Genomic DNA, 57,671 nt, shown 5'->3' on the forward strand with positions numbered 1-57,671 from the left:
CGAACACGAACACCACCGCGAACGGCCACATGAACTTCCAACCACGCCAATCCGCCTTATGCTTATTCACACGCACCCGAGCCGTATGCTGTCCTGCCATGGAGGGATCTGTGCCCATGGCGCTCAATGCTTGCTCCGACATGTTTTGCCTCTCTTGTTATCTCAATGACCTACCTGCCTCGTCCGGGCATGGAAAGAGCGGGGACGCTGGGGAGCATCCCCGCTCCTAATCACCATCACATCGGTATCGGTGCAGACACCTCACCGAGTTGCGGTATGAACTTACTTGACGGTGACGGTGTAGCCCTGCTGCTCACCCTGCTCGGCCAGCTTCTTGCCGTAGTTTTCGAGTGCCTGTTCCAGCGTAATCTCGCCGGTGTAGGCCTTGGAAACCTCATCGCCGTAAGAGGACTGGGCGAACGGGTTGTACGGCAGGTACTGGAACTTCTCGGTCGGCCGCTGTGCCGCCTCGGAGAGCACTTCGTTCACGTTCTGGCCACCGAAGTAGTTGTTGGTCTTCTTGTTGGCCTCGGTGGTCGGATCGGTGAAGGAGTCCGAGGTGAGGATCTTCTTCAGGGACGGGAAGGTGCCGGTATCGGCCATGGTCTGGGCACCATCGCCGTGGGTCATGTACTCAACGAACTTGTAAGCTGCGGCCTGATTCTTGGAGAGCTTGACCACGGAGAGAGCGGAGCCGCCATCCTCAGCGGAGACTTCCTGACCTTCCTCCCACTGCGGCAGCTGGGCGACGCGCCAGTTGCCAGCCTGATCGGGAGCACCGGTCATCAGGTTGATCGGCATCCAAGCGCCGATGGTCAGCGAGGCGATGGTGCCGTCGTTCAACTCACGGTTCCAATCGTCGGACCAGTTCGGGGTCTTGGTATCCACGAGATCTTCGTCGATGAGCTTCTGGACGAACTTGATATAGCGTTGCATGCCTTCGTCTTTGGTCATGTTGATGGTGATCTTCTCGCCATCAACCTTCCACGGCTGAGCGCCGGCCTGCCAGATCTGTGCGGTGAACGGCTGATAGTCATTGGAGGTACCGGCCAGGTTGGTGATGTAGGAACCGGTGGCGCGAATCTTCTTGGCGGCCTCGTAGTAGTCGTCCCAGGTCTTGATGGATTCGCCGTCAACACCGGCCCTGTCGAATACGGCCTTGTTATAGAAGAACATTTCCGGGCCGGAATCGATCGGCAGTGCGTACGGCTTGTTGTTGTACTGCAGCTTGTTCCACGGGCCGGCCGCGAAATCGTCGGCAAGCTTGTCGGCGCCGAATTCGCTCAGATCCACGAGACCATCGGTGACGGCGAACTGCGTGACGGTCGGGTCTTCAAGCATCACGACGTCTGGTGCGCCGTTGCCGGCGGCGATGGCGTTGGACAGGGCGGTGGAGGTCTTCTCGGCAGTGCCGGTGTTGTTGAACTTCACGGTGATGCCGGGGTTGGCCTTCTCGAACTTGGCGATGATGTCCTTCATGGAATTGCCGGAATCCCAGCCCCAGAATACGAGCTCAGCCTTGTCGGCATCACCCTTGTTGGCGTTGCTGTCCGAGCTGCTGCCGCAGGCTGCAATGCTGACGAGAGTGGCCACGGCAGCCGTTGCCGCGAGAACTTTCTTGATGGTACGCATGAGCGATCTCCTCCTGACTTCGAAAGCATGAAAAGCATGGAATACCACTGTGCATCCGAACGCCTTACGCGCTTGCCGAAGACTCCTGTTTCCTTGGGTGTTTACTTTGGTACACCCGTGTACCAATACCTTTATGATACACCCGTGTACCTATTTGTCAAAACGCTAGAACACGCCGAGAATTCCAACAGAAAATCATCCTGCGCTCCCCGAGCCGCTGTCGGCACGATGTGCATACACGCATGGCACAGGTCCGCGATGAAGCCATATGCCATCAAGAAGGCACCCATCACAGTTTCACGTCGAAAAACCGCCAACACCGCCGATGTGAACGCTCATATGGCGAAAGAATACATCGTGAAATCTTCACGCATAACCTTCCGCAGTCCTCTAATATGGACACGTTCCCCCATAGCTGTGTTGAGAGGAAGAAGCACATGGCGGGCCTGTCTCGTGTCACCGCGCAACAGAGGAATCCTCTGGGTACGGCCATCCGCACCCAAGGATCAGGTAAATACACGTTCGGACTAGCTCTCAGCGCCGGCCTTGCCGGACTGCTCTACGGCTATGACACCGTTTCCATCTCCGGTGCCATAGAATTCCTGCGCACCAAATATGGATTGAACTCCCTGATGGAAGGACTGGTCATCTCATCCATCATGCTCGGTGCCATCATCGGCGCGGCAACGGCTGGTTTCCTCTCCGACAAGTACGGACGGCGTCGCCTCCTTATCATCGGCGGCGCGTTCTTCTTCATCGCCGCCATTTGGAGCGCACTGACCTGGGGACCAATCGACCTTATCGTGGCACGCACGGTCGGCGGCTATGGCATCGGCCTGACCGCGTCGCTGGCAGTCACCTACATCACCGAATCAGCACCGACCAATATTCGCGGCCTGCTTTCGTTCTCCTACCAGATGTTCGCCGTATGCGGCATCTTCCTCACCAACGTCATCAATTACATCATCGCCTCGCATGGCACCAGCAGCTGGGACATCAGCAACGGCTGGCGATGGATGCTAGGACTGGGAGCGCTGCCTTCCGCCGCCTTCCTGCTGGCTATGATTGGAGCCCCGGAAAGTCCGCGATACCTGATTCAGGCGGGCAAAATCGACGAAGGATTCACGGTACTCGAACACATTCTCGGGACCGAACGGGCACGTCTACGTACCGACGACATCAACGCGTCAATTCAACTGGAACGCGAGATGTCCAACGAATTCCATGACCTGTTCCGCCCCGGTCTTCGGCGTGCGTTGGGCATCGGCATTTTTCTGGCGGTGTTCAACCAGCTTATCGGCATGAACGCCATCTCCTACTACGGTCCGGTGATGTTCTCGCAGATGGGATTCGGCGGCGACACGGAATTCCTGGCAGCGGCGAGCGTCGGCGGCGTGGAACTGGTGGCCACCGTGGTAGGCATGTATCTGATCGACACCTTCGGCCGCAAACGTCTTATGGAGATCGGTTCAGGCATGATGTGCATATTCGCTGCCTGCATATCCGTCTCGTACCTGTTGCACAGCCCCCTGTTGATGCTGATATCCGTGATGGCGTTCACAGCCGCGTTCGCGTTTTCGATGGGGCCGATTCCCTGGATCGTCATCCCCGAACTGTTCCCCACGTATCTGCGCGGCCGGGCGACAGGCCTGTGCGTGATGTTCCTGCTGTTCGCCAATTGGATGATCGCTCAGTTCACACCGATACTGATCGACGGGTTGGGAGGCGGCGTCGCATTCGCCATATTCGGTGTGCTGGATTTGGTCTGCATGCTCGGCGTCATTCTGCTGGTGCCGGAAACGATGGGACGTACGCTGGAAGACATCGAACGTCTCTGGCAGCCGAAAACCGAACTGGCCGCCGCTAAGTATGCGCTGAGCTCAGCTGATGCGAATATCCGTCATGCGGAGGCGACGCTGCGGCGTGTGGAAAACGAACGCATGCAGGCGTTGGGCATTATGTCTGCGGCACAGCATGCGCGCGTTGTCGCCCAGCAACGCGTATTCGCGCTCGAAGCGGCCGAGCGCGAACGGATCGCCGCAACACATGCGGCCGAACAGTCAGCCCAGACGACGCAGTCAGTCGCCACGTCCGCCCAGAGTCCCCAGCAAAACTCACCGCAAGAAGTCGCGCACCACACTGTTCAACCATCACGGCAACGTACGTCACAACCTGCGCGCACAGCTACGAGCGCCTCGCACCAGTTAGTGCGCAACGCCGTACCTGCGCCACCGAATCCTGCACTGCCCGCGCGGCCGCACGAATCCGCCGATGCTGATCACACCAACCGCACCGGCCACACCGGTGACGACAACCGCAATGCAGCAATGCTCAGCGGTTCAGACGCCGAAGATGCAGCTCGCGCAGCGGTCGATACGTTGGACGATGAGATGCCTGACGATCTTTCGGCATTGTTCAAGCGCTCTCGCACCTCACATCTCGACGCCGACGACGATCCTACCGGCGGCATACTGCTATCGCCGGCCATCGAAGCCGCGTGCGCCGCGCCGGCCTATACCGAACGCTTCGAGCATGAAACCGAAGACGCCCGCGAAGCCCGTGCCATCGATGCAGCACTGGATTCGCTGGACGCCTTCATCAAGGCCTGACCTGATTCAGATAAGCCGCCTCGGATTGGGACAGTCTCGGTTACGCATCCAGCACTAGCACCGAGTCGGCGATACGCATGGCAGACTCACGATGCGAGACCAGTACCACCGCACTGCCGTGATCGATAGCCATCCGACGGATCGAACGCAGGATAATCGCTTCGTTCAAGGCATCCAAACGACTGGTCGGCTCGTCGAACAGGATAAGGTCCGCCTCACGCAGGAACACGCGGGCAAGACCGATGCGCTGGCGTTCGCCTTCTGAAAGGCGATCGCCCAGCTCCCCCACTTGGGTGTTCAGCCCCTCAGGCAAAGCATCGATAAGATCAAGCACCGAAGCCTTGGACAATGCCTCATGCAATCGAGCGTCAAGGATGTCAGGCTGGGCCGATTCGATCTGCGATTGAGGCAGTGCAATCAGGAGATTGTCCCGAATCGTACCATCGAACAGATGGGTTTCCTGACTCATCATCGCTTGAATGCTGCGCCGATGGGGGGCGTCAACGTCCGGCAACGGCGTGCCGGAAAGCGTAACCTGCCCCGATTGAGGATCCCAGTAGCGCATCAATAGCTTCAGCATCGTGGACTTGCCCCGACCGGACGGTCCCTGTACGCCCAGAATGCCATGGCGGGGGATGTCAAGATTGAAGTCCGCAAGAATCGGGACGGTACCGCTGGAAGCGCCCGGATAGGAGAACGCCACGTGGTCGAGGCGCATGCCATCGTATTCGGGGGTGGCAGTGCCGGTTTCCGCAACGGCCGGAGTCTCGTCCATAATGCCGAACAGTCGGCGTGCGGCGGCAAACGTCTGTGTGAGATTCGCCGGCAGCGCACTCAGCGCGAGCGTTGGGCCAAACGAGCTGACAAGCAGCACGAATGCGGTGACCAGTGAGGGAATGTCCATCGGATTCGCTGCGGCGAGACGCAACGCCAGAACCGTCGTGATTCCCATCAGCAGGAATACCAGCAGGCCGCCGATGCCGGCGAACCGGCCGTTGATCCTGCTGAGCCGGGCATGATCACGCCACAAAGCGCGCGTACGCTCTTCAATACCATGGGCACGCTCCTCGCCGCGGCCGAAACGGATGATCTCGTCCAAGCCGCGCATATCGTCGAGCATCACATCATCCAGTCTGCCGGCCGCGCCTCGGATGGCAGGACCGAGATTATGCACACCGGTGGCGAAGAACTTCGGTACGATGATGCCGATCGTCAGATGGCTGACGATAAGCATCAACGCCATCCACGGGTTGAGCGTGGCGATTGCGATGGTGTACACGACGGTGGTGGTCGCGGCGATGGCCACCGGGCTGATGGTGTGGGCGAAGAAGATCTCCAGCAATTCCACATCCGTGGTGAGCATGGCAATCAAATCGCCCTTGCCCTTGCCGGAAAGCTTGGCCGGCGCAAGGCGACGCAACGACGCGAACGTCTTGGAGCGGAAGAGTGCGAGTAGATGGAAGGCCACATTGTGATTGAGATACTGCTCCACATAGCGAGTGGCACCGCGAAGCAGCGCGCAGACGATCATGCCGGCGAGCGCTGAGCCAACGCCCATATTCCACACCGGATGGCCGGCGAGCGCGAACCCGGCCACAATGCCGAACACCGGCAGGAATGTCGCCGCAAGATGTCCGACCGAGCCGGAAACGGAGGCCGCGACCATAAGCCTTGTCAGCGGACTGGCCTCTTTGAGCAGCCGTCCGACAACCTGCCACGTGGTGAGCGTGGCGGCGTCGGCCGCTTCGTCTTCCGCAACGCCGCGATGACCACCGGATGCAGCCACGTGCCGTTGGCCGGCAGCGGCGGAATCGTCGTTCACGATGTTCTCGATATCGGCCTGCGCGGTGTACAACTCGACGTATCGTCCGTCTGCGGCCATCAGGTCTGCATGCGTTCCGTTTTCGATGGAACGACCATGTTCGAGCACCACCACCTGATCGGCTTGTTCCGCATTGGCCATGCGATGAGTGATCATGATCACCGTTTTGCCGTGAGCCGCCGCGAGCTCACGGATGGTGTCGAGAATCATCGCTTCGGATTCCACGTCCACGCTGCTGGTGGCTTCGTCGAATACGAATACCGGAGAATCGTGCAGCAGCGCACGGGCGATCGCGATACGCTGACGTTGGCCGCCGGACAGGTTCGCGGCATCCGGTTCGATGACCATATCCAGGCCGGCCGGCTGCGCATGTACGAAGTCGGCGATGCGGGCCTGTTCAAGAGCGGCCCACAGACGACCGTCTACAGACCGGGAGCCCGAATCAACAGCGCCGGCACTCAAGGGCGACGCGGAACCGGAACCATCGCGCACTTCTCCGATCGGCAACGCCATCATCAGATTCTCGCGCAACGTACCGGCGAACAGATGACTGCGGGCACCGATCAAGGTGACCTCGCCCGCCAGCGCTTCGCCGGACAGGTCGCGGACTTCCGCACCACCCAGCGTCAGCGATCCCCGGTAACCGATCAGCGAACCGGACAGCAACGCGGCGGCAGTGGACTTGCCGGAGCCGGAAACGCCGACGATGGCGGTAAATCGGCCGGCAGGTGCGGTGAACGTCACGTCGGACAACGCTTCCGTACCGTCGTCGTACGAGAAGCCGACCGCATCGAAACGAACTTCAGGTGCCCTGCCGTCAGACGGCAACGCAGCAGTACCGTGCGCAGGTTCGGGAGCGTCAAGCAGCGCGAAGATACGCTTGGTCGAGGTCATGCCGTTCATGGCCACGTGGAAGAACGAGCCAAGCTGGCGCATCGGGATGAAGAATTCGGCGGACAGCAGGATGATGGACAGCAGGCCGGCCAGGGTGAGCGGGAAACCCGCACCGAACGGCATCAGATATTGCAAACCGTACGCCACATAGGTGAGCGGCCCATGCATGCTTGCGGCAGCCATTGCCGCAGACCATCCGCCGGCCCCGGCAGATACATGTACATGGGCGTAGCGCCACAATGCCACGCCGATGCCGGCTGCGGCACCACCGTATGCCACCACATCCATGGCGGTCAGGGAGCGCAGCTGAATCTGCAGCACGCGCATGGTCATCACGCGGAACGTCTCGGCCTTCTTATCCATTTCGGCGGCGGCCCGGTCGTCCGCATCGAAGTTCTTCAGCGTTTCAAGACCCTGCAGGTTATCGAGGAAGGCGGCCCCCATGTCCGTGTAACGGCCCCAGTATTTCTTGAATGCGCGGGCCGCGGTCATGGACACCATGCCGGTGACGATGATAATCAGCGGCGCACATAGCAGCATGGTGAGCGCGGAAGGCATGTCGATGGGCGCGATGACCGCAAACAAGGTGATCGGTGCCAGAATGGCGTAGAACAGCTGCGGCAGGAACAACTCGAAGAAACTTTGAATCTGTTCGACGCCTTCGCCGGCGGATTGGATCACGTCCGCCGTGGTCACACGAGATTTGTAAGACGGGCCAAGGGCCAACATCTTACGGTAGAGCTTGGAGCGCAGGGCCAGCTTGACCCGTTCAGCGGCTTCCGTACCAAGTCTGGCGGCGTGCGTGGTGGCGAGATAACGCACCCCCGCGCATACCAGCGCGAGCAGCACGTACACCATAAGATCGCCGGCCATGGGCAGCACATGGGAGCCGGAAACGTCGGACAGCGGCGTGGAACAGGCCGCATCCGGCGCGGTGTTACCGCATTGAGACGCATCGGGCGAGGCGACGCTCAGCAGACCATGCAGCAGCATGACCAGAGACAGCATGAAACCGATGTTGGCCAACAAGCTCACCCACATCAGCGCCACTTTGCCCACTACCAGCCGTCTTATGCCCGGCGCTATCTGAAACAGACGTTTATCGAACATGCCCGTCGTCCCTTCTCTTGCGTCAAGGCTCTACCGCACCGAGATCGAATCGATAATTCGCTTTCATGCACACGGTGTACGTTCGCTTCGTATCTCTCCGTTGCGAAGAGCGAGACGAACTGTTGCGAATAATCGCTTGATCTCGGTGCGGCAGAGCCTTGACATATTCAATGGCTGCTTGTCACCGTAGCGGAAGCGACAGGCACACGCCAGACTGACGCTGCTTCTAACGCTGCTTCTGCGCTGCCACAAGCGCTTCGGCGGCGGCCTTGGTGGCGATTGCACGCTCCTTGGCACGGCGGGCGCGGGCCAACTCGGCCTCGGCGGCCTTGATATCCGCTTCGGCCTGCTTGAGCTCGGCGGTGGCACGCACCACTTCCAACTGCGCGTTGGACTGATCGGACTTCGGCTTCCACAGTTCGGCGATCTCCTCCAAGGTCTTGTCCTTGGTCTCCGGAACGAAAGTGACCACGCCGAGGAAGCAGATGAGGTTGGTGCAGGCGAACACCAAGAAGGTGCCCATGCCGCCGATGGAGCTGATCAGCATCGGGGTGAACTGGCCGATGGCCCAGTTGGTGGCCCACAGGAACACGGTGCAGATACCGGTGGCGCGTCCACGCAAGTAGGTGGGGAACAGCTCCGGAATCATGATCCACGGAATCGGGCCCATGGAGAAGGCGAAGCAGGAGGTGAAGCACATCACGAAGATGAGCATGAGCAGCTGATAGTTGTTCGCGTAGGAGAAGGAGATGCCCAAGGCGAACAGCACCATGAAGCCGGAGCCTACGGCCATCAGCTTCTTACGACCGGCCGTATCGATCAGGTACATGCCCACCACGGTGAACACGAGCTCGATGCCGCCCACCAGAGAAGAGGCCAGAAACTCGGTGTTGCCGCCGAATCCCATGTGGCTGAACATCACCGGGCCGTAGTAGGAGATGGCGTTCATGCCGATGGCCTGATTGAAGATGGCCAGGAAGATGCCGATGAGCAGGGCCTTGCGCAGGCCGGGCTTGAACAGGTCGGAGAATTGGGCGTTGGCTTCCTGCTCGGCCTTGATCTGGAGCTGGATCTCCTCGACGTCACGACGGGCCTTGTCCGAGCCGTTGATGCGTTCGAGAACCTTGTAGCCTTCTTCCACGCGTCCGGCCTGAACCAGGAATCGCGGAGACTCCGGGGAGAACCAGAGCGCGGCAACGAAAATAGCGGCCGGAATGGCGCCGATGCCGAGCATCCAACGCCAGCCGAAGTCGATGCCCCACTCATGGGAGCCGGAAGAAGCGATGAAGTAGTTGATGACGTTAGTCAGGAAGATGCCGGAGATGGTCAGCAACTGATAGGCGCTGGTCAGAGCACCGCGGATATTGGTCGGGGCCGACTCGGTGATGTAGGTCACGGCGAGCGCCGCGGCCAGACCGATGCCCACGCCGCCGATCACACGGGCCAGAATCAGCGTGAACGGGCTGAAGGTGAAGGCACTCCACAGAGCCGCCACAAAGAAGAACGCACCACCGAACATAAGGATCTTACGACGGCCGTATTTATCGGACAGGAAGCCCGAGAAGCCGGCACCGATCACGCCGCCGATCATGATGGAGCTGATGACCAGACCCTGCAGGGCCGGGCTCAGCGAGTACTTGGACTGCAGGAAGTCGATGGCGCCGGAGATGGACACGGTGTCGTATCCGTAGAGCAGACCGGCCAAGCCGGCGCTCAACGCCAGACCTACGATATAGCGGCCGGAGCCGCGGCGCTGATGTTCGTCACGTTCGGTGACCGTCGAGATGGTCTCGCTGGATTGTACTGCCTGACTCATGCAGCATCCTCTCGTTCTTCTCTATGTTTTTCCTCTGCTTAGCGTCGGTTTCAGCTCGCACTGCAGCTCATATAAGGGAGCATCTGACAGGTACCGGATGACGAAACAATCTGTCCGGCCCCGCTTGCGAGGGTCTTGTCACGGCCTTGGTACGGCCCCGCCTCAACCTCTTGTTAGCGCTAACAAAAACCGCCAATCGAGTATGATATCGCGCTTGAGCACCCCGCGCGGCCAAACGCGCACCCGATCATCGAATTGTTGTCAAACCGTTATCGATTACGGGTGGCGCCTTTCCTTCACCCCACATCGGCATCACCCTTGTAGACAACCGACAAAACCCACCCCGCAACTTCTCCGGTACCCACAACGCGCATCTTCCTACGCGAGCGTAACCTCATGGACAGAATGGCCGGAATCGTCAACAGCCATCTCCCCGAAGACGTACGATACGTCCCTTGAACCTAAGGACCCAGACAGCCATGCTCACCGAATACACCACCCCCGGCGAATCCATCGCACTCAACGACAATCAGACCATCTATTCCCTGCTGACGGATCGACTCGAACGCACCGGCGCGGACACGGTGATCGCAGCGAAAAAGCTCGGCCCCGGACACTGGCAGAACGTCACCACCGGCGAGTTCAACGACGCGGTGACCCGCACGGCCAAAGGCCTGATCGCACTGGGCATCGCCAAAGGCGACGCGGTGACCATCTTCTCCTCCACCCGCATCGAATGGGGCATTCTCGACTTCGCACTGGCTGCGGTAGGCGCTGTGAGCGTACCGATCTACGACACCGACTCCGCCTCCCAAGCGCAGAACATCATGAACGATTCCTCAGTCAAGCTGGCCATCGCAGACAACCGCGAGCGCTTCGACCGACTCGACTCAGTGAAGGACCGTTGCCCGTCGCTCAAGCAGATTCTGATGATCGACGGCAACGCACTGGGCGCACTGGAAGGTTTCGGCGTGACCGTCTCCGACGAGGAACTTGCCGAGCGCGTGGCCAGCGTGCATATCGACGATCTGGCCACCATCGTCTACACGTCCGGCTCCACCGGCAATCCGAAAGGTGTGGAGCTGACGCACAAGAACTTCGTATCCATCACCATCGCGGCCTCGCAGGCGCTGCACGAGATGATCCTGGACGACCATCCGCGACTGCTGCTGTTCCTACCGCTGGCTCACTGCTTCGCGCGCTTCATCCAGTACGCCTCCATCGCCTCGGATGACGGCGTGGTGGGCTATCTGCCGGACACCAAGTCGTTGCTGCCGGACCTACGTTCCTTCGAGCCCACGTATCTGCTGGGCGTGCCCCGCGTGTTCGAAAAGGTGTACAACGCCGCCTCGCACAAGGCCGGCGCGGGCTTCAAGGGCCGGCTGTTCCTCAAGGCCGCCGAAGCCGCTCGCGTCTGGAGCCGCAAGGAACAGGCGGGCGAGAAGCACACGTTGGGCGAGATCGCCGAGCACGCGAAATACGAGACGCTGGTCTACCGCACGGTGCGCGGCGCATTGGGCCCGCGCATCAAGTACGTGGCTTGCGGCGGCGCTCCGCTGTCCTTGGATCTGGCGCACTTCTACAACGGCATCGGCCTGCCGATGATTCAAGGCTATGGCATGACCGAAACTGCCGCGCCGTTCGCCGCCACCCGCGTGAGCGACAATGTGATCGGCACCGTAGGCCAGCCCGCCCCTGGCTCCTCCATCCGCATTTCCGATGAAGGCGAGCTGCAGGTCAAGGGACCGAACGTGTTCCGCGGCTATCACAACCTGCCGGAGAAGACGGCCGAGGCGTTCACCGCTGACGGTTGGCTGCGCACGGGCGATCTGGCGGAGATCGACGACGAGGGCCGCATCACCATCACCGGCCGCATCAAGGACATCATCATTACGGCCGGCGGCAAGAACGTCTCCCCCATCCCGCTGGAAGAGGAGATCGCCAAGTGCCCGATCGTGGAGCATTGCGTGGTGGTGGGCGACCAGCGTCCGTTCATCGGCGCCCTGGTGACGCTCGACCCGGAGTCGCTGGCCGTCTGGCTGCCCGCGCACGGCCTGTCCACCGACACCCCGGTGGACCGTCTGGCCACGAACGCGGCGGTACGCGAGGAGATCCAGCAGTACGTGGACAAGGCGAACGCCACGGTCTCCCGCGCCGAGTCGGTGCGCAAGTTCGCGGTGCTGGACACGCAGTTCACCCAGGAGAACAAGTGCCTGACGCCATCCCTGAAGGTGGTGCGCCCGGCCGTGAACCGCGTGTTCGCAGATGTGATCGACAGCGAGATCTACAACGGCAAGCGCTGAGCGGCCCGAATGCTCAAATAGCCCAACAGTGAAGTGGCTGGTTTTCCACCGCATAGTTCGTCGGTGGAAAACCAGCCACTTCGCGTATCTGCCGCCAACCGCCGTCAGCCACCGAGCGCGTAGAGGACTTCGTCGTACTCGATGATGATCGTCTCATCCTTCTCGGTATCTTCGCCGGTTGCGCCGGAGTTGTCGGACTCCGTTTTGCCGGTCCGTCCATCACCGGTAGCGGCGGACTGCCCGCCTGTGACGGTAGCCGGTACCTGCGGCTGATGCCTGAGCACATAGGTGGTGTTCGCGTCATCGGTCCGTTCGATGCCACGCGCGAACCGCTTGTCCGAGGTGACGATCCGCCCCTTACGCCACCACCATTCACGAATCTGCCCTTTGCCGTCGTGGTGGACGGTCACCGGGTCGAGGGTGCTCGGTTTCTCGGCCCAGTCGGCGCTGATGTTCGGGTCGTACCAGAGGATGCGCACCGAAATGCCGCCCGCGTCGTCGGACGAAGCGCCTCCCTGCGCATCATCGGCGACTTGTTGCGCCGGCCCCACGCCACGCACCACGAGCTTCAGTACGGATTCGCGCCCGGCCCGTACATCATCGATGAACTTGTCGATGCGCTTCTGATCCGGGTTGAAGTACCACGGGTACGATTCGCCGCCGGAATAGCCCTGCCAGCCGTCCACGGCCTCGCCGCCGTACGCATAGCCCTGCGATTCCAGCTGCGCTTCGGTGACGTTCGGGTCAAGGGCGACCAGTTCGTCATAGATCTTCTGGGAGGTCATGCGCGTGGATCGCTGCCAGACGAACGCGCCGGTCACGATCACGGCGAACGCCAGGAACGCCGCCAGCAGCCACCACCACAGAGGGCGAGCGGTACGAACGCCGCCCGACTGACGTTTCAGGCTACAGTTCTCATTCGGCACGGGCGTATGGTTGCGCAGTGCCTGCATTGCCTTGTTCATCGCGGGCCTCCTTGCTCGGGTGATGGTTGTCGGTCGTCCAATCCATCCGTGATGCCGGTTCATACAGCACCCATCGGGTGAATTGATGGTTCCAGACTATGGCCCGTCTTTCCAAGAAGCATAGCCGCTGACATGCGCCGCATGACATCGGTTACGGCTCGGCGTGGCGAGCGCCATAGACTATGGGTTATGAAACAGGGGAACACCGGCCGCATCACCATCGCCTTGGTGGACAACGACGCGATGGCGTTGATGGCGTTGCGTTCGCTGCTGGCCCGCGAGGGGTTCGCGGTGCTGTGGACCGCGCAGTTGGGAGCGGCCGCAATTCAACGATGCATACGCACGCAAGACCGTCCGGATGTGCTGCTGGTAGACATGGCGCTAACGGATATGACCGGCGTCGATGTATGCCGGGCCGTGCGTCGCTGGGCACCGGAGCTGCCGATGGTCGGTATGACCGCTTATGACCCGGCTGTCTACCGTGACGCCGCGCTCGACTCCGGGGCGACCGATGTCATCAGCAAAGACGACATTGCGGCCATCGCCCGAATCATTCGTCATCTTGCCATCCAACATGCCGCCGCTGGACTCCCGGACAACGCCGCACCATCCACCGCACCCACCGTGCATGCCACCGGCATGGAGCCTCGGACGACAGGCGAATCGGACAGACATCCGGCGCGATCATTCGCATTGTCCGCGCAGCAAGCGACCATCATGCGGCGGTATGCGGACGGCCGTTCCACCGAAGAGATCGCCGCCGAGCTTGGCATCTCGAAAGGCACCATCTTCTCGCAGGTCGCCAGGGTGCGCGAGAAGCTGCACGCGAGGGACCGCGACGAGGCGGTGGCCCTATGCCGCCGATACTTAAGGATGTGAATCATGGGCACCATCGATTTCGGCGGCAAAGATGCTCGCAAACGTTTGCTTTGGGATGCGCGCACCCGACTGCTGCTGGCGTGCGCGGTGATTCCGGCGGCAATCGAGACCGCGTACCTGCATGCGGCGGGTGAGGCCGGCGATGTCACGTTGCTGTTCACCTTGCTCGCTACCGTATGCAGTCTGCTCATGGCACTGCTGCCGAACGTTGGCGGCTGGGCGATTGTGGCGCTCTGGGCGGCACGGTGCGTGGTACCGCAGGCCACGCCGTTTTCGATACTGTTCTGTCTCTTGATGGCCGTCACGGTCATGACGTATCTCAATGCGGGCATGGCTCTGGCCGCGGCGGTGATCGCCGAGGGGGCCACGGCGGCACGTATCTGGCTGTACCCGTGGGATTCCTCGGTATTTACCATCGTGTGCGCTACGGCCGCGTTCCTGATGGTGGCGATCTGGCTTGGCTCGATGATGAGCTGGCGCGAACAACAGGAGATTGCGGCCCAAGAGCGTGCGGAGCTCTTGCATGAACTGGCCGATCGTGAGTTGGCGATGCAACTGCATCATTCGGTGGCCAACGATCTGACCACAATTCTGCTGCTGGCCCGGCAATTGGATTCGGATGCGGTACGACGTGAGGCTCACGGCGAGACGGATGCGTCGGAGAGCATCAGCATGCCAAACGGCGGGCAGTCGGCTCCCATACATGATTCTGGTCTGGAACACACCAATCCGATCGAACACATCGATGAGGCCGAGACCATCTCCCTCATCGAACGGACCGCAACCGAATCATTGGTCAAGGTCCGCGCGCTTATCGCGGAATTGGATCGGACCGACTCGGTCGGGGCAGACACGGAATTCGCGACGGCACGGTCCTCGGCAGCCAACGGAGACGGCCGTGATTCCTCCGCAAACGGTAGCGCACCATCAGCTTGTGGCAAATCACGACATAAGCACGCAGTCCTACGACCATCGCACATCACAGAGATTTCAACGACCGAGTTGCGCGAGCTCGGCGTGACCCTTGACGAACGGCTGCACGCGAACGGACTGGTCGGCGAGACCATCATCAGTGGGGAAGAATCCTCGGAGTGTACGGATGAACGCAAGGGCGCGTTGTTGGATATTCTGCACGAAATCGTCGGCAACATGATGAAATACGCCGATCCTGCAGCGGGCTACTGCATCGCAATCACGCTTGGGGCGGGGCTGGCCACGGTGTCAGCATCGAACGGCAGCGCAGCAGAAGGTACGGCCGAACCAGCCCACACCGGCAACACTGATAGCCCGGCATTGACCGGCGGCACGGGGCTTAACCGATGCCGGCAGGCTGCGGAATCGCTGGGCGGCGAATTCACCGTCTCCACCGATGGCCCGGCATGGACGGCGCTCGTGAGATTGCCGCTGATCTGACAGCCGGCATCTCGATGATGTGGGTGAGGCACTTGAGAATGACTGTCGGGTCCGTTTTCGTGTCACAACAAGCGAAATCGGGCGTTTCAGTATTTTCGTGACAAGCGACTTCGGAACCTCGGCACGTACTCATCCCCATTTGCTTGCCACAAGATAGGAAAAGAAGTCATTCTCGGCTTATGTGGCACGAAGAATTGTCACAAAACCGCAATATCGACATTGTGGAACGATTGTGACAAAAAAAGGGCCGCTCCGGTTTCCCGAAGCGGCCTCTGAAACGCTCAGCACTCACCTCAATTGACGAGTGCGGTATCGATGCGGCGGAAGGTGAAGGAGTACGGAGGTACTTCGAACCTTCCACCGCACCGATGACGCTCCGTCAATCAGTGCTGGTTGTTGAGACGGTGGTACATCTCGGACAGCTCCAGCTCCTTCTCGAACTGGCGGGCGGTGGTGTTCTCGTCGATGACGGCGAGTTCGACACCGGCCATGCGGGCGAAGTCCTCCCAAGCCTCACGACCGACGGAGGTGGTCATGCAGGTGTGGTGAGAGCCGCCGGCGGTAATCCAGCACTGGACGGCGGTCTTCAGGGACGGCTGCGGCTTCCAGACGGCGCGAGCGCACGGCAGCTCCTTGAGGGAGCCCTGAGGCTCGACGACGTCCACGACGTCCATGAGCAGACGGAAGCGTTCGCGCTCGTCGGCCATGGAGACCACGACGGCGTCCTTCTTCGGAGCGCCGGAGAAGACCAGACGCACCGGGTCGGCCTTGCCGCCGATGCCCAGCGGGTGGATCTCCAGCTTCGGCTTGGCGATGGTGCCGATGGACGGAGAGACCTCAAGCATGTGGGAGCCCATGTCGAGCTCGTTGCCTTCGGTGAAGTTGTAGGAGTAGTCCTCCATCAGGGAGGCGCCGCCGGGCAGACCGTAGCCCATCACGGCACCGATGCGGACGAGGACGGCGGTCTTCCAGTCGCCTTCAGCGGAGAAGCCCCAGCCGTACTCGGACGGGAAGCGCTGCGGGCCAACGCCCGGCAGCTGCGGCAGAGCGCCCAGATCCTCGAAGTTGTCGACGCCGGCGGTGCAGCCGTTGGCGCGCATCATGTTGACCATGGCAGCCTCTTCCTTGGCTGCGATGAACAGGGAGTCGTACTTGGCGTCCAGCAGGGCCGGGTCAACGTCGTACCTGGCCTTGTAGTCCTCGATGATGTCCTTGACCTGATCGTCCTTGACGGCGTCGTAAGCGGCGACGAGCTCGTTGACGGCCCAGGTGTTGATGGAGGCGCCGAACACGCGCTCGGCTTCGGTCTTGTCGCCTTCGGTGACGGCGACGTTACGCATGTTGTCGCCCCAGCGCATGACCTTCATGTTGTTGGAGGCATCCCAGCCGGCGCAGGCGCGGGCCCAGGTGCCGACCTTCTCGGCGACTTCCGGATCGGTGTAGTGGCCGACGACGATCTTGCGCGGGATGCCGAGGCGGGAGACGATGTAACCGAACTCGCGGTCGCCGTGGGCGGCCTGGTTCAGGTTCATGAAGTCCATGTCGATGGTCTCCCACGGAATCTCCTTGTGGTGCTGGGTGGCCAGCTGCAGCAGCGGCTTGGTCAGCACTTCGAGGCCGCGGATCCACATCTTGGCCGGGGAGAAGGTGTGGCACCAGGCGATGACGCCGATGACGTTCGGGTTGGCGGAGGCTTCGACCATGAACTGCTTGACGCCGTCGGAGGACTTCAGGGTGGGCTTCAGAACGATCTTGGCAGGGATCTTGCCGGTGGCGTTCAGGTAGTCGACCATTTCGGCGGAGTGAGCGGCGACCTGGCGCAGCGCTTCCTCACCGTACAGGTCCTGCGAGCCGACGCCGAACCAGATTTCCTTGCCCTCAAAGGGGTTTTCCATTGCCATAATGGCTCCTTCATTTACTTCGTTGTGTGGAGTGTTTAAAAATCAGTGCTGACAGAGTCAACGGTTATTTGATGCGTGCGGCCTCTAGGCGTGGAAGGCGAAGGAGCTGAGCCGTCTAGCAGACAGTCCAGTGGACTGTCTGTAGGCGAGGGGAGCGGCTTGACGCGACGGTTGCGCGAAGCGCAACAGGTACTTCAAGCCTTCCACAACGACGAGGACGCTCCATCAAATCAGTGCTGTCCGTAGACGTTGGTGTAACGGTCGTTCAGCTTCGCAATATCCTCATCGCTGATCGGGATGATGTCGCCGAGCTGCTTGGCGGCCCACATGGTGTGAGCGACCTCCTCGGTCATGGCAGCGGCCTTGACGGCGGCCTCGGCATCCTTACCGATGGTGAAGGGGCCGTGGTTCTGCATGAGGACAGCCGGGGACTTCGGGTACTTCTTCAGGGTCTCGACGACGCCCTCGCCGATGGCTTCGGAGCCGATGAGACGGAACGGTCCGACCGGCACCGGGCCGCCGAACTCGTCGCCCATCATGGTCAGGCCGCAGGGGATGTTCTGACCGGTGGCAGCCCAGGCGGTGGCGTAGGTGGAGTGGGTGTGAACCACACCGTAAACGTCGGGCATGTGACGGTAGATGTAGGCGTGGGAGGCAGTGTCGGAGGACGGAGCCTCAGCGCCGTCGACCACATTGCCGTCCAGATCGCACACGACCATGCTGGACGGAGTCAGGTACTCGTAGCGCAGGCCGGAGGGCTTGATCACCATCAGATCGGCGGTGTGCAGACGCTGGGAGACGTTGCCTGCGGTCCACACGACCAGATTCCACTTGATGAGCTGCTCGTGCAGGGTGGCGACGACCTCGCGAACCTGCTTGACTTCGGCGCGAACCTCGGGGCCGTAATCAGCCAGAGTTGCCATTGTTGGTTTCCTTTCCAATGAGTTGGATAGACGTTTGCTGAAAAATTACTTGTCTTCGAGATCGATGGACTCGATGGCGGTGTGCTCGATGGGCAGACCCTTGGTGAAGCGGGCGAAGAAGTCCTCGAAACCGATCACGTCGGCAGCGACCGGGCTTTCAGTGGTGGACTCGGCGTCCTTGAACACGCAACCGTCCAGATAGTCGGCCAGGTTGGTGTGGTCCTCGTTGGTGTTCCACAGGTAGTTGGCGAGCACTGCCATGCCCCATGCACCGCCTTCGGCGGCGGTGGACATGACCTTGATCGGGGTGTTGAAGGCGGCGGCAAGAATGCTCTGCGCCACCTTCGGGGTGGTGAAGATGCCGCCGTGGCCCACGAGGGAATCCACCTGAACGTGCTCCTGCTTGGTCATGACGTCCATGCCGATCTTGACCGGGGAGAACGCGGAGAACAGCTGGGCACGCATGAAGTTGCCGAGGGTCATATTGGCCTCGGGGCTGCGCGCGAACAGCGGACGGCCTTCGGGCAGACCGGCCAGGAACTCGCCGGAACGGAACGGATAGTTCAGGAGGCCACCGCAGTTGTCGTCCACATCATCGGCAATGGCCGCGCGGAACAGGGTGCCGTACAGCGTACCGGCATCCACCGGGGTGCCGAGCGCTTTGGCGAACTGACCGAACAGACCGACCCAAGCGTTGAGGTCGGAGGTGAAGTTGTTGGCGTGGCTCATGCCGGCCAGATCACCGGCTGGGGTGGTGACGAGATCCACTTCGGGGTGCAGGGCCTTGAGCTTGTGCTCCAGAACCACCATGGCGAAGATGGAGGTGCCGGCGGATACGTTGCCGGTGCGCACACGCACGGAGTTGGTGGCTACCATGCCGGTGCCGGCGTCGCCCTCAGGCGGGGCGAGCACGATGCCGGGCTGCAGGGTGCCGGACGGATCGAGCAGCTTGGCGCCTTCCTCGGTGAGCTCACCGGCCGGGGTTCCGGCCACGAGCGGGGTGGGCAGCAGGTTCTCCAACTTCCACGGCTGAGCCGCCACCTCAGGCAGAGCGTCGAACTTTTCGATGAAGTCGGTTTCGTAAGTGTGGGTGGTCGGGTCGATCGGGAACATGCCGGAGGCATCGCCGACGCCAAGCACTCGCCTGCCGGTCAGCTTCCAATGCACGTAGCCGGCCAGCGTGGTGAAGTATGCGACCTTGGAGACGTGGCTCTCCTTGTTGAGCACGGCCTGATACAGGTGGGCGATGGACCAACGCTCCGGGATGTTGTACTGGAACAGCTCGGAAAGCTTCTGATGGGCTTCGGAAGTGTTGGTGTTCTGCCAAGTGCGGAACGGGACGAGCAGCTCGCCGTTCTCGTCGAAGGCGAGGTAGCCATGCATCATGGCGGAGAAGCCAATGTGTCCGATATGGGTGAGCTTCTCACCATATGCGGTTTCCACATCGTTGGCCATGGATGCGTAGGCGTGCTGCAGACCACCCCAAATCTCCTCGGTGGAGTAGCTCCACAGACCATCTTCCAGATGGGAGGCCCAGCTGTAGTCGCCGGAGGCGATGGTGTGGAAGGTGTCGTCGATGAGGACGGCCTTGATGCGGGTGGAGCCGAATTCGATGCCCAGCGTGGTCTTGCCCGCGCGAATCTTCTCGGCAATAGTGGCGACCTGTTCGGCCGCGTTGTCGGTTGCTGCCATATCTTTCCTTTGCCTAGGAGCGCTTCCGGTCCCTTCCTTGGGAGGTTTTGTTAGCGCTCACAATTTCCAAAAAACATTGTACCGATAACCCGCATTCGACACAACTTATACCGTGTCCCGAAAGATAACGGTTTGATAAACAGGCTTTCGCACCTGTCATAACCGTTGCAATTATTGGGATTCAGCACCAGCCACGGCCGTTACGGACGCCGCGGTCTCCATACACGTCGCCCCTGGACGGCGCACGACAGCCAACGATCACCGGCGAGGTGCCGGCCCAAGCGAACGACGATTCATCACTTTGGCGGGGATCAGGCCCACGCCGTGCTGACTGCTGGCGAACAGAGCCTCGCCGCCCTCCCCCAGCAGACGCAGCGTCTCGCGCATCGCGGCGACACCGAGCCCTTCGAAGTCCGGACGCACCGTAGTCAGCGGCGGGTACATGTTGTCCATGCCGGTCATGTCGTCGAAGCCCACCACGCTGATGTCTTGCGGCACACGCACGCCGTGTTCATGCAGTGCGCGCGCGATGCCCATCGCCTGCGCATCGTTCGCCGCCACCACCACCGTGGGCAACAGCCTGCCGACTCGTCCGTATTCGTCGATGAGATGATTCATATGCGCGTAGGATTCGTCCGCATCCCATGTATGGCAGCGCACGATCTGCGAGTCGATGGATTTGAGCGCGGCGAGCTTACGCCATGCGTCCAGTCGCGTATGCGCGTCTCGCCAATCGTTCGGACCGGCGAAATACAGCGCCGACTTATGACCGTATTCGGCAAGCAGCTCCACGACTTTCGTCATGGCACCCCACTGGTCGAGCCCCACCAATGCGGTACGCCGACGGTCGTCCGGCGACAACAGGCTCAATCCCTCACGCACGGTCATCTGCCCATGGGTGGAGGTCACGATCACGCGCGGCTGGCCCACTTTGGCCCGGCATGCGGCGGCGAACATCACATCCGTAGGCGTCAGGAAGATGAACGCATCCACATTCTGCTCGTTGAAGGTGTCGCAGAGATTGTCGAAATCAGCTTGGGTGCACAGCGCCTCATGCACCATCATCACACTCATGAACAGGCCATGTTCGCGGGCCATCGATTCGATGGAAGAGATGGCCGAGATGGGTCCGAAGAACTTGAGGCCGCCGGCGATCAGGCCGATGGTACGCGAACGGCGCGAGGCCAGGGCGCGGGCCGAATTCGAGGGGCGATAGCCCAGCTCGTCGATGGCGGCCTGCACGCGGGCGCGCGTAGCGTCAGAAACATCCGGGGAGTTGTTGATCACACGGGATACCGTCTGATGGCTGACTCCGGCGAGTTTCGCCACCTCGAACATGGAAGGACGCTTGTTAGGCTTGCGGCTGGTTACCATAACGACTCGAACTTTCCCGCTGGCAGTCGGCATTCGTTGCCGGCCGCGATGAACCTGATGACTCTTTTGACTTTAGCGCGATTACCTTATTTTTGCGTTAGCGCTCACACAGCCGTGTCGCGCCAAATGCGATCGACAATTTCCCACATGCCTACAGTACGCATCCACGCCGATGAACGATAGGCACACGCGACCCGCCTGCCCGCGTCCAGTCTTACACCAAGTGCCAGCTGACCCGATGCAGCAACGTAGGCCCACATTGCGCAATGGCCTCCCGATGCGCCGCAGAACCATACCCCTTGTTCTGCGCCCACCCATAGGCCGCATACCGTTCATCTCTACCGAGCTCAATCATCAGCCGGTCACGGGTCACCTTGGCGATCACCGCCGCCGTGGCCACCGAGGCGCAGTATCGATCACCTTTGACTTTGGTGACCACATCCGCCGGCACAGGCACATCCGGCGCGTCAAACGTGTTCAACGCTTTGGTGATGTAATCGCTGGGACCATCCAGAATCGCGCCAACACGGACCGAACCCGGCTCCAGGCCCGACCGCGCAGAATCGCCATCAACGCCAAGTCCCAAAGCGCGCTCGGCTTGCTCCAAAGCCCGCAAAGCCGCCACACCAAGCGCATAGGTGATGCCCCATTCATCGATTTCGGCATTGCTGGCCTGCCCTACCGCCCATGCGGCGCACCAGTCGCACAGTTCATCGAAGATGGCCTCACGGGCGTGTTCGGTCAACAGTTTGGAATCGGCCACACCATCCGGCACAGCGAGAGGAGCGGGCGCGTCGGGATCGAGATCGCGCGCACGGATCATTGCGCACCCGACCATCACCGGACCGGCAAGCGCTCCACGCCCCACCTCATCAAAACCGGCGATCAGATCATAACCTTGGCCAGCAAGCTCATGTTCCAGCTCAAGCGTCGGGGTAATCATGTGGCCTCCTTCAGTCGTGACATGCGCTCGGTCAACCCCGCACATCGCCTATAGCTCAAATCATTGTTGCGGCAGACACCATCCGGGCGACGTCAGCTCATTACACGGTGATACAGGTGCGATTCCCGGGGATGTCAGCCCTCGCAAACAACGCATACAACCAGTCAGGAACCGGACGACGAGGAATCCGGGACCTTGTCGAACACCTCATGATGGGAGTCCAACACGGAGATTCTGCTTAACGGCCAGTAGGTCAGCAATCCCACGGCCACCACATCCGATATCGGCACCAAGCCGCTATCGCCATCGTCCGTGTGGTATCGGGAGTCGGAGGAATTGGCGCGGTTGTCCCCCAGCACGAACAGGTGGTTTTCGCTCACCGTCACCGAGAAGGGGAAGGCGCTTGGGTCGACGCCCGGGCGAATATAACTGGATTCGTTGATGGCCACACCGTTGATGGTGATCGGCTCGCCGGCACCTGCGCAGGCCACCACGTCACCCGGCAGCCCGATAGCGCGTTTGATCAGGAACCCGCCGCCGATGGCGTTGCTTTGTTCGGCACTCAGCCAGTTGTTCGGATCCTTGAACACCACGATGTCCCCGCGTTTGATGCCGGAGATCTTGGGCGCGTATTTGGCGGCGATCACACGGTCCCCCGGCACTATGGTATCCATCATCGAACGCGAGGGAATCTCGTAGAAGCCGAAGAAGAAGATGCGCAGCAACAGCACGATAACCATCGGGATGCCGCACCAGACGAAGAAATCGCGCATGGTGAATCGATCGTCGGCACGGGCGTGACGAGCGACGTGCCGTCCGCGAGCAGCACGTGATGTACGGGAAACCGGCACGGCCGGCGGTACCGGGGAAGGCGCGACACCATGGTCGGCAACCTGGAAGGTACGTCGGTCACGGGCTTCATCGGCAGGGGTCTCGGCGTAGCTTCCAGAAGAGTACGGCGTCTGGTCTGCAGCAGCATCGGCCAGCTGCACGCCGTCGACATTCCAGTTCCAGAATCCGCCGTCATGCCGATCATCCTGCATAGCATCTCCTCCACCTACGCTCGTCCGCCGCCGGGCGAAGCTCTTCAGGGAACAGCCCCAACGATCCACGACTATCGCCCCAGCATACGGGGACAATACGAAATACGAATACGAGAAACGGCCTGAAACCACTTACGATTTCAGACCGTTTGCTCAGTTCAACTCGCGTATACTCGCGGACAAACTCACTTGGCGGAGTTGTCGCGGCGCTCGACGATACGAGCAGCCTTACCGCGCAGAGCGCGCAGGTAGTACAGCTTGGCGCGGCGCACACGGCCCTTACGCACGAGCTTGATGGACTCGATGGACGGGGAGTGAACCGGGAAACGACGCTCCACACCGGTGCCGAAGCTGATCTTGCGGACCACGAAGGTCTCGCGAACGCCAGCACCCTGACGAGCGATCACCACGCCGGTGAAGGTCTGGATACGGGAGTTGTTGCCTTCCTTGATCTTCACGTTCACGTCGACGGTGTCGCCGGGACGGAAGGCCGGGATCTCCTCGGCCGGCTTCATGTGCTTGGCGTCAAAAGCCTCAATAGCGTTAACCATTGTTGTTCCTTCAGTGCTGCCGCATATCAGCCCCAGGTTTGGGATCGCACGCCTCAATGATTGCATTGCCGGGCGCGATCGCTCACGTAAATCCCTTGGGTTTGCCCTTGGGAGACTTGCCGATCCGTCGAAAGTCAAGTTCGACTGGACCCACGGAGAAGCCGACTTATGCGGCGGCCTGCTTCTCGACACAGCAAAGCAGAAGTTTACGGCAGCTTGCGGACACTTTGACGCACGATCAGATTCGTGGTCAGCTCAATATGCGTAGGCATGGAACCGCCTTTGCCCTCCAAGAGTTGCATCAACGTCGTGGCGCCGAATTGCGCCATTTCTCGCACGGCATGATGCACGGTGGTCAACGGCGGCAGCAGCATGCGGCTGGTAGGCAGATCATCGAATCCGACGACGGAAAGGTCGTCGGGAATCTTCAGGCCGCGTTCCCATGCCACCGCATATACACCGGCCGCCTGCATGTCGCTGGCGGCGAAGATGGCCGTGGGAGGATTCGGCAAAGCGAGCAGCCCCCGCGCATGTTCGCTGCCGTCCTCATACCGGAACTCGCCTGAGGTCACCAGCATCGGGTCGACGGCAATGCCGGCCTGACGCATCGCGCCGCGAAATCCGTCCAACCGGGATGCAGCGGTCTGCAGATATGTCGGACCGCCGATAAAGGCGATGCGCGTATGTCCCTGCGCAATCAGATATTCCGTGGCCTCGCGCACGCCGATGTAATCATTGGACCCCACCGTAGGCACATTCTTCGGCACCTCACCGGTGGGATCGACCAGCACGGTCGGGATGCCGGAACGAGCCAAACGCTCTTCGGCCTCCTTGGGAAACTCGAACAACGGAATAATCACGCCGGCCGACTTGCGGGCCAGCACCTCCTCCAGCCAATCGCTGATGTTCCAATCCTCACTGGTTCTGGCGGAGATAATCGGCACATATGGCTTGTTCAACCCGGCCAGCACGCCGGAGAGAATCTCCTCGGACCATGGAGTATCGAGATCATCGAGCAGCAGTTCGACCATGGTGGTGGTGGTCTGCTCGGTACGACGGCGACGACGATATCCATTCTTTTCCAACAGCGCTTCGATGCGCTTGCGCGTGGCATCAGACACACCCGGACGATTATTGAGCACCTTGGACGCCGTGGACAGGGACACTCCGGCCTCTCGGGCGATTTGGGCGAGTTTGGCATTGCCGGGTTGGGAAGTCATGGCCCTTACCATAGCGCAATTGGGGCACAGCACAGCCTCTCGCAGCCCTCACGTTGACAATCCATCACGCAACCCACATCAAAGAAAAAGTTTTTAAGAAACTTTCTTTATCTTCTTCGAAAGTTCTCAATCCTTCTATAACCCTTATATTCCAACAAACACGCCGTATTTTTGATACTGATCAATTCGGTATTACAGTCACGAAATAACAACGAAGTTTCTCTTGATTAGAGAAAGTTTCCAATCTTTGTAGTGCAGCGTTGTTACCACAGGGAACACAAGAAGAAAGGACTTCCCGATGTCTTCCAACGAAGCGGCCCCGACAACAGTGGGCATTACCAACGAATCGCAGCCCAAGCTGCCTACCCGCATCGGCTGGGCGCTGGTCATCGGCCCGGCCTGCTGGCTCGGACCATACGTCGGCACCTCCGTTACCCTGCTGCCGGCCAAGATCCAGCAGCTCGCCCCGAACGACAAAGTCACCCTAGTGGCCACCTTCTCCGCCGTGGCCATGATCGTGGCCACCATCGCCAACATTCTGGCCGGCGCACTGTCCGACATCACCCGCACCAAGCACGGCAAGCGCACCCCCTGGATCGTCATCTGCTCCATCCTCTCCGGCGTGCTGCTCTGGCTGCTGTCCATGGCGCCGAACATCCCCGTGCTGCTCGGCATCTGGGCCGTTTACCAAGCTGTGCTGAACGCGGTCGTCGCCCCGATGATCGCCCAGCTTTCCGACCGCGTCGCACCGCGCTGGCGCGGCACCATCTCCTCCTTCTACGGCATCGGCATGGCATTCGGCAACTACGGTTCCGGCATCATCGCCTCCCAGTTCCTCGGCAATGTGGGCACCGGCATTCAGGTACTTGCCGCATTCGCCGTGATCGGCGGCATTCTCTCCGCAGTCATCGCCAAGGAGCCCAGCAACCTCGACGAGCCGCGCGCCAAGTTCGATCTCGACACACTGAAGCAGAACTTCATGTTCCCGACCCAGAACTGCCGCGACTACTATCTGGCTCTCGCCGGCAAGATTCTGATGGTCACCGGCCAGTACGTGATCGTGGGCTACCAGCTGTACATCTTTACCGACTACATGAAGCTGGACGACAAGGCCACCGCCAATTCCGTCTCCATCATGTCCGTGATTCTGATGATCACCGGCATCGTGTTCTGCGCCCTGGCCGGCCCGCTGGCCGATAAGTTCCACCGTCTCAAGGCACCGGTCGCCGTGACCACCGTGATGCTCGGCGTGGGTGCGTTCTTCCCGTTCATCGCCGCCGAGCCGTGGACCATGCTCGCCTACGCGCTGGTCGCCGGCATCGGCATGGGTGCCTACAACGCAGTGGACGGCGCACTGAACGTGGCCGTACTGCCCGACCCGAAGACCGCCGCCAAGGATCTGGGCATCATCAACATGGCCAACACCTTGGGCCAGGTCTTCGGCCCGATGATCGCCGCCGGCGTGATCAACATCCTCGGCTATCGCGCCATCTTCCCGGCCGAAACCATCATCTGCGTGATCGGCGGCCTGTTGATCATGATGATCAAGCGCGTGAAGTAATCGCCCATAATTCGCCCATAATTCAACAGATACATGAGCCAAGCCTCGTCCTGTACGAGACTTGGCTCCACCACTCTTTCATTCACCTCCGGTCGGATGATCGCCGATGACCATCCCCGGCCTTCTACAATCAAACCAGTTTCCCGTATCACCTAAGGACAACGTCATGAGCACCACGACTCAATCCGCAACCAACATCTCCTCCTTCGCCCCCGTCGCCGACGTTCCGCGCCGCCTGTTCGGCTCGTTCGTCGAACAGCTCGGCCGCAGTGTGTACGGCGGCATCTACGAGCCGACCCACCCCACTGCCGACGAATATGGCTTTCGCAAAGACGTGTTGGACCTCGTCAAGGAGCTCGGCGTCACCTGTGTGCGCTACCCGGGCGGCAACATCGTCTCCAACTACCGCTGGGAGGACGGCACCGGCCCGCGCGAGAAGCGCCCGGTGCGCCGCGAACTGGCCTGGCACCAGACCGAAACCAACGAAGTCGGCATCGATGACTTCTACCACTGGAGCAAGAAAGCCGGCACCGAGATCATGCTCGCCGTCAACATGGGCACCCGCGGTCTGCAGGAGGCACTTGACGAGCTTGAATACGTGAACGGCGCTCCGGGCACCACCATCGCCGACCGCCGTGTAGCCAATGGTATTCCCGAGCCGATGAACATCGCCATGTGGTGCATCGGCAACGAGATGGACGGCCCCTGGCAGGTGGGCCACATGACTCCCGAAGAATACGCCAGCCGCGTGGAGAAGGTGGCGCACGCCATGAAACTGGCCGAATCCGGCTTGGAAATGGTGGCCTGCGGCTCCTCCAGCGCCCAGATGCCAACTTTCGGCACATGGGAGAAGACCGTGCTCACCCGCGCCTACGAATACCTGAGCTTCGTTTCCGCGCACGCCTACTACTACGATCACGACCACGATTCGCACAAGCCGGAAGGTATGCGCGAGTTCCTCGCCTCCTCTGAAGATATGAAGCAGTTCATCGCCACCGTGGCATCCTGCGCCGATTATGCGCGCGAGCAGAACCACGGCACGAAGGACATCGCCATCTCCTTCGACGAATGGGGCGTGTGGTATCAGGACGTCTGGCAGAAGCAGGAGGCCGAATGGAAGGCCGCCGAAACCGAAGGACTGCACACCGAACCGTGGCCCAAGGCACCGCATCTGCTGGAAGACGTGTACAACGCGTCCGACGCGGTGGTCGAGGGATCCTTGATGATTACCTTGCTGAAGCATTGCGACCGCGTACGCTCCGCCTCTCGCGCCCAGCTGGTCAATGTGATCGCCCCGATCATGGCGGAGGAGAACGGTCCGGCCTGGAAGCAGACCATTTACTATCCGTTCGCCGAAGTGGCTAACCATGCGCGTGGCGTCGCTTATGTGCCAGTCGTTGACGGCCCGACGTTCCACACCGAAACCTATGGCGATGTGCAGGCGCTGGAATCCGTGGTGACTTGGGATGAAACCACGCGAGAAGGCCTGATTCTGGCCGTGAACCGCGATCCGGATGCCGCGCATGAGGTGTCCATCGACGTTGCGGCTCTGCCGGGTGTTGACGCCACGCGTTTCAAGGTGACGCACGCCGAGATGCTGCACGACGATGACCCGTATCGCAAGAACACCGCGGCGGACCCGCTGGCCGTGACGCCGCAGGAGCTGTCTGTTGCGGCTGACGGTGCTGCAGTGAGTTTTGTACTGCCGTCTATCGCTTGGTCGGCGGTACGTTTCACGGCATGAGTTTCTCAGTCTGCGCACAGTTTGGCAGCGGCACTCGAACCGTGCGCAGAAACCGCACATAAGCAATCAAACGAACAATGGCGGAATCATTGCGATTCCGCCATTTTCTTATGTTCTAACGTGAGATTTACCGCCAATTCTGCCACCATCTCAAAACCCTAAAGATCACCGCAAATAGCGAATATCCTGCTCATGCAAATCAAGAACTTTGGATTATGTAAATCAGCGAGTACAATTTATGCAAATCAACGATTAGAACTTATGCAAATCGACGACTAGACATACATCGATTATGCTCGTACTTTCTACGGCCCAACGTCGTCGAGGACGCAATCGGATAGGAGCAGTCCATGATTCCCCGCGCGCTTACCACCAAACTGCTTTCCTTGGCAAAGCTTTTTCCCGCGATTACATTGACTGGGCCACGCCAAAGCGGCAAATCCACACTCGTGAAAGAGGCGTTCCCTGATTATCGTTACGTATCACTTGAGAACGAGGATATACGCGAGCTTGCGCTGGATGATCCAAGGGCCTTTCTCTCCAGATACAACAACCGCGTGATCCTAGACGAAGTGCAACGCGCCCCCGAGTTATTCTCCTATCTTCAGGGTGTAATCGATCAGCGCAATGCGCCCGGCCAATACATCCTCTCCGGATCACAGAATTTCCTACTCATGCAACGCATATCCCAGTCACTGGCTGGACGCGTCGCCGTACTCCATCTGCTCCCCTTGTCCTACGCGGAAATCACCGCCGCCGGGCAAATCCCGGATACCATCGACGACTTCCTGTTCAATGGCTGCTATCCGCGTCCAGTATCGATGGGCATCGATCCGACCGATTTCTTCCCCAGCTATGTAGAAACCTATATAGACCGTGATATTCGCCTCGAACTCGGAGTCAGAAAAATCCCCGAATTCAACACGTTTCTCACCTTGTGCGCCACCCGCGTCGGCGAAATCCTTAACATCACCAGTCTTGCCAACGATTGCGGCATCAGCATCGACACCGCCCGAGACTGGCTGTCCGTACTGGAGACAAGCTTCATTGTTTTCCGACTGCACCCCTACCACAAAAACTACGGGAAACGACTCATCAAAGCGCCAAAACTCTACTTCTACGACACCGGACTCGCTGCGAACCTGCTGGGCATAGACTCGTCCGCTCAACTGCTCACCAGCCAATACCGCGGCAACCTGTATGAGAACGCCATCGCCGTCGAAATCATCAAACAATACCAGGCAATAGGCCGCGAACCGAAACTGTTCTACTGGAGAGACAGCAACCAGAAGGAAATCGACTTCATCATCGAAAAAGGCGGACGCCCGCAGTACGCCATCGAAGTGAAATCATCCACCACCTATAAGCCCAAGGCATTCGAAAATCTCGAAGACCTCGCCCCGGCGATGGGACTCGACCCGGATCACCGGTACGTCATCTACGGAGGCAACGAGACCTTCGACACCCGCCACGGCCAGGTCATCGGCATCAACGACATCAACAGGCTCGTAGGTTAATCATAATAACGAAGAAACCGTCCCTGCCGCACATGTTTCTTCTTGACCATGATTCGCTGCGGGGTCAGCCTTGCATCAGCTTGGCTACGGCTGCGCGAATGGCAGGCTCGGCGGCGGCTGGATCGCCGACGCCCGCCACCGACTGCTCGATCGGGCACATGCCGGTGCCGGCACGATTGAGAATCATCGGCACCAAGGCGCCATAGGATGCTGCCATGCCGAACTGGCGCAGGGCAGCCAACCCCGCTTCGCTCATCGTCTCGGCATACACGGCTTCGGCACCAAGCTTGGCGTAAAGCAACGCCGCACCTTTGCCCACCACACGATCGGCTGCGGAGTAACCATCCAAACTTTGCCCGGAGGCAAGCCATTGCAGCAACGGCCGCACTCCCCTGCCCATACCGGTCAAAGTTTCGGCACCGCTGCGGCAAGCCACACAACCGAGCGCAACGTCGGCCTTCAGCAAAGCTTTCGCACGTTCAATATCAGACATAATCGCCTTTCTTTATGAGGAATTCCCCACCGACGCCGCCGTCAAAAGACAAGCGGCAATCGGTGAGGAATTCACCCAGCGACATGACCTCCCAGCCGCACTAGCCACGCTTGCGATCCACGGCGAACATAACCACCGGAATCGCAATCCACTGCAGAATCAGGCCAGGCAGTCCCGTAACGATCGCGGCACCAACCGAGGCAACAGACATCTGGGCGTTACCCAGCAGATACACCGCCACGGCAATCGCAATGGCATCGACCACACGGCCGGCGACCTGCGCGCCAAACAGCTTCACCAACCAAGCGAGCGGCGAGGGAATGGACTCCGGCAAGGCCACCCCGCGCAGCAGACCAGCGAACAGACCATAGGCGGCAAGTTCGATGACCATGAACGGCACCATCGGAGCCATCGGCATGCCGGTCAACGCAAAGCTGACGATCGGGGCGAGCGCACCGGTGGCCACACCGGCGTAAGGACCGGCCAACAGGCCGACAAGCAGCACCGGCAGGTGCATCGGCAGCAGCGTTTGGCCGAGTGCGGCACCCAAGCCGAGCGTCGCACCTGCAACATGGAAGATCTGCGGCAGCGCCACGGCGGCGACGACGGCGAGCGCCGCAGCCGCGGACTGGAATGTGATGGACGGCAATGCATACGTGCGCGTTGCAGTATTGGTTCGCATAATAGAAACTCCTTGATAGACGACTGTGCGTATCGCGTCAACGCGCTTTACCGCTGGTCAAGATCGATGAGATGGTAGTCGCGCGAACCGAGGCCCATCTCCACGGCATGCTCGATGGTATGGATGCCGTGGCGGGATTCGATGCGTTCGATGAGCGGCTCTTTGTTGTCGTGCGAGACGTACACCATGTCCACACAGGCCTGATCTACGGCCACCGGGTCCAGCGAAGCGCAGATGCCGATATCCGCCATGACGGGCGGATGGGGGTTGCCGTCGCAGTCGCAATCCACGGAAAGGTTGTTCATCACGTTGATGAAGAGCATGTTGCCTTTAAGCGCATTGAACACGGCGGTCGCGGCCTCGGCCATGGCTTCCAGGAAGGAATCCTGATCGCCGCTGAACGGGTTGGGCAAGATCTCGTCCTGACCGGAATGCAGGCGTTTCTTGCCGTTCGAGGACGCCATGCCGATGGAGATGTTCTTCAATGCGCCGCCGAATCCGCCCATCATATGACCCTTGAAGTGCGAGAGCACGGCGTAATAGTCGTAATTCGGGAAGTGGGAGCCCACAATGTCGCCGGTGATGCGTTTGCCGCCCTCGACCGGGATTTCGATCTCGCCCTCCTCGTCCTGAATGTCGCAGGGGGCGATGTCGAGGAATCCATGCTCTTTGATGGTCTGCCAATGGTGTGCGCTGACGTCGCGCGTGCCGGGGTAGGCGGTGTTGCATTCCACGATGGTGCCGTTGAGATGCTGCACCAGATCCTTGATCAGCGCCGGCTGCAGATAATGCGTATTGCCGCCCTCGCCGGAGCTGAGCTTGACCGCCACCTTGCCTTGCGGCCGCGCGCCCAACGCCTCATAGATACGCATCAGGCCGGCTGGGCTGATATCTCGGGTGAAGTAGACGTTGGCGGCCATCGGATAATTGGTGTCGTGATCATGCGTTTCCACCTGATCATGCGTTGAAATTCCTGCCATGCTGTGCCTCCTTGCAATCGCTTCCATGATACGTCCGAATGCACAACAAGGCGTTTACTTACGACAGTCCGGCACCTGCCGTCGTTCTGCCCAGCAAGCTCGGCAACAACTCCTACTCTTACGCTCTTATGCCGCATGACTGGCCAATGGCATGGCCGGCGACTTGCGCCGCGCCGCCAGCACCACCATCCATCCCACCAGCAACACGCCTACGCCTACCGCGAGCCCGACGAACTGCGCCGTCCGTACATCAGCGGTGGTTTCCGCCTGTGGCGCCTTCTGATTGCGCACACGTATGCCGGAGACCAGCAACCGATGCGTGTTCAGCCGGTATGGCGTGCAGGTCATCAACGTCACTCGGTCTTCGCCTTGCGTCACTTTCAGCTGTGTGACGTCATCCGGCTTGATCACCGAAATGCGATCCACCTGATAGGTGAGCGTCTCGCCCATCACGTCAATGTAGAAGTAGTCCCCGGTGCGCACCTCATCCAATCTGGTGAACATGGCAGCCGTCACCAGTCCGCGATGTCCGGTGATCACCGCGTGCGTGGACGTGCCGCCCACCGGCAGGGAGGTGCCGTACAGGTGTCCTGCGCCTTTCGCCAATGCCTGTTGGGAAGTGCCGTGATAGACAGGAAGATCGATGGACTGTTTGGGCACGCGGATTCTCGCCATGATGCCGTCACCGGCGTTCAGCAACGATTGGTAGCGATTGTCTTTGGTCGACAATGCGGATTCGTAATCGATCAGGCCATTGTCGTCGACTTGCGTAGACCATGGGTCGCCCGCCTCGCCAAGCACGGGCTGCCCATCGTCGGCCAGCTCTGCATTGTATGATTCGGCGGCGTGCAAGGCCTTGGTTCTCTGGGCGGCTTCCAACGCCGCCATCTGCCGGGCCGTAGAGCTTGCGGTCTGCTGCGCAGTAATGCCGAATACCATCTGCATGGTCAACGGGATCGCCACACTGCCGATTGCCGCCACGATGCACACTATGGCGGCCAAGCGCATCAGCGTTCGACGTCGCCGCTCCCGACGTTGCCAGGCAATATCGTCATCGATACTGAGGATCTGATCAAAAGTCATGGGTACGCACCGTGCATGAGCACAGGCGATGAGGAGGGGCCGTCGGTTTCGGCAGATCCTCCTCATCGCGTTATCGTTGCCGCGTTACGCGCGCATCACACGACGGGCGCGACGGGTGCCGCTCTTGACGAGCAGCGTGACGCCGACACCGGAGAAGACGATCGCCGCAGTCACGAACATCGTCAGTCCCGCGCCACCGGTGAGCGGGAGCTCGGATATGTTCTTGATATTCAGCACCTGAGCGGTGCCACCGACAACCTTCGTTGAGTTGGACGGCGTCACTTCCGCCCCGTCCGCATCGCGGAAGGTAACCAGCTTGTACTGGTCCTTGGCCTTGTCATAGTTGTACGTGCGCTGACCATTCTTGTCGATGGATACGCTGAACCCAGCGCGATATTGCTGGGCGTAGCCTTCGGCCACCTTCTGCTCGTATACCGAGTATCCGCCTTCAGCCAGGCCCCAGAAGTACAGCGCACCACCCTGGCTGGTCGGCACGTTCTTGAAGTAGGTCACGTTGTCCACCTTGACGCTTTGGTCGGCGGCACGCACCCACTCGCCGTTGACATCGGTTTTCTCGAAGATGATGGCATTGCCGTCGCTGCCGGTCACGGAGAACTGAGCTCCGGCGATACCGTTGTGGTTCTTATCGATCTTCTTCAACGTGAACATGCCGAACTTGACGGTCACGGAGGCGGGAGCGGATTCCGCACCGCCATCGTAGCTGGCGGTCGCGGCGTTCGTCACCTGATTGTCGACGGCGTCCTTCGTGGTGGAGGCCTTGTACAGCAAGGTAAGCTTCTGTCCGTCCTTGCCGCCTACGTTCTTGACGTCCACCTGGGTGACGGTGCCGCTGTCGCTTGCGGTGGGGCCGGTCACCGTATAGTCCGTGTCCTTGGCGAGCAGGGTGTCGCCGGTGGCGTCGAAGTAATTGTATTTGTCATCGTCATCCGCATCGTAGAAGACTTTGATGCTGCTGGCATCGACAGTCAGTCCCTTGGATGCGGTGTCCTTGAAGGTGAAGGTCGGATCGGTTTGCCCGGTTGTGGTCGGAATAACGCTGGACACCACGTAGGTCAGAGTGTCGCCGACATTGGCGGTAGCGACACTGCCGTTCTTCTTGAAATAGGTGCCCATGTAAGCGCTTTTGGTGACGGTTACCGGAGACGCGGCCGGGTTGGGCTTGACGTTCACCACGCCAAGCGTCTGCTCTGTAGCCGGGTCAACGTTGGTGTTGACCAACGTGGTGTATGACTGGCCGCTGCTGGCAGTGAGCGCAGTGCCGACCAGCAGGTTCGTGCCGTTGCTGTCGGTCACGAAATACCAACCCTGGTCGGGTACGGTATTGTCGCCGATCTGCAGTTCGGTTGCGGTAACGGAAGGCTCATCGGAACCAAGTTTGGTGGGCACCGACAGATTATCGACGAAGTCACGCAGCTTGGCCTCGTCGCCGGAGGTGCTCAGACTTGCCAGCGCATACAGATTGCTTTTGTATCCGGTGGTGTCGATGTTGGCCGCCGTTATAGCCTCGCTGATCTTCCAATCCCATTGGCTGCTGTCTACGGGTTGCAGGCCGAACGAAGTCAGTTTGCCGTCGGCGTTCACGACCGGATCGGTGTATGCGGCGATACGATACGCCGTATACGTGCTTTGCGAGGTGTCGGCATCGGCTGCTTTGTTGAGCGTGATGGTTGATGGCGTCGCGTTTTCCGGCATGGTCAGTTCGTCCGCGTTCGCCGTCATGGCGCCAAGCGCCATACCTCCCAGGGCGGCCGCTACGGCAGCGACGCCGGCGACCAGTTTCTTGTATTGCATATGAGCCTCTTCACTCCTTCATTGGCGTTAGCTTCTTGTCGGCCACGGCAATGGTCGAACAACCCCACGCGTGTCCTGATTATGGCGGGCAAGACCCGCTGGTATATGAAGCTTGCCGCCATCACAAATTCGTTGATGAGTTGTTGACCCGCGCGTCGTTGCGATTACTGATTAAGCCCCATAGATGAATGTTTGCGTTAACAAACACTTATGATTATACATGGGATTGAGGGATGCGCAATACGCGCATCGACGATGTCTATTTGCCCGTAGGCCTTGGCATTCCAGACATTCAATGCGTCATCGAACTATGTGGGACTGAAAGATTTAAGTAGCTCAGGCCATGGCATCGTTACCACAGACTTCTATGTTTCCCCGAATGCGGGCACAGCGCCGGGCACGATGCACCACCATTGAGCACCTCACTGAGCATTCGGGATGCAACGCGAAATACAACATAGAACGCAAAAAGCCCGGCAGCATGACGCTGCCGGGCTTGGCCTCTCCCTTTAGTCACCTATCGGCGACGGCTTCCCTGCCTTCAGGAAGCCGGCAAGGAGCGAAGCGAAGATCAGAACTCGCACCGTGAATGGTCGCCAGACCATTCACCAAACAACACAGCTGCGGTCGCAAGAACCGCGAGTGCTGATTGAAGCGAAGCGAAGATCAGAACTCGCGGTTCTTGCGATAGAACTGAATCAGGCTCTGAGTGGAGGCGTCCTGGGCGGCCAGAGCCTCGTCATCCTGGGAGATGGCCGGGGTGATCTGCTTGGCCAGCTGCTTGCCGAGCTCGACGCCCCACTGATCGTAGGAGTCGAGGCCCCACACGGTGCCCTCAACGAAGGTGATGTGCTCGTACAGGGCGATCAGCTCGCCGACGGCGAACGGAGTCAGGGCCACACCGAAGATGGAGGTGGTCGGACGGTTGCCGGTGAACACGCGGGCCGGGACGATCTCCTCCGGAGTACCTTCAGCACGGACCTCGTCGGCGGTCTTGCCGAAAGCGAGGGCCTTGGTCTGAGCGAAGTAGTTGCCGAGGAACAGCTCGTGCACGTCCTGATCGCCGTCCTTGGTCGGGTTCGGGGTGTTCACGAACGCGATGAAGTCGGCCGGGATGAGCTGGGTGCCCTGGTGGATCAGCTGGTAGAAGGCGTGCTGGCCGTTGGTGCCGGGCTCGCCCCAGAAGATCTCGCCGGTTTCGGTGGTGACCGGGGTGCCGTCCCAGCGCACGGACTTGCCGTTGGATTCCATGGTCAGCTGCTGCAGGTAGGCCGGGAAACGGTGCAGGTACTGATCGTACGGCAGCACAGCGTGGGAAGCGACCTTGAAGAAGTTGCGGTACCAGACGTTGAGCATGCCGAGCAGCACGACGACGTTCTTCTCGAACGGGGTATTGGCGAAGTACTCATCGATCTCGTGGAAGCCGTGCAGGAACTCCTCGAAGCGGGCCGGGCCGAAGACCACAGCCAGGGAGGTGCCGACGGCGGAATCGACGGAGTAACGGCCGCCGACCCAGTTCCAGAAGCCGAACGCATTGGCCGGATCGATGCCGAACTCCTCGACCTTCTCCAAGTTGGTGGAGACGGCCACGAAGTGCTTCTTGATGGCTTCGGCGCGCTGAGCTTCGTCGCCCTCGGCGATGGCGCCGTTGGCGGTGAGCTCCTCAAGCAGCCAAGTGCGGGCTTCGCGAGCGTTGGTCAGGGTTTCCAGCGTGGTGAAGGTCTTGGAGACGATGATGAACAGGGTGGTCTCCGGGTCGAGGCCCTTGGTCTTCTCAGCCAGATCGTTCGGGTCGATGTTGGAGATGTAGCGAGCGGAAATGCCAGCGTCCGCATACGGCTTCAGCGCCTCGTACACCATGACGGGACCCAGATCGGAACCACCGATGCCGATGTTGACCACGGTCTCGATCTTGCGGCCGGTGATGCCGGTCCACTTGCCGGAGCGCACGTCATCGGCGAAGGCGTAAATACGGTCGAGCACCTCGCGCACATCCTTGACGGTGTCCTGACCGTCAACGATGTACTTGCCCTCATCCTCGACCGGGCGGCGCAGCGCGGTGTGCAGCACGGCGCGATCCTCGGTGTTGTTGATGTGCACGCCGGTGTACATAGCCTTGGTGCGCTCGTCCAGCTTGACAGCCTTGGCAAGGTTGGCGAACAGCTGGAGGGTTTCCGGCTTGATCAGGTTCTTGGACAGATCGAAGTGCAGATCGCCGGCCTCGAAGGAAAGCTTCTCGACGCGGGTCTTGTCCTCGGCGAACCACTTCTTCAGGCTGATGCCCTCGGCCTGAAGCTCGTCGTAGTGCTTCTGCAGGGCGGCCCACTCAGGGGTCTGGGTGGCGTCAACAGGAGGATTGATGGCCATGGATTCCATTCCTTTCATAAATGACTGGAGCGCCCACGCCCACGGCTTGGATCGCCCCGTATCACCAAACAGAATACTCACAAATTCGGACATGAACAGAACAAAAATATCCAGTGAACGGATACCCTCCCTACCAGACGGCTTTCATTGCCATCGTTTGCATCCGACTACCCCGCACAGGCACGCCACGGAATACAGCGCATCGCGCCAAAGAATCAGCTGAGTCAGCCACCAGCTTTACGACGCTGCACTACGCCGACGCCAACCAACACATCAATCACATCAATCACATCAATCACAGCCGCGGATCCACATACCGCAACATCTTCACCCCACAACTGCCACCAGTCATCCTCAGCCACCCGGCGACACTGCCGAATCACACGTCGATTGGACTTTTCCAGAGGATGTCGTATACTGTTTATCTTGTGCGCGGGTGGCGAAACGCCTTCCGCAAACCAAGCCACTTTAGCTCAGTCGGTAGAGCGGCTCACTCGTAATGAGCAGGTCGTCAGTTCGATTCTGACAAGTGGCTCGACTACCCTAGGTCGGTTCATCCGCCTAGGGTTTTGCATATAGGTTGCACTGCTCGTCCGAGGGGATGCAGCCACGCGCGAGTGGCGGAATTGGTAGACGCGCAGGATTTAGGTTCCTGTGTCTTTGACGTGTGGGTTCAAGTCCCATCTCGCGCACCTCTACAAGACCCTGCATTCCTAAGATCCCAAGCCGTGCGCGTCACGATGCCAATATGACAAGGCCGCATCGTCCACGCTGTGAGAGGAAACATCGCCATCGCTGCCGTCACGTCCGATACCGCGAGGATAGTGGTTGCCGTACCAGGGACGAGGAGGAGATAAGAGTGTCCGCCATACTTACACCCGCAGGACTGTTGCTGATCATCCTCGCCGGATACCTGTTCAAACGCTTCGGACTGTTCGGTCAAAGCGACTATCGTGTGCTGCAAACCGCCGAATTCAACATCGTGCTTCCCGGCGCAATCATCTATTCGTTTGCCACGAATCCGCACGACATTTCACTGATGTGGATTTCGCTGGTGGCCTTCCTGTTCGCCTTCATCCCGGTGGTGTGCATCTTCGTCGCTACGCGCCGGCGCAATGTGACCGACCGCGCGTTCCTGATGCTCAACGGCGCCGGATACAACCTCGGATGTTTCTGCTTCCCCGTCGTACAGTCGTTCTGGGGGCCTGGTGCTGTGGTGCCGGCAGCCATGTTCGATATCGGTAACTGCATTATGGTGGCCGCTGGCACCAATGTACTCACCCAACAGCTGCTGCACATCCAGCCCGGCAAAACGCTTGCGGAACAGCATGCCGGGTCTGCGCCCACACTGCCCTATGAGAAGCCCAAGGACCGCGACGCCCGTAGGCTCGCCCGGCATGCGCTGCTGCGCACCATCGCCAAAAGCTTCTTTGGATCCGTACCGTTCGACACTTACCTGCTGATGTTGGCGCTGACCATCGCCAACATACACATCCCCGATTGGATCGCCACGATCTGCCAACCGTTGAGCGGCGCAAACGCGTTGGTCTCCATGCTGATGGTGGGCATGTTGATGGATATGCCGCAATCCCGGCATGACGTTAAGGAAGTGCTGGCCGTAATTGCCTGGCGCGTACCGTTCTGCATAGTGTTCGCCTGCGTCTCGTGGTTCCTGATGCCCTTCTCCGCCTCGATTCGTGCGGTAATGGTGATTTGCGCGCTGGCACCGATCGCCATCTTCTCCACTCTGTTTACCGACAAGGTGCTAGGCAACGCCAAACTCGCCGGATTCTCGCTGTCGGTCACGGCCATTATCTCGCTGGTAATGATGGCCGTAGCCCATACGCTGATGGGCGTGTGATTCCTTGACTTCTCGTGGGCTACACTGCAATCGAGACGATTGGTGGACGATGGTCCAAATCGTGTAGCCCATGAATTCACATACATTGAATTCACATACAAACAAAAAATCCCGTAGCATCCAATGCCACGGGAACAACACGGGTGGGCGATGTAGGAATCGAACCTACGACCCCTTCGGTGTGAACGAAGTGCGCTAGCCGCTGCGCCAATCGCCCGAATATTTCGAGGCTTACCGGCTAACCCACCGATAAAACTCCGAGTGGGCGATACAAGATTCGAACTTGTGACCCCTTCCGTGTCAGGGAAGTGCGCTACCTCTGCGCCAACCGCCCGGGTCATCATCCGGCCGACGGTCCGGCCTTCTGAGAGCGGACAACGGGACTCGAACCCGCGGTCTCAACCTTGGCAAGGTTGCGCTTTACCAACTAAGCTATGTCCGCATGTGTTGTTTGAAGCAACAGATGAATAAGATACGCCACTTGGCGGAAAATGCATAATCCTCGCGTGTCTCCGCAGAATTTCAACGTTTTTAGCATCCTCACAATCAGCTCGGCAACATCATGCCCTCATATGCAATCAACACGTCAGATGTGACCCTGCTCACTTCAACCCATCACACGCCGTGTTCTACGCTCAACGCGAAGGAATTCTCGGATAGCACGGCGCATAATAGGCATTGCATATACACCGACATACGCACCGACGGTTAACGGCATGGCGTCATAATGCCCTATCAGACACCAACTGCCGCAGCCACTGTGCTTGATATAAGACAAGGGGAATGCAATGACCAAGCTCCTGTTTGTTGTGGGAAGCCTGCACAAGAACGGCTTCAACCATCAGCTCGCCGACGAGGCCAAGGCTCTTATCGGCGATCGCGCTGAGGTGGAGTTCCTGAACTACGCCGATGTCCCGTTCTTCGATCAGGACGTGGAGTTCCCGAACCCGCCGGCTGCCGTCAACGCCGCCCGTAAGGCCGTTGTCGAGGCCGACGGCGTGTGGATCTTCTCCCCGGAGTACAACTACAGCTACCCGGGCGTGCTGAAGAACCTGCTGGATTGGCTGTCCCGCCCGCTGGAGCCGTTCCCGGCCGAGTCCGCCTCCGTGCTGGCCGGCAAGAAGGTTGCCATTTCTTCCGTGGCCGGCCAGTCCGCCGGCGCCGGCACTCGCGCCAAGCTCAACGAAGTGCTGGGCTTCAACAAGGCCGAGGTGCTGCCCGTTGATGAGCAGGCCGGTTTTGCCCTGGCTCCGGAAGCCTGGGGCACTGGCGAGCTGGGCCTGTCCGACGAAGATAAGACCCGTCTGGCCGCCGAAGCCGACGCATTCCTGAAGTTCGTCGCAGCCTGAGCCCTGACGCTCTAGCTTCCGACCTGAGATACCCCGCCAATCGAAACCGATGGCGGGGTATCTGCGTTACAAGGGGTTGATAATAGACGCATGACACCATCATCGACGTTTCACACTATGTTTCACGCCACAACAGACACGCCTATAGGGCGAATGATCATGACAACGGATGGCAAAGCGTTGACGGAGCTCTGCCTCGAAGATTGGTGGTGGGCAGCACCTGCCACTACGGCTTCCACCACGCCTGCCACAACAGAAGCTGGAGCAGCGAATGCACTGCCGGTGTTTCGCCAAACCAAGGCATGGCTCAACGCCTACTTTGCCGACGAACACCCCACGCTGGATTCCGCTCCCCCGCTCAGCGCGCAAGGCACACCATTCCAACATGAGGTATGGGACCTCATCACCGAAATCCCCTATGGACAAACAGTCAGCTATGGGGCAATAGCCGCCGAACTTGCCGAAAGGCGCGGCGGAAGACGCATGGCCGCGCAGGCCGTGGGCGGCGCGGTAAAGCGCAACCCGATTACCATCATCGTGCCCTGCCATCGCGTAGTCGGTTCCGGACGATCCTTCGGCGGCTACGGAGGTCACCTCGACGTCAAAGCCGAACTGCTCGACTTGGAAGGAGTGGATCTTTCACGGTTCGATCTGCCCCACTAGTCAAACCACATCGAGAGACCTCAGCAGTCTCGCCCGCTCCCCCACACCTCACATATGCCGCCAAAATTCGACGATATTATTCGATTATTCGTACATGCCGCACAATTCCGCACCGCACGCACGTTGCGCCATGCCAGCAGAGCGTCGTCATCATCTCACGCCATGTCATGCACCACCATCACATCACGCCGCGCACCCCGCATAATCCCACAACCTCGGGAAAGATGCCGAGAAACACCGCCACGCATCGTTCGCCGAGGGAACATCATCGAAGAGGCGTACCCGCCAAAAACGTACAATCTTGTCGTACAAAGTTTCCGGCATCACCCTGATGGCTCGGCGCACCAAGGAGGATAAAGGAGGATAGATGACCAACATCATCGACTATTCGCGTACGGAAACGCGCTCCTTCTCCGACCTCGCCTTTAACGAAGTGGACGCATTGGTTTTCGGCACACTGATCTACGAGGATGTGGCCAATATATGCCCCGCGCTGATGCTGGATGAATCCCAGCCCGACACCGCTGCGGGAGGATCGTTCGCCGCGCGTCTGCGCGCTTTCGAGCCAAAGCATCCGCTGATCTGGCTCAAAAGGCTCTGGCACCCGGTTCTGGAATCGGTCAGCCTTGAGGAGGCCAACACCGAGCTGCATCGCTCGCTCAGCACGGAAGCCGACGACAAGCCGCATGATCCGCAAGTGGTTTCGGTACTTGACCCACAGCTGACGCATCAGCTGTTCCAGGCCGCGGCGGGCAATCCACGATTCGCGCAGGTCCGCTTGGGGGCGGTCGCCGAGCATATCAACCGCGGAGAGCAAACCCAGTTCGCAGCGGCTACGTTCCAACTGCCGGATGGACGCAGCCGTCGCGACCCCACACATAAGGGCACGTTGGTGATTTCCTTCCGTGGCACCGATGATTCACTCATCGGCTGGAAGGAAGACTTCAATATGGCCTTCCAATACCCGGTACCGGCGCAACGGGCCGCCAGCGCCTATGTGGATACAGTGGCAAGACTGTGGGAAGGGCCATTGATACTGCTCGGCCACTCCAAAGGCGGCAATTTGGCGATTTACGCGGCCATGAACGCTTCAGACACTGTGCAACGGCGTATTCGGCATATCTATTCGCTAGACGGCCCCGGCTTCCCGCCGGAAATCGTGGCCAGCCCGTCTTATCTCGCCATTCAGCCGAAGGTGACGAAAATCGTGCCGAGCTCGTCGATTGTGGGCATGGTATTCGAGACGCCCGAGCCGTGCCGTGTAGTCGCTTCCGATTCGGACGGCATCATGCAACATTCCGCGTATACCTGGCAGGTGGAGGGTGACCGATTCGTCACCGAGCCGACGGTGAGTTCCGGTTCGCAGCTGTTCAACGAGCAGCTCAATCATTGGATTGCAGCACTGACGCCCGAGCAACGCGAACGAGCCGTAGACGCGCTGTTCCGCGTGCTGCACGCCGGAGGAGCCAACAGTTTCAGCGACGTGATGCGCAATTTTCCGCTGTCGATACCCCCAATGCTGGGGGCATATGTAGGGCTTACGCCGGAAGACAGACGGCATTTGACCGAGGCCTTGGCATTGCTGATCAAGGCCTCCGCTACGAAGAACAAACGCACCGAGACAGCCCCGGCCCCGGATGACGCCCGCCCGTCAGAAGCAGCCACGAGCGACTATGCCGGCGAAGAGAGCAGCGAACCAGCAGGTCCTTCCGGAATCGACACCATATAAGGGCCCGCTTCACTGTCAGTCATTGCAATTGGACAAGGTGCGCAATATTATGAGTGGGCAACATAACTAGACAGTACGTCTGGACATGATGTCTAGACAATGCGCCAAGCCAATATGCCCAGACATCATGTCCATAACCATGTCGTCGCACCGGCACAGGCGCACGACGACGGCAGTACAGACAGGCGTCGCACTGCCCACAGCAAAGAGAGGGAGACCGCATGCCACGTCCACGCCGTGATTCCGAAGTCCTGCCCGCACGCGAACGCATGGAAAACGCGTTCTGGGAATTACTGGCCGACCGGGATTACCGTAAGATCACCGTCACCGACGTGGTGCGCGAGGCCGGCGTGAATCGTAACTCGTTCTACTACCACTATTCCGACCTGCAGGAACTCGCCGATGCCTCCATCCTGCACCAGGTGGAAGCCACACCGATTCAGCACGCGCCCGATCCAAACGGCAATCCCGAAGAGCAGTGGCGCGAGCGCGTCAGCGCCATATTGTCCGATCCGGAGCAACGTCAGCGTCTTGACCGTCTGGCCCTGCTCGCCGGCCCCCACAGCACATTGGACCTGACCGAATCCTTACGCGACTTCGCCCGTCTGCAAATGCTCAGTACGCTGGAACTCGACCCCCAGCACATCAGTCTGCAAACCGATCTCATGGTGGAATTCACCGTGGGCGGACTGTTGGCTGTGCTCCAACGCTGGCCCGAACTCAGCGGCACCATCGAGCTCGACGATCTGCTGAAGGAGGATGTGGCCGTGCTGGCCATGGGCATCTATCTGGCCATGAGCCGCGAAGACATGCTTTCCTACTGGAACCGTATTTTCGCCCAGCATCAATGGCCTGAGCTTGACGGGCAATTCCCCAAGCACACCCAATCACCATCGTTCCACGCCTAAACCCAAGCCTAAACCTAAGCCCTCATCTCCCTCGCCCTACCGAATCAATCACGCTCAGTGACTGTTCTCACAGGGCGCAATCACGCGAGGCACTGGCGTTTCAGCATCTTCAACGGAATGATGGAACCATGAGCGAAATGACGAACACTGCATCAACGTATCCGGGATCCGCCGACCAAAAGCAAGCCAATCCCGCTGGCCCGGCCGCAACAGTCCCGACCCGCTTGGAACATGATTGCATCGGGCAATTGGAAGTCCCCGCGAATGTGTATTGGGGCATCCACACCCAGCGCGCCATCGCGAATTTCCCGGTTTCCGGCATCTCGGACGGCCAGCACCCTGAACTGATTCGCGCATATGCCACGGTCAAGCGCGCCTGTGCCAGCGCCAACGAAGAGCTCGGACTGCTGGAACCGGTTAAGGCCGAAGCGATTCGCCAAGCCTGTCTGGAGATCGAATCCGGCAAATTCGCCGATCAGTTCCCTGTGGACGTCATGCAAGGCGGCGCGGGCACCTCGGCCAATATGAACATGAACGAAGTGATCGCCAACCGTGCGTTGGAGATTCTCGGCCATGCTCGCGGCGAATACACCGTCATTCATCCCAATGACGACGTCAACGAATCACAGTCCACCAACGACACCTATCCGGCGGCATGCAAACTGGCGTTGATCGATGCGCTGGGGCCACTGGCCGAAGCCACCAAGAAGCTGGCTCGCGCCTTCCATGATCTGGCGGATAAGCACATCAATGATGTGACCATCGGCCGTACGCAACTTCAAGATGCGGTGCCGATAACGTACGGTCAGGAGTTTCATGCCTTCGCCACGTTGCTCAAATCCGATCTCGTGGCCTTCGACCGCGTGGTGCCTCAGCTCGCGCAACTGAACCTTGGCGCCACGGCCATCGGCACCGGCATCTGCGCGGATCTCAGGTTCCGCAAATCCGCCATCGACCACCTGGCGCGCATCACCGGACTGCCCATTACCGCAGCCCCCGACCCTGTGGCCGCCATGACTGATATGGGTGCGTATGTAGCAACGTCAGCGGCGATCAAGAACCTCGCCGTGCATCTCAAGAAGGCCGCCGACGATCTCAGGCTGCTCAATTCCGGCCCGAGATGCGGCTTTAACGATCTCAATGTACCGGCCCGTCAGGCAGGTTCGTCCATTATGCCGGCCAAGGTGAACCCGGTTATCCCGGAATGCGTCAACCAGTGCTGCTTCATGATTTTCGGCATGGATGTCACCGTGAACTGGGCGGTGGCCGAAGGCCAACTGCAGCTCAACGCCTTTGACCCGGTGATGGTGCATGAACTGCTGACCGGCATGTCGCTGCTGACGCGCGCAATGACCACCTTCCGCGTCAACTGTGTGGAAGGCATCGAAATCAATACCGAACAGGGACGCGTCTATGCGCAGTCCTCCCCCTCGATCTCGGCAGCGCTCAATCATTACATCGGCTACGAAAAGGCCGCGGACATCGCCGCCGAAGCCGTACGTACCGGCCGAACCGTACGCGAAGTGGCCGGCGAGCGCACGGATCTGCCGGCCGAGCAGCTCGACGAGATTCTCGATCCGATTCGGCTGTCGCGCGGCCTCGGGCAGACCTGCCGCGAGCATCTCGTCTGATCATTCGCCGGTCCCTACAGTGAGTCGGCTGGCTTGGGGCCTTGCTGAACCAGCCGACTCACGTTCTGCAGACCCCCTCTGCCCCGCCGTCCGAAAAGTCACGTAGCCACGCATCCACGCTTCCTCCAAAAACGACTGTTACGGTGATGCGTATGACTGATTTTTCGAGCTTGGTGACGACTTGGTTCCACACGAACGCCGGCAAATTGATTTGGCTGTTGCTGGTGACGGCGGTGGCGTTCGTGGCAGACCGGGTGGTCAGTCGTGTCTTACGTAAGGTATTGGATCGTTCGCAGATTCCCAGCGCGTCGATTTTCATCAATCTGACGCGCACGGTGATCTGGGTGCTGGCGGCGGCCATGGTGCTGCAACCGGTGTTCGGCATCAATCCCACCACGCTGGTCACCGCTCTTGGCGTCGGCGGCGTCGCCCTTTCGCTGGGCCTGAAAGACACCATCGCCAACGTGATCGGCGGCTTCGGCCTGATGCTCGGCCGTGTGATTCAACCGGGCGACTTGGTGTCCATTCAGGGCGTCAGCGGCACCGTGGTCGATATCACGTGGCGTCATTCGATGATTGAGACTCGCGCCGGCGACCGTATGGTCATTCCCAATTCGATTCTCAATACGGCTTCGTTAACGAAACTGACTCCCATCAACGAAGGCATGGTCACGGTGGAGTTCACGGCCAAGGCTTCCAGCGACCTGAACGAGGTGAGTCGGGATCTGGTGGCCTGCGTGACTCAGGCCACGGCCGGTGTGGCGCAGGAGGGGCGCGGGCCGATCGTCAAGTTCGTCGGCTTCTCGCCATACGGCGTCACCGGTCATGTTCTGGTGTTTGCCGCGCCAGGCATCCTGCTTTCCACCGTGCGAGATCTTGCCACACGCGCCATCGCCGAGACAGGCCAACGGTATCTGGTGGAAGATGGTGGTTCGGCGGACAACGTGTGATCCGTCAAACCGCCTGACGTTGTTATTGGCACTTGCGTTGGTGTTCGCGTTGGTCGATTCATAAGCGTTTGGCTGCGAACCGCCTTGTCCTCAGCCAAACGCTTTCGCCCAGTCACTTATTGCAGCAGCGTCTATTGCATCAGCATCCAGACAGTCAATCCCACGGTGATCAGCAGATAGATGATCACACCAATATTGCCGTAGGCGGTGCGCACCACACTGCCGACCGGCAGCTGATCGGGCGCCGGATAGAATTCCCAGCTTTTGCGCTTGACAATCAACAGTACGATGCCGGCGATCATCAGACCGATCAACACCATGCCGTACAGGCCGAGAATGGCCATTCCTCCCATGCCGGCATCCGGCGAGGCGGCCATGCGCATGATCTCTTCCTCGCTCATGGTGCCGTTGAGGATACGCGGGTCGATCTGCTTGATCACCAGCGGAGCGATCAGCGAGCCATTGAGATTGATCAGCATGTGCAGCACGATGGTGTAGCGAAGACGCGACGTGCGCGTGTAGATGTATCCGAAGATCAGACCCAGACCAAACGCGTAGAAGAACTGGAACAGGTTGATGTGGAACAGCCCGAATGCGATTGCGGAAAGCACAATCGCCGTCTTCTCGCCGTATCGGCGCAGTCGGGAGATGATCTGCTTGCGGAACAGCCATTCCTCGCAAATCGGTGCCAGAATGGCGATGAATATCGTGTTGATCCAGATATCGTCTCCGGACACCAGGTCGCCGATGCGGTTCGTCGCCTGACCGTTCGTCACGCCGAGTGAAAGCACATTGCCGATAATGCTGCCCAGATACATCACCGGTATGCACATGATGAACATCTGGAGGAATTCACCCAATCGCATCGGATACTCAATGGTTTCGATGGCGGGAACGCGCTTGAGCAGCAGCAGGCTTAGCGGCATGGCCACTAGGTAAAGCGGTCCGGAAGAGACCAACAGCAACACCCACGTGGGTATGTGATCATCGAACAGCGGGGCGATCGCGTGCGACAGGGCGATGTTGAGCCCCACCCACAGCACAACCACTGCGATAAGCGCCATGCCGATCAATGAAAAGCGGCGACGGGCGATAGTGAAGAACGTTTGACTGGAAGACACCGATGACATCGGCGATGGCGACGAAGGTGCAGGCGGCACCGGAGCTCCGGGCACAGGGGCTTGAGAAGGTTGCGACGGTGTAGGGACAGGGGGCAGGGTCGGCTCGCTCATGTGAATTCCCTTCATATACGGACTGATCGGGCGTATGCGTCCCGTGTTCGCGTTCAACGCCGCGTGCAATGTTCAATGTCGGACACTCGACACTGAACACTCAGCGCTGGAAGCGAACACGGGGTTTCTCCCAATTTCAGAGTACGGCACTCTGCCCGAGCGGCCGGCAATCAGTACACATGAGTTGACACGGTACACATATGTTGAGCACCGCCCATCCGAATCGACATCGGCCAGCACCAACCAGTCCGATGGCCCGGCAGCCGATCAGCAGGCGAGCGCGGCTACCGGACGCGGCGCAACAACCACGTTGTCTCCGATGGCCAGACCGGCCGGCAATTCGCTGGCGGGCAGCTGCACAGTGACTTTCAGCTGGTTGCCCTTGTTCCATCGCATATATTCACCGGAGGTAACCACCGTATCCACACGCACCAGAGAGCCTAGGAAGTGGATGACCTCCACGTGAGCCCGCTCTCCCACGTTGGAATCATTGCGGGAGGGCAACGACAGCGTCAGGTTCTCCGGACGCACGAGCACGGTCACGGCATCGCCCTTGGCCGAGCCGGGCAGCACCGGCAGACGCTGGCCGAACACCACTGCCTCATCGCCATTGGAGGCGCCGGGCAAACGATTGGTCAGGCCGATGAACGTGGCCACGTATTCGGTGGCAGGACGCTGGTACAGGTCCTGCGGTGCGGCGATCTGCTCGATTTTGCCCTTGTTCATCACACCGATGCGGTCAGCCACCGCAAGTGCCTCCTCCTGATCGTGAGTTACGAACACGGTGGTGGTGCCGGTGTTCAGCTGGATGCGGCGAATCTCGTCGCGCAGCTGCACGCGGACCTTGGCATCGAGGGCGGACAGCGGCTCATCGAGCAGCAGCACGCGAGGCTTGATGGCCAAGGCTCGCGCCAAGGCCACACGCTGCTGCTGTCCGCCGGACATCTGCTGCGTGTATTTCTTGGCCTGATCAGCCAAGCCCACCAGTTCGAGCTGCTCCATGGCCACCTTGCGGCGCTCTTCACGTCCCATGCCACGCACTTCAAGACCGAACGCCACATTTTCAAGGGCGGTCATATGCGGGAACAGCGAGTAGGCTTGGAACACCATCGCCATCTCGCGCTTGTTCACCGGCACGCCGGTGACGTCCTGACCGCCCACCATGATGCGGCCACCTTGAATATCCTCCAAGCCGGCCAGCGAGCGCAACGCCGTGGACTTGCCGCAGCCGGAGCCGCCGAGCAACACCACCATCTCACCGGGCTTGATGTCGAGGTTGAAGTCGTCAAGGGCCCGCTTGGTGGAGCCGGGGTAGATTTTGACGACATCCTGCATCTGGATGGAGCCGCCGCCGCGTTCCGCGCTTTCCTTCAGCAACCGTTTGGCGGCTTTGGTGACGTCCTTGCCGCGCACGCCTTCGAGCGTGGCGGTGGGATCGTTCTTGAATTCGGCTTCCGTCTGCACGGGAGCCGTGGTGCTTGCCGCACCTTGAGCGGTATTGAATTCAACAGTCATAATGTCTTTGTTCTTTCCGTATTTCCGAATGATTCTGCAGTTCGCTTAGTTTTCCTTGGACTTGCGCATCGCATCCGAGATCAGGTCGAGAGCGACGAGCAACACCACGCCGAACAGCAGCGCCAGCAGCGACATGGCCGTGGAAATCTGCGAATTGGATTGGCCGAGCTGATACAACGCCACCTGCAGGTTCATACGGCCCAGCAGGGATGCCACGGTGTATTCGCCCAACACCACGGCGATGGAGATGAAGGATGCCGACAGAATCGACTGCCACAGGTTCGGGATGATCACCCGGAAGAACACCTTGACCCACGAGGCGCCGAGCGAACGGGAGGCCTCCACCAAGGTCTTGACGTCAATGGAGTTGAGTCCCACGGCAATGGCGCGGAAGGCGAACGGCATCACCAGCACCACGTAGGCGAAGCACAGCCAGATCGGGTTGGTGCTCAGCACATCGGCGGAAAGCCACCGGTAGATCGGGCCCAGGCCCACCACCAGCACGATGGCCGGAATGGTCAGCGGAAGCGTCGCCACCCATTCAATCGCGCGTTCCAGCGCTTTGGAGCGAATGTGCACAATCACCATCGTGGGCACCATCAGCAGCAGCATGATCACCACGGTCACCACACACAAGGCCAGCGAGGTGCCAAGGCCTTGCCACAGCACGGTCAGGTCCGCGCCCAACGACTCGCCGTTGCCGGTGAAGATCGCGACCCATGGGGCCAGCGACCAACGTCCGGACAGCGGGTGGCGCAAGGTAAAGATCAGCATCGAAAACAGCGGGATGAACAGGAAGCCCAACGTGACAAGCAGAATCACGAATTTGATGATGCTCTGCTTACGTACGCGGGCGGCACGCAACTGCGGCGGCTTGGTTGCGGATGCTTCGGTAGCTGCACCAGTTGCGGCAGTCGTAGAAGTTTCGGTCACTGCCAACGTCCGGCCCTCTTTTCCACAGCGTGGCTCAGCAGCATCACCACAGCCACGACGACGATCATTGCGAATGCAAGCACCTGAGCGAAGCCCTGCTGGTTCGGGTCCATTTCGTTGCGCATCGCACCCTGAATCATCAGCGGCACCAGAATCGAACGCTGGGAGAACAGGGCCGCCGCGGTGGCGTATGCGGAGAACGCGGAGGCGAACAGCAGCAGGAACGCGGAGATGAATCGCGGCGCCAGAATCGGCAGCGCCACACGGGTCCAGTACTGTACGGTGTTGCCGCCGAGCGATTCGCAGGCCTCACGCCACTGCGGACGGATGGAATCGACCGCGGGCAGGAAGATGATGATCATCAGCGGAATCTGGAAGTAGCAGTACACGGTCACCAAGCCCGGCAGAGAGCTCAGCCAGTTCGGGTTCACAGTCAGTCCGGTCACCTGCTTGATGAACATGGTGCCGATGCCGTTGATGCCGATGGTGGCGATGAACGCGAAGGCGAGCATCACGCCGCCGAACTGGGCGAGCACTGAGGAAATGGCGGAGACCATGCGGCGCATGAGGCCATTGGGCTTTGCACCGATCACCAGCGCATAGGAGGCGAGGCCACCCACCACGGCGCCGATCACCGAGGATGCGACGGACACCAGAATCGAAGTGACGAACGCGGAGACGGTGTTCGCCTCGAACAGCTTGGAGAAGTTGGCGAGCGTAAAAGCGCCGTCACGGGTCTGGAACGCACCGACCACGACGATCACGGTGGGTGCGAGCAGGAAACATGCGGTGTAGGCGAAGAACGGCAGGGTCACGGCGAAGGTGCCGAGCTCCTGACGATGCTTGGCCAGTGTGTCGGAGAGCGAGGAAGCGGACGGACCCGCGGCCTTGGCGGCGGGTCCGTTCTGTGCGATTGCGGCGGTCATGATTGATGCCTTGAATCGGTTGATCGATTGAGTCAAGCTCGAAACCGACTCAGTTGCCGATCGTCTTGTCCCAGTTGTTCTGAAGCCATTCGGTGATGCGCGTAGCGTCATCGTTGGTGTAGCTCACCGGCTTGCCTTCGATGGTGATGGCATCCTTCAGGGTGGCCTGATCAACGGTGCCGTCCTGCTTCATCGAATCAAGCAGCACCGGGTTGGCACCACCCTTGAACCACAGGTTCTGGGCATCGGCGGTGTACAGGTACTCCTCCCAGAGGCGAGCGGCGGCCGGGTGCGGGGCGTCCTTGTTGATGGCCTGGTTGTAGTAGCTCACGACCTGGGCCTTCGGGAAGGTCTTGTACTCCCAGTTCACGCCCTTGGACTTGAGTTCCTTCTTGTAGGAGGCCTGGTTGTAGGTCCAGTCCATCACCACGCCGGTCTGGCCGGAGTCGATGGTGCCGTTGGTCACATCCACGGTGGTCAGGTTGCCGGCGTCCTTGAGCTTCTTGAAGAAATCAAGGCCGGGCTGCACGTTGTTGATGTCGCCACCGGCCAGCTGGTTGACCATCAGGTAGCCGTTGAAGGCAGCGCCGGCTTCGGCGGGCTTGCCGTTGAGGGCCACGGTGCCGGCGAACTTCGGGTCGAGCAGGTCCTCAAGCTTGGTGATATCGCCGTACTTGTCCTTGTTCCAGCCGATGGACATGATGCCGGTGTAGTCGGCGTAGTAGGCGCCGTTGGCGTCCTTGTTCTCATCCGGGATCTTGTCCCAAGCCTGCACCTTGTACGGAGCGAAATCGTCCGTGGAGGTGGCGGCGATCTGCTGGCCAAGATCGAACACATCCGGTGCAGCATCGGTGCCCTTGTTGGTCTTGGCGGCGTCCAGCTCCTCCTTGGAGGAGGCGTTCGGGTTGAGCTCGGTGATCTTGATCTTCGGGTACTTCTTCTTGAAGCCGTCGATCACCTCACCGTAGTTGGACCAGTCGTGAGGCAGGGCGATAACGTTCAGGGCACCTTCCTCTTCGGCGGCCTTGACGAGGTCGTCCAGGGTGCCGAAATCAGCCAGAGAGGTGGCCTTGGCGGACTTTTCGTTCACTTTGACGGCCTTGCCGGTGGAACCGGAGTTGCCATCGGAAGAGGCGTTGGACGAACCGCAGGCGGCCATGGAGAACGCGAGTACGGCGGCAACGGAGGCGGCCGCTATCTTACGCAGGTTGTTCATTCATCATTCCTTTGTTCAACATACATCCGGACACGGCTGCAAAGCAGCCGAATCCTAGGAGTCGGGACGCTGACTTATTCCCGTTCGCGCATACTGCGAGGCGAATTCGCGCGGCCCATAATTCCAAGACACGAACGTATGCGGGTTATCTGTCCCGACACTGGCGCTCAAGTGAACTCTGCTCGCCGTTTGCGGTACAGCTGTTGAACAAAGGAAAACTGAGAGTGAATTAGTGACGATTACCGTCGATATGTCAATGCCACAGTTGACGCAACTGCCGTGGCCGGTGCAGCTGCTGCAACCACAGCCGTAAATCGCACCAAATTCGCGAATATGTACCACTGAGTCACGGTTATCGGTACATTTTCGCGAGGTAATCCCTAAATTCGCGAATATGTACCACTGAATCGGTATCAGTGGTACATTTTCGCGAGATAGGGGAGATAGGGGTTCCGAGAAAAGGTCGCCGAGATTCGGAACGATGCAGTAGAAACGCAACAACAAATGAGCCGCTGAATCGAAATTCAGCGGCTCATTGAAATTACCGTTACGCTCAGCGCAGCACGCCTTCGATCAGGCGGGTGATGAGCTCGGTGTATCCGACTCCGGTGGCCTCCCAAGCCTTGGGATACATGGAAATCGGCGTGAAGCCCGGCATCGTGTTGATCTCATTGACCACCACGGTGCCGTCCGGCGTCACGAACGTGTCCACACGGCTTAGGCCGGCACCGTCCACCGCCTTGAAGGCGCGACGGGCCACGTCACGGACGTCCTCCAGCACGCTGACCGGCAGGTTGGCCGGCACCTCCACGTGGCTGGCGGAAGCATCCATGTATTTCGAATCGAAATCGTAGAACTGATCATCCGTACCTTGGTCGAGCACGATCTCGCCCGGCCAACTGGCCTCCGGCTCATCGCCGGCCTTCGGACACAGTACGGCGCATTCGATTTCACGGCCGTCGACGCCCTGCTCGATCAGCACCTTCCAATCATGCTCGCCGGCCGTGGCCACGGCAGCGGCCAGACGATCCTGCTGAGTCTCACGATCGTCGGCCTTATCGACCTTGGTGACACCAAAGCTGGAACCGGCACGCGACGGCTTGACGAACAGCGGGTAGGCGAGGCCAGCCTCCTCTACCTTGGCGAGCACATCGGCAGCGGTGAAGTTACGCGCATCCACCATAATGCCGGGTGCGGTGGGGATTCCTGCGGCGCTGAGCACGATCTTCGTGTAGTGCTTGTCCATGCAGGCAGCGGATGCGAACACGCCACAGCCCACGTACGGCACACCCATCATCTCCAGCAGCCCCTGCACCGTGCCGTCCTCACCGTACGGACCATGCAACACCGGCAACACCGCGTCCACATGTCCCATCGACGTGAGCACATGCTGCATTTCAGGGTCGTTCAGACTCACGAAGCTGGTGCCAAAGCCGGATTCGCCGGAAGTCAGGTGAGCGGGTTCTCCCATGAAGAAGCCGTCCTGACCACGGGAAACGTCCAGCAGCACCGGGCGGGATTCAGGTGTGACCTGCACGGTGGGCAACTCGCCGCCATCCAACTTCCAGCCTCGTGGATCCTCGCCGTTTACAATCCACTTGCCGTCTTTGGTGATGCCGACAGGAATCGGTTCGAAACGCTCGGTATCCATGGCGTTGAGCACGCCGGCGGTGGAGATGCAGGAAATCGAATGCTCATCCGCTCGTCCACCGTAGAGCACCACAACACGCTTCTTGGCCATAACCATCCTTATCTTTCGACTGTGTCGACTACTGTTTTCGACTATCGCTCAGAATTCTTGTCTTTTGGCGACGTTGCGCCGCCGCCCATCCGTGTCCTGAGTGTACTCGCGCCCCGGTCCTTAAATTACTCGAATCACTCGCTTCATTCGGCGGTGATTTCGCTGCCGAACAGTCCAGCGAGCATATCGGCGCAAGAGATGCCTTCATTGAGCACACGGCTCATCTGATAAGCCAACGGAGTCGGCACGCCAAGCTCCTTGCCAAGCGCCACGACAGCATCCGTGGTCGGCACGCCTTCGGCCACGCCGTTGCTTACCTTGGTGGCTTCCTCAACGCTCATGCCCTTGCCCAGATTCGAGCCGAACGTGTAGTTGCGCGACAGCGGCGAACCACACGTGGCGATGAGATCGCCCACACCGGCCAGACCCGAGAAGGTCTTCGGATCGGCACCGGCGGCGGCACCCAGAGCGGTCAATTCGGCAAGACCGCGGGTTTCGATCATGGCGGCGGTGTTCTCGCCGTAGCCGGCACCGCGGGCCATGCCGACGGCGAGCGCGGTCACGTTCTTCAGGCTGCCGCACATTTCCAGACCGATTACGTCGGTGGTGACGAATGCCTTGAAATAGGAATTGGTACACGTCTCAGCCACGATCCGCGCATTGTCGATGTCTGCGCAGCCCACCACGGTGGCCGCCGGGTGACGTTCGGCGATCTCCTTGGACAGGTTCGGACCGGAGACCGCGGCGAACCGTTCTGCCGGCAGGTCCAAAGTCTCGCGCACGACTTCATCCATACGTTTGTTGGTGTTGCGCTCGATGCCCTTCATCAGGCTGACAACGATGGCGTTGCTCGGAATAAGACCCTTGAATTCGGTCAGAGCCACGCGTGCGAACTGGGCGGCGATGGCCACCACGATGATCTCGGCGTCCTTGACCGCTTCGGCACGGTTGCCGGTGGCGGTCATGTTACTCGGCAGCTGTTCGACGATAGGCAGACGGACCGCGTTGCGGTGATGGCCGCGAATGCCTTCCACGATGTCGGGCTCGATGGCCCACATGGTCACTTCGTTGCCGGCGTCGGCCAGCACCTGGCCGAAGGCGGTACCCCATGCTCCTGCACCTAGAACCGTTACTTTTCTTCCCATACCAATTACTCCTTCGTTCGTCGCATGGGGTGCTGCTTTTCCTACCCTCACTCGGCTATCGCCGCATTCAGTTGCACATCTCGTGCAATGCTACTCCAATTCCCCGGAGGGGAAAGGTCCACCGGTCTTCGGCCAAGGTTTGCGGCTCATCGTGCGATAATCCCAATACCCTTCGGCGGGGAAACGTTCGCCGCGCACCTCCTCCATCACCATATTCATGCGCTTGAGCACACGCCAGGTCAGTTCGTTGACGGCTTCGACTGGCGGCTCATCGCCCCATGAATCCACATCGTTGAGCAGGTCGGCGTAATCGATACGCTCGTCGTAGCACATCACCACGTTCTTGCGCGGCCAAGGCCACCAGTGATTGATGGAGGCAGCGCCCCACGTCACCGCCGGAAACAGCGGCACCTGCTTGCCCAACCTGCGCGAGGACTCAAGGGCGATATAACCTACGCCTTCCTTGATGCTCATCACCCATTTTTGCGGATCACGAGTCACCGTGCCTTCCGGCCATACCGTCAGTGGACGGCCGGAGGTGAGAATATCGATCGAGGTTTCCTCGATCTGCTTGGCCTTGCCAGAATGACGCTGGACGGGCTGCATGCCCACCAGTTGGAACCATTTGCCGATCACCGGCCATTTCGCCATTTCGGCTTTGGCCATATAACGCGGGCGGCGGCCCAAGTGGAACAGGCTCATCATCGGCACGAACACATCGAACATGGTCACATGGCTGGCGGCCGTGATGAACGGACCGGTTTCCGGCACACGCTCCAATCCCCAAGCGCGAGTTTTGCAGCTGGCGCGGAACACTACGGACACGCCGGCCAGCAGACGTTTGGTGGCCTTGGGATTCTGCGCATCGATTTCCGCCTGATTGGGCGTGCGCGGACCGGTCGGATAATAATTCGTAGGGTCCACAAGCGTGTGACGAGCGGCCAGACGTGCGACCTGTTCGTCGGATAACGGGCTTACCGCCGAACGCGGCGAGGGTTTTCCTTTGGATGCCATGCCCATCATTGTGGCACGGCACGTACCCAGCCCCTCTTTATACGTTTTCGCGCGAATCGTGCGCATAGCACGGCTGCAACGGCCATTTTGCGTACGAATCGCGCGAAAAGCACATGAAAGTACGTCAGTCGGTCCTCAGAGCACCGCGATGGCGTCGATCTCCACCAAAGCACCCTTGGGGATCATGTTGTTGCCGAAGGCCACGCGAGCCGGCTTCACGGAACCGATGAACACCTCGGCATAGCGGGCGTCCACCTCCTTGAAGTCCTCGACGTTCTTCAGATAGATGGTGGCACGCACCACATGCTCGATGCCGGTGCCGGCCGTGTCGAGGATGTGCTTGATGTTCTTCAGCGCCTGAGCGGCCTGTTCTCCGGCCGTGTCGCCCGCCAGCTCGCCCGTGGCCGGGTCGATGCCCAGCTGGCCGGACACGAACACGAAACCGTTGGCCTTGACCGCCTGGCTGTATGCGCCCAGCGCGGCCGGAGCCTCGGAGGTGGCCACCGCTTCCATCTTTTCGCTCATCAGATGCTCCTCTCTCTATGCCCATGGGCCCATCGATACGAGCTACATGGCCTGATTGATCTGGGAACGCCCCACATACGCCTGAGGCATCACCGCCCGGCTTCAAGCCGATTACGTTGCAGTCTAGCGATGTCCGCCACGTCATCGTCCGCCGATGCCCGCCATGCGGCCATTCGAGGTGCCGGGCAGACTGCCGAATCCTTAGTATGCGGCAGTATGCGGCAGTATGCGGCCGGCAACGTCGCCAACACTGCGTCTGAGTATGAGCACAGGCTTCACATACCGTGCTTTGCGCTTTGCCGGTGTGTGAAGCCTGCGTTCTGGTGGGCCCAAAGGGGATCGAACCCTCGACCTTCTGTTCCGGAGACAGACGCTCTATCCACTGAGCTACGGACCCAGACAACTCCTCTACTGTACACCATATTTCGTACGGTGGCAGCAATGCGGCAGCGACGTGGGCGACCATCGTCATCTCAGCGATCTGACGATAACCACAAGCGATTCCAAACTGATTGCACAGCGATCGGATCGACTGCCGGCAAACCACAGGCCAAAAACCCGGCAAACGGCTGCACATACCCTCGGAAAATCGCCGATAACCGTATCGCAGACTCTACAATGGGGTTATGTCGGAACCTACAGATGACTTCGAATACGAACGCCGCTTCTTCTGCCGCGAGCTGCCGGCGGAGTATGACGACGGCGATGTGCCGACTCTTATCATTCAAAGCTATTACGTGCATACCGACAACTACGCTTTACGCATCCGACTGCTCTCACACGATATCCACATTGACATGACGTCTGATCTCGATCCGCTCGCCATACTCAATCAATACCGCGAGCGTTTCTCCGAAGCGTACGTCACCGTCAAAGGCCCGTCCGTGGGCGGCACACGATATGAGGTAGAACGCGAGGTCGATACCCGCATAGCCGTCGAATTGGTTTGCCGCGGCGGCGCGGTCATCATCAAGAATCGCTATTCCGTGTGGATTGCGGAAGAC

Annotated in this window: 43 protein-coding genes, 6 tRNA genes and 1 pseudogene (1 of these 50 running past the window's edge); 17 read left to right on the forward strand and 33 right to left on the reverse strand. The window is 59.9% G+C overall.

Annotated features, from left to right (window positions below; all coding sequences use genetic code 11):
• Both CUU80_RS05815 and CUU80_RS05820 read right to left on the reverse strand, forming a co-directional pair.
• Positions 1-118, reverse strand: a pseudogene (locus CUU80_RS05815) (carbohydrate ABC transporter permease); the annotation flags it as partial.
• A 164-nt stretch (positions 119-282) separates the two neighbouring features.
• Positions 283-1,632, reverse strand: coding sequence for an ABC transporter substrate-binding protein (locus CUU80_RS05820; protein WP_100496429.1), 1,350 nt, complete (start codon positions 1,630-1,632; stop codon positions 283-285).
• Positions 1,633-2,069: 437 nt separating this feature from the next.
• Between CUU80_RS05820 and CUU80_RS05825 the strand changes: the two genes are divergently transcribed.
• A complete protein-coding gene (locus CUU80_RS05825; RefSeq protein WP_100496430.1) occupies positions 2,070-4,241 on the forward strand; it encodes a sugar porter family MFS transporter in 2,172 nt (723 codons plus the stop codon).
• A 40-nt stretch (positions 4,242-4,281) separates the two neighbouring features.
• On the opposite strand, the gene CUU80_RS05830 is transcribed toward CUU80_RS05825, so the two are convergent.
• Both CUU80_RS05830 and CUU80_RS05835 read right to left on the reverse strand, forming a co-directional pair.
• Positions 4,282-8,067 carry a thiol reductant ABC exporter subunit CydD/CydC gene (locus CUU80_RS05830; protein WP_100496431.1) on the reverse strand — a complete coding sequence of 1,262 codons (3,786 nt, stop codon included), beginning with the start codon at positions 8,065-8,067 and terminating at the stop codon, positions 4,282-4,284.
• Between the two features lie 226 nt (positions 8,068-8,293).
• Positions 8,294-9,883 (reverse strand): sugar porter family MFS transporter, encoded by a 1,590-nt coding sequence (locus CUU80_RS05835; RefSeq protein WP_100496432.1) that lies wholly within the window; start codon positions 9,881-9,883, stop codon positions 8,294-8,296.
• A 479-nt stretch (positions 9,884-10,362) separates the two neighbouring features.
• Here CUU80_RS05835 and CUU80_RS05840 point away from each other — a divergent pair, with 479 nt between their 5' ends.
• The gene (locus CUU80_RS05840; protein ID WP_100496433.1) at positions 10,363-12,186 is read left to right on the forward strand and encodes an AMP-dependent synthetase/ligase; all 1,824 of its coding nucleotides are present in this window, start codon (positions 10,363-10,365) and stop codon (positions 12,184-12,186) included.
• Between the two features lie 104 nt (positions 12,187-12,290).
• Here the strand turns inward: CUU80_RS05840 and CUU80_RS05845 are convergent, their stop codons facing one another.
• Entirely contained in the window at positions 12,291-13,151 is an 861-nt protein-coding gene (locus tag CUU80_RS05845; RefSeq protein WP_100496434.1) for a hypothetical protein, read from the reverse strand.
• 189 nt (positions 13,152-13,340) lie between these two features.
• On the opposite strand from CUU80_RS05845, the gene CUU80_RS05850 reads away from it, so the two are divergent.
• Together CUU80_RS05850 and CUU80_RS05855 are read left to right on the forward strand one after the other, a co-directional pair.
• Complete coding sequence (locus CUU80_RS05850; RefSeq protein ID WP_165775858.1) at positions 13,341-14,030, forward strand: response regulator transcription factor; 690 nt, start codon at positions 13,341-13,343, stop codon at positions 14,028-14,030.
• A 3-nt stretch (positions 14,031-14,033) separates the two neighbouring features.
• Complete coding sequence (locus CUU80_RS05855; RefSeq protein ID WP_100496436.1) at positions 14,034-15,443, forward strand: hypothetical protein; 1,410 nt, start codon at positions 14,034-14,036, stop codon at positions 15,441-15,443.
• 383 nt (positions 15,444-15,826) lie between these two features.
• Here the strand turns inward: CUU80_RS05855 and araA are convergent, their stop codons facing one another.
• From araA to CUU80_RS05895, 8 genes are all read right to left on the reverse strand, one after another.
• On the reverse strand, positions 15,827-17,344 hold the full coding sequence (gene araA, locus CUU80_RS05860; protein ID WP_100496437.1) for an L-arabinose isomerase: 1,518 nt from the start codon (positions 17,342-17,344) through the stop codon (positions 15,827-15,829).
• A gap of 230 nt (positions 17,345-17,574) precedes the next feature.
• A complete protein-coding gene (locus tag CUU80_RS05865; RefSeq protein WP_100496438.1) occupies positions 17,575-18,267 on the reverse strand; it encodes an L-ribulose-5-phosphate 4-epimerase in 693 nt (230 codons plus the stop codon).
• A 45-nt stretch (positions 18,268-18,312) separates the two neighbouring features.
• A complete protein-coding gene (locus CUU80_RS05870; RefSeq protein ID WP_100496439.1) occupies positions 18,313-19,959 on the reverse strand; it encodes a xylulokinase in 1,647 nt (548 codons plus the stop codon).
• Positions 19,960-20,217: 258 nt separating this feature from the next.
• On the reverse strand, positions 20,218-21,333 hold the full coding sequence (locus CUU80_RS05875) for a LacI family DNA-binding transcriptional regulator (RefSeq protein ID WP_100496440.1): 1,116 nt from the start codon (positions 21,331-21,333) through the stop codon (positions 20,218-20,220).
• Between the two features lie 214 nt (positions 21,334-21,547).
• Positions 21,548-22,276 (reverse strand): ribonuclease HII, encoded by a 729-nt coding sequence (gene rnhB, locus CUU80_RS05880; RefSeq protein WP_100496441.1) that lies wholly within the window; start codon positions 22,274-22,276, stop codon positions 21,548-21,550.
• 164 nt (positions 22,277-22,440) lie between these two features.
• Complete coding sequence (lepB, locus tag CUU80_RS05885; RefSeq protein ID WP_100496442.1) at positions 22,441-23,319, reverse strand: signal peptidase I; 879 nt, start codon at positions 23,317-23,319, stop codon at positions 22,441-22,443.
• Positions 23,320-23,504: 185 nt separating this feature from the next.
• The gene (gene rplS, locus CUU80_RS05890) at positions 23,505-23,870 is read right to left on the reverse strand and encodes a 50S ribosomal protein L19 (RefSeq protein WP_033891529.1); all 366 of its coding nucleotides are present in this window, start codon (positions 23,868-23,870) and stop codon (positions 23,505-23,507) included.
• A gap of 206 nt (positions 23,871-24,076) precedes the next feature.
• On the reverse strand, positions 24,077-25,090 hold the full coding sequence (locus CUU80_RS05895) for a LacI family DNA-binding transcriptional regulator (RefSeq protein ID WP_165775859.1): 1,014 nt from the start codon (positions 25,088-25,090) through the stop codon (positions 24,077-24,079).
• A gap of 298 nt (positions 25,091-25,388) precedes the next feature.
• Between CUU80_RS05895 and CUU80_RS05900 the strand changes: the two genes are divergently transcribed.
• From CUU80_RS05900 to CUU80_RS05910, 3 genes are all read left to right on the forward strand, one after another.
• Positions 25,389-26,651 (forward strand): MFS transporter, encoded by a 1,263-nt coding sequence (locus tag CUU80_RS05900; protein ID WP_100496444.1) that lies wholly within the window; start codon positions 25,389-25,391, stop codon positions 26,649-26,651.
• Between the two features lie 166 nt (positions 26,652-26,817).
• Positions 26,818-28,395 (forward strand): alpha-N-arabinofuranosidase, encoded by a 1,578-nt coding sequence (locus tag CUU80_RS05905; protein ID WP_100496445.1) that lies wholly within the window; start codon positions 26,818-26,820, stop codon positions 28,393-28,395.
• Positions 28,396-28,745: 350 nt separating this feature from the next.
• Positions 28,746-29,912 (forward strand): ATP-binding protein, encoded by a 1,167-nt coding sequence (locus tag CUU80_RS05910; RefSeq protein WP_100496446.1) that lies wholly within the window; start codon positions 28,746-28,748, stop codon positions 29,910-29,912.
• Positions 29,913-29,976: 64 nt separating this feature from the next.
• Here the strand turns inward: CUU80_RS05910 and CUU80_RS05915 are convergent, their stop codons facing one another.
• The 7 genes from CUU80_RS05915 to CUU80_RS10770 form a co-directional block, all read right to left on the reverse strand.
• On the reverse strand, positions 29,977-30,405 hold the full coding sequence (locus tag CUU80_RS05915; RefSeq protein WP_100496447.1) for a DUF1893 domain-containing protein: 429 nt from the start codon (positions 30,403-30,405) through the stop codon (positions 29,977-29,979).
• Between the two features lie 100 nt (positions 30,406-30,505).
• Complete coding sequence (locus CUU80_RS05920) at positions 30,506-31,087, reverse strand: ECF transporter S component (protein ID WP_100496448.1); 582 nt, start codon at positions 31,085-31,087, stop codon at positions 30,506-30,508.
• A gap of 47 nt (positions 31,088-31,134) precedes the next feature.
• Entirely contained in the window at positions 31,135-32,067 is a 933-nt protein-coding gene (locus CUU80_RS05925; RefSeq protein ID WP_207760092.1) for a DUF362 domain-containing protein, read from the reverse strand.
• A 126-nt stretch (positions 32,068-32,193) separates the two neighbouring features.
• Complete coding sequence (locus CUU80_RS05930; RefSeq protein WP_100496449.1) at positions 32,194-33,150, reverse strand: class C sortase; 957 nt, start codon at positions 33,148-33,150, stop codon at positions 32,194-32,196.
• Between the two features lie 84 nt (positions 33,151-33,234).
• Positions 33,235-34,962, reverse strand: coding sequence for an isopeptide-forming domain-containing fimbrial protein (locus tag CUU80_RS10970; protein ID WP_117434578.1), 1,728 nt, complete (start codon positions 34,960-34,962; stop codon positions 33,235-33,237).
• Positions 34,963-35,628: 666 nt separating this feature from the next.
• Complete coding sequence (gene pgi, locus CUU80_RS05945; protein ID WP_100496451.1) at positions 35,629-37,329, reverse strand: glucose-6-phosphate isomerase; 1,701 nt, start codon at positions 37,327-37,329, stop codon at positions 35,629-35,631.
• A gap of 224 nt (positions 37,330-37,553) precedes the next feature.
• Complete coding sequence (locus CUU80_RS10770) at positions 37,554-37,691, reverse strand: hypothetical protein (RefSeq protein WP_165775860.1); 138 nt, start codon at positions 37,689-37,691, stop codon at positions 37,554-37,556.
• A 100-nt stretch (positions 37,692-37,791) separates the two neighbouring features.
• Between CUU80_RS10770 and CUU80_RS05950 the strand changes: the two genes are divergently transcribed.
• The 3 genes from CUU80_RS05950 to CUU80_RS05960 all read left to right on the forward strand — a co-directional run bounded on the left by CUU80_RS05950 (position 37,792) and on the right by CUU80_RS05960 (position 39,190).
• A tRNA-Thr gene (locus CUU80_RS05950) sits at positions 37,792-37,864 on the forward strand.
• A gap of 76 nt (positions 37,865-37,940) precedes the next feature.
• Positions 37,941-38,021: transfer RNA gene (locus CUU80_RS05955), tRNA-Leu, on the forward strand.
• Positions 38,022-38,188: 167 nt separating this feature from the next.
• Positions 38,189-39,190: an AEC family transporter gene (locus CUU80_RS05960; RefSeq protein WP_100496452.1), complete on the forward strand. Its 1,002-nt coding sequence runs from the start codon at positions 38,189-38,191 to the stop codon at positions 39,188-39,190.
• 144 nt (positions 39,191-39,334) lie between these two features.
• Here CUU80_RS05960 and CUU80_RS05965 read toward each other — a convergent pair.
• The 3 genes from CUU80_RS05965 to CUU80_RS05975 form a co-directional block, all read right to left on the reverse strand.
• Positions 39,335-39,407 (reverse strand) — tRNA-Val (locus CUU80_RS05965).
• A gap of 45 nt (positions 39,408-39,452) precedes the next feature.
• Positions 39,453-39,524, reverse strand: a tRNA-Val gene (locus CUU80_RS05970).
• Positions 39,525-39,559: 35 nt separating this feature from the next.
• Positions 39,560-39,632, reverse strand: a tRNA-Gly gene (locus CUU80_RS05975).
• A 346-nt stretch (positions 39,633-39,978) separates the two neighbouring features.
• On the opposite strand from CUU80_RS05975, the gene CUU80_RS05980 reads away from it, so the two are divergent.
• From CUU80_RS05980 to CUU80_RS06005, 6 genes are all read left to right on the forward strand, one after another.
• Complete coding sequence (locus tag CUU80_RS05980) at positions 39,979-40,539, forward strand: NADPH-dependent FMN reductase (RefSeq protein ID WP_100496453.1); 561 nt, start codon at positions 39,979-39,981, stop codon at positions 40,537-40,539.
• Positions 40,540-40,656: 117 nt separating this feature from the next.
• Entirely contained in the window at positions 40,657-41,202 is a 546-nt protein-coding gene (locus CUU80_RS05985; protein WP_439329973.1) for a methylated-DNA--[protein]-cysteine S-methyltransferase, read from the forward strand.
• 367 nt (positions 41,203-41,569) lie between these two features.
• Positions 41,570-42,931, forward strand: coding sequence for a DUF2974 domain-containing protein (locus CUU80_RS05990; protein WP_100496454.1), 1,362 nt, complete (start codon positions 41,570-41,572; stop codon positions 42,929-42,931).
• Positions 42,932-43,152: 221 nt separating this feature from the next.
• Positions 43,153-43,839: a TetR/AcrR family transcriptional regulator gene (locus CUU80_RS05995; protein WP_100496455.1), complete on the forward strand. Its 687-nt coding sequence runs from the start codon at positions 43,153-43,155 to the stop codon at positions 43,837-43,839.
• 128 nt (positions 43,840-43,967) lie between these two features.
• Entirely contained in the window at positions 43,968-45,470 is a 1,503-nt protein-coding gene (locus tag CUU80_RS06000; protein WP_243388669.1) for an aspartate ammonia-lyase, read from the forward strand.
• Between the two features lie 152 nt (positions 45,471-45,622).
• On the forward strand, positions 45,623-46,420 hold the full coding sequence (locus CUU80_RS06005) for a mechanosensitive ion channel family protein (RefSeq protein ID WP_100496595.1): 798 nt from the start codon (positions 45,623-45,625) through the stop codon (positions 46,418-46,420).
• Between the two features lie 131 nt (positions 46,421-46,551).
• Here CUU80_RS06005 and CUU80_RS06010 read toward each other — a convergent pair whose 3' ends face one another.
• The 10 genes from CUU80_RS06010 to CUU80_RS06055 form a co-directional block, all read right to left on the reverse strand.
• Positions 46,552-47,550: a CPBP family intramembrane glutamic endopeptidase gene (locus CUU80_RS06010; protein ID WP_100496456.1), complete on the reverse strand. Its 999-nt coding sequence runs from the start codon at positions 47,548-47,550 to the stop codon at positions 46,552-46,554.
• 369 nt (positions 47,551-47,919) lie between these two features.
• Complete coding sequence (locus CUU80_RS06015) at positions 47,920-49,167, reverse strand: ABC transporter ATP-binding protein (protein WP_341476122.1); 1,248 nt, start codon at positions 49,165-49,167, stop codon at positions 47,920-47,922.
• A 45-nt stretch (positions 49,168-49,212) separates the two neighbouring features.
• Positions 49,213-50,100: an ABC transporter permease gene (locus CUU80_RS06020; RefSeq protein WP_100496457.1), complete on the reverse strand. Its 888-nt coding sequence runs from the start codon at positions 50,098-50,100 to the stop codon at positions 49,213-49,215.
• Positions 50,097-51,026, reverse strand: coding sequence for an ABC transporter permease (locus CUU80_RS06025; RefSeq protein WP_100496458.1), 930 nt, complete (start codon positions 51,024-51,026; stop codon positions 50,097-50,099). Before CUU80_RS06025 ends, CUU80_RS06020 begins: the two co-directional genes overlap by 4 nt.
• Positions 51,027-51,075: 49 nt before the next feature.
• Positions 51,076-52,242: an ABC transporter substrate-binding protein gene (locus tag CUU80_RS06030; protein ID WP_100496459.1), complete on the reverse strand. Its 1,167-nt coding sequence runs from the start codon at positions 52,240-52,242 to the stop codon at positions 51,076-51,078.
• Positions 52,243-52,795: 553 nt separating this feature from the next.
• Positions 52,796-53,983, reverse strand: coding sequence for a D-alanine--D-alanine ligase family protein (locus CUU80_RS06035; protein ID WP_100496460.1), 1,188 nt, complete (start codon positions 53,981-53,983; stop codon positions 52,796-52,798).
• 143 nt (positions 53,984-54,126) lie between these two features.
• The gene (locus CUU80_RS06040) at positions 54,127-55,128 is read right to left on the reverse strand and encodes an NAD(P)H-dependent glycerol-3-phosphate dehydrogenase (RefSeq protein WP_100496461.1); all 1,002 of its coding nucleotides are present in this window, start codon (positions 55,126-55,128) and stop codon (positions 54,127-54,129) included.
• Positions 55,129-55,218: 90 nt separating this feature from the next.
• Positions 55,219-56,142, reverse strand: a complete 924-nt coding sequence (locus CUU80_RS06045) for a lysophospholipid acyltransferase family protein (protein WP_100496462.1) — start codon at positions 56,140-56,142, stop codon at positions 55,219-55,221.
• Positions 56,143-56,277: 135 nt separating this feature from the next.
• Positions 56,278-56,667 carry a Rid family detoxifying hydrolase gene (locus tag CUU80_RS06050; protein ID WP_100496463.1) on the reverse strand — a complete coding sequence of 130 codons (390 nt, stop codon included), beginning with the start codon at positions 56,665-56,667 and terminating at the stop codon, positions 56,278-56,280.
• A 321-nt stretch (positions 56,668-56,988) separates the two neighbouring features.
• Positions 56,989-57,064, reverse strand: a tRNA-Arg gene (locus CUU80_RS06055).
• Between the two features lie 229 nt (positions 57,065-57,293).
• On the opposite strand from CUU80_RS06055, the gene CUU80_RS06060 reads away from it, so the two are divergent.
• Positions 57,294-57,671 carry the 5' portion of a CYTH domain-containing protein gene (locus CUU80_RS06060; protein WP_100496464.1) on the forward strand. The gene runs 249 nt beyond the window's last position, so only the first 378 of its 627 coding nucleotides appear in the window; its start codon is at positions 57,294-57,296; the stop codon falls past the right edge of the window.

This window comes from Bifidobacterium scaligerum (assembly GCF_002802865.1).
GTDB classification, from domain to species: Bacteria; Actinomycetota; Actinomycetes; order Actinomycetales; family Bifidobacteriaceae; genus Bifidobacterium; species Bifidobacterium scaligerum.

Excerpts from the sequence above, each read along its gene's own strand:
- CUU80_RS05820 (WP_100496429.1), bottom strand. The coding sequence starts at position 1,632 with ATGCGTACCATCAAGAAAGTTCTCGCGGCAACGGCTGCCGTGGCCACT.
- CUU80_RS05825 (WP_100496430.1), top strand. The coding sequence starts at position 2,070 with ATGGCGGGCCTGTCTCGTGTCACCGCGCAACAGAGGAATCCTCTGGGT.
- CUU80_RS05830 (WP_100496431.1), bottom strand. The coding sequence starts at position 8,067 with ATGTTCGATAAACGTCTGTTTCAGATAGCGCCGGGCATAAGACGGCTG.
- CUU80_RS05835 (WP_100496432.1), bottom strand. The coding sequence starts at position 9,883 with ATGAGTCAGGCAGTACAATCCAGCGAGACCATCTCGACGGTCACCGAA.
- CUU80_RS05840 (WP_100496433.1), top strand. The coding sequence starts at position 10,363 with ATGCTCACCGAATACACCACCCCCGGCGAATCCATCGCACTCAACGAC.
- CUU80_RS05845 (WP_100496434.1), bottom strand. The coding sequence starts at position 13,151 with ATGAACAAGGCAATGCAGGCACTGCGCAACCATACGCCCGTGCCGAAT.
- CUU80_RS05850 (WP_165775858.1), top strand. The coding sequence starts at position 13,341 with ATGAAACAGGGGAACACCGGCCGCATCACCATCGCCTTGGTGGACAAC.
- CUU80_RS05855 (WP_100496436.1), top strand. The coding sequence starts at position 14,034 with ATGGGCACCATCGATTTCGGCGGCAAAGATGCTCGCAAACGTTTGCTT.
- araA (WP_100496437.1), bottom strand. The coding sequence starts at position 17,344 with ATGGCAATGGAAAACCCCTTTGAGGGCAAGGAAATCTGGTTCGGCGTC.
- CUU80_RS05865 (WP_100496438.1), bottom strand. The coding sequence starts at position 18,267 with ATGGCAACTCTGGCTGATTACGGCCCCGAGGTTCGCGCCGAAGTCAAG.
- CUU80_RS05870 (WP_100496439.1), bottom strand. The coding sequence starts at position 19,959 with ATGGCAGCAACCGACAACGCGGCCGAACAGGTCGCCACTATTGCCGAG.
- CUU80_RS05875 (WP_100496440.1), bottom strand. The coding sequence starts at position 21,333 with ATGGTAACCAGCCGCAAGCCTAACAAGCGTCCTTCCATGTTCGAGGTG.
- rnhB (WP_100496441.1), bottom strand. The coding sequence starts at position 22,276 with ATGATTACCCCGACGCTTGAGCTGGAACATGAGCTTGCTGGCCAAGGT.
- lepB (WP_100496442.1), bottom strand. The coding sequence starts at position 23,319 with ATGCAGGATGATCGGCATGACGGCGGATTCTGGAACTGGAATGTCGAC.
- rplS (WP_033891529.1), bottom strand. The coding sequence starts at position 23,870 with ATGGTTAACGCTATTGAGGCTTTTGACGCCAAGCACATGAAGCCGGCC.
- CUU80_RS05895 (WP_165775859.1), bottom strand. The coding sequence starts at position 25,090 with ATGACTTCCCAACCCGGCAATGCCAAACTCGCCCAAATCGCCCGAGAG.
- CUU80_RS05900 (WP_100496444.1), top strand. The coding sequence starts at position 25,389 with ATGTCTTCCAACGAAGCGGCCCCGACAACAGTGGGCATTACCAACGAA.
- CUU80_RS05905 (WP_100496445.1), top strand. The coding sequence starts at position 26,818 with ATGAGCACCACGACTCAATCCGCAACCAACATCTCCTCCTTCGCCCCC.
- CUU80_RS05910 (WP_100496446.1), top strand. The coding sequence starts at position 28,746 with ATGATTCCCCGCGCGCTTACCACCAAACTGCTTTCCTTGGCAAAGCTT.
- CUU80_RS05915 (WP_100496447.1), bottom strand. The coding sequence starts at position 30,405 with ATGTCTGATATTGAACGTGCGAAAGCTTTGCTGAAGGCCGACGTTGCG.
- CUU80_RS05920 (WP_100496448.1), bottom strand. The coding sequence starts at position 31,087 with ATGCGAACCAATACTGCAACGCGCACGTATGCATTGCCGTCCATCACA.
- CUU80_RS05925 (WP_207760092.1), bottom strand. The coding sequence starts at position 32,067 with ATGGCAGGAATTTCAACGCATGATCAGGTGGAAACGCATGATCACGAC.
- CUU80_RS05930 (WP_100496449.1), bottom strand. The coding sequence starts at position 33,150 with ATGACTTTTGATCAGATCCTCAGTATCGATGACGATATTGCCTGGCAA.
- CUU80_RS10970 (WP_117434578.1), bottom strand. The coding sequence starts at position 34,962 with ATGCAATACAAGAAACTGGTCGCCGGCGTCGCTGCCGTAGCGGCCGCC.
- pgi (WP_100496451.1), bottom strand. The coding sequence starts at position 37,329 with ATGGCCATCAATCCTCCTGTTGACGCCACCCAGACCCCTGAGTGGGCC.
- CUU80_RS05980 (WP_100496453.1), top strand. The coding sequence starts at position 39,979 with ATGACCAAGCTCCTGTTTGTTGTGGGAAGCCTGCACAAGAACGGCTTC.
- CUU80_RS05985 (WP_439329973.1), top strand. The coding sequence starts at position 40,657 with ATGTTTCACGCCACAACAGACACGCCTATAGGGCGAATGATCATGACA.
- CUU80_RS05990 (WP_100496454.1), top strand. The coding sequence starts at position 41,570 with ATGACCAACATCATCGACTATTCGCGTACGGAAACGCGCTCCTTCTCC.
- CUU80_RS05995 (WP_100496455.1), top strand. The coding sequence starts at position 43,153 with ATGCCACGTCCACGCCGTGATTCCGAAGTCCTGCCCGCACGCGAACGC.
- CUU80_RS06000 (WP_243388669.1), top strand. The coding sequence starts at position 43,968 with ATGAGCGAAATGACGAACACTGCATCAACGTATCCGGGATCCGCCGAC.
- CUU80_RS06005 (WP_100496595.1), top strand. The coding sequence starts at position 45,623 with ATGACTGATTTTTCGAGCTTGGTGACGACTTGGTTCCACACGAACGCC.
- CUU80_RS06010 (WP_100496456.1), bottom strand. The coding sequence starts at position 47,550 with ATGTCATCGGTGTCTTCCAGTCAAACGTTCTTCACTATCGCCCGTCGC.
- CUU80_RS06015 (WP_341476122.1), bottom strand. The coding sequence starts at position 49,167 with ATGACTGTTGAATTCAATACCGCTCAAGGTGCGGCAAGCACCACGGCT.
- CUU80_RS06025 (WP_100496458.1), bottom strand. The coding sequence starts at position 51,026 with ATGACCGCCGCAATCGCACAGAACGGACCCGCCGCCAAGGCCGCGGGT.
- CUU80_RS06030 (WP_100496459.1), bottom strand. The coding sequence starts at position 52,242 with ATGAACAACCTGCGTAAGATAGCGGCCGCCTCCGTTGCCGCCGTACTC.
- CUU80_RS06035 (WP_100496460.1), bottom strand. The coding sequence starts at position 53,983 with ATGGCCAAGAAGCGTGTTGTGGTGCTCTACGGTGGACGAGCGGATGAG.
- CUU80_RS06040 (WP_100496461.1), bottom strand. The coding sequence starts at position 55,128 with ATGGGAAGAAAAGTAACGGTTCTAGGTGCAGGAGCATGGGGTACCGCC.
- CUU80_RS06045 (WP_100496462.1), bottom strand. The coding sequence starts at position 56,142 with ATGGCATCCAAAGGAAAACCCTCGCCGCGTTCGGCGGTAAGCCCGTTA.
- CUU80_RS06050 (WP_100496463.1), bottom strand. The coding sequence starts at position 56,667 with ATGAGCGAAAAGATGGAAGCGGTGGCCACCTCCGAGGCTCCGGCCGCG.